Below are 56,145 nucleotides of genomic sequence, written 5' to 3' on the forward strand. Positions count from 1 at the left end.
TTAAAACCCCCTCTAAATCTCCCCCGATAGGGGAGACTTTTTAAAAATTTCAACTTCTTAAAGCCCTCCCTCCCGGGGAGGGTTTGGGTGGGGCTGGAGACTTTTAAAACTCTTACCCTTCTTAAAGCCCTCCCCCTTGGGGAGGGTTTGGGTGGGGTTATTAATGTGCAGCTACGGCTTCCACATCAAACTCGTATACATAGCCTAAATTATCCGGGCTGCTGCTGCTTACTTTAAGGTCTTTTACCAAACCGCTGGCCAGGTCAATAACCCAACCATGCACTTCCAGGTCGTGCCGCTCTTTCCAGGCATTTTGAATAATGGTGGTTTTACAGAGGTTATACACCTGCTCGGTAACGTTCAATTCAACCAGGCGGTTAACCTTAGTTGTCTCGTCGGTAATGCGGTCAAGCTCGTGGCTATGCAAACGGTAAACATCTTTAATATGGCGCAGCCAGTTATCAATCAGGCCGAATTGCTTGTGGCTCATGGCCGCCGCAACGCCGCCGCAGCCGTAATGGCCGGCAACAATTACGTGTTTTACCTTAAGTACGTTAACGGCATAATCAAGCACGCTCAGCATGTTCATGTCCGAGTGTACACATACGTTGGCAATGTTGCGGTGTACAAAAACTTCGCCCGGTTTGGTACCGGTAACCTCGTTGGCGGGCACACGGCTGTCTGAGCAGCCTATCCACAGCACTTCGGGGCTTTGGCCTTTGGCCAGTTTATTGAAAAACTCGCTATCCTCAGATAGTTTGCGCTCAACCCAGGCTGCATTATTTGCAATTAATTTGCTATAGCTGTTTGATTGCGCTAACCTGATTTCGCTGATATTTATTGCGGCTTTGCCGTTTTTGTTTTCTTGTGTCGACATTGTTTTTCTTGTTAGATGGGGTTATAAATCAATTCTTTTAAAGGAGGCACATCGTACTTCTCCTTTACATCCTTCAATTGCACGATGATACCCTTGGTATAGGCATTGTGCTTGTAATTATGAATGATCTCCAGTACATCCGGATCGATGTATCTCGAATTCGATCCGTCAATCAGTACCTCGCTGCCCTGTGGTAAGCTGGTAAGCGTTACCTGTATGGCAGCCTTGTTGAGGAAGGATACTTCCTCGGCCAGTTTCAGTTTGATCACTTCTTTACTGCCGTTCTTTTCAATCCGGTAAAAGTATGGGTTACGCAGGTTTGTACGCAGGATGTAAAATACCCCTACCAGCATACCTATGCCCACGCCAATCAGCAGGTCGGTCATTACCACAGCTGCAATGGTTACCACAAAAGGGATAAACTGGTTAAGCCCCTGGTGCCACATGTGTTTAAAAAGGCCTACACGGGCCAGTTTATACCCCGTCATGAGCAGGATGGCTGCAAGGCACGAAAGCGGGATATGGTTAATTAGCGACGGGATTGCCAGCAATGCAACCAGTAACAGTAAACCATGTATAACCGCACTCATTTTAGTACGTGCGCCGGCATTTACATTGGCCGACGAACGAACGATAACCGCAGTCATGGGCAGGCCGCCAAGCATACCGCTTATGATATTGCCCACTCCCTGTGCAAGCAGCTCGCGGTTGGTTGGCGATACACGTTTAATAGGGTCTATTTTATCAACCGCTTCAAGGCTCAGCAGGGTTTCCAAACTGGCCACAATGGCAATGGTAATAGCCGTTATCCAAACCTGTTTGTTCCCGATCTGCCCAAAATCCGGAGATTTAAACAGGCCGAAAAACTCGGCGCTGCTGTGCACCAGCGGAATGCGTACAAACTGCTTATCAAGCAAGGCCAGGCTTGTACCCGAAAAAGCCAGGCTTAAAACTATACCGGCCACTACCACCAGCAATGGCGCCGGTACAACCGCCAGCTTTTTAAACTTAGGCCAATAGATCATGAATGCCAGCGATACCACCGCAATAATCACCGCGCCGTAATTGATACGGGCAAAGGCCCTTGTTATTCCCGAAAAAGTATTATGCTCATCTGCCTGGCTAAAGCCTTCGTCGCCCTCAAAATCCGCATCATAACCAACAGCGTGAGGGAACTGTTTCATGATAAGGATAATACCTATAGCGGCCAGCATCCCTTCAATAACTGATGAAGGAAAATAGTTGGCGATGGTACCGGCCTTGATCAACCCGAGGATGATCTGGAAAACGCCGGCAATTACCAGGGCTAATAAAAAGGTTTCGTAAGCGCCGAGTTTGGTAATGCCGTTAAGTACAATTACCGTTAAACCCGCTGCCGGACCAGCAACACTAAGCTGCGAGCCGCTAAGCGCACCTACCACGATCCCGCCGATGATGCCTGTTAACAAACCCGCGAAAAGCGGCGCGCCGGATGCCAGCGCTATACCTAAACATAGCGGCAATGCCACCAGGAATACAACAATACTTGACGGAATGTCCCTTTTTAAATTTTTGGACAAAAAATATTTTTTCAGGTTGAGGTTGCCCATAGCAAATTCACCTTGCTTGATTTGCATAAGAATGAAGTTGATTAAAATTGTTAAAATGAATTAAAAGCGTTGCAATCCGGATAGGGAAGTATCCGGTTAACTCATTTTATACGTTTGGAGGGGGCGTGGGCACTACCGGGTGGTACAACTGCTTATACAAAGCGTTTTCCTGGTTGTGCAAAACCTTTGATTCGGTAATATAGGTAATGAAGCTGATGGTATGAAAATCGTAATCATCGAAGGTTTTTTTCTCCTTCACGAGGTCTTTCTCCAGGTTATCCTTATCTGTTTTGCTTTCCTGCTCCAACTGAAGGATCACCGCGCTTACGGTTTTATTATCCAGGAATAAAAATACCGGTGCGAGCGAGATGCCCATCTTTATTACAAAGACGGCCATAAACAGCGCTACTACCCAGATCTTATTATTCCTGATTTTCATCCAACACAAATATATAAAAAAATGCTTTGCATTAGCGGTAACGCGGCTTTAAAAGCTAATGTTACAATTTAATTACTATTTTTAGCTAATTACTAAAACCTGAATTGTGGATAAAAAGCTTGAATTATTGCACGCCAAACGTGAACAGGCCATGCAGGGCGGCGGCGCGCAGCGCATTGAAAGTCAGCATAAAAAAGGAAAATTAACGGCCCGCGAGCGCCTGCACTTTTTACTGGATGAAGGCTCGTTCCAGGAGATTGGGATGCTGGTCACCCACCGCTCGGTTGATTTTGGTATGGAGAAGGAAAAATATCCCGGCGACGGCGTTATTACCGGTTACGGCACCGTAAACGGCAGGCTGGTATATGTTTTCTCGCAGGATTTTACCGTTTTTGGCGGCTCGCTTTCAGAAACCCATGCCGAAAAGATTTGCAAAGTGATGGACCTCGCCCTCAAAAACGGTGCGCCTGTTATCGGCCTGAATGATTCGGGCGGGGCGCGCATCCAGGAGGGGGTAGTATCGTTAGGCGGTTATGCCGATATTTTTTACCGCAATACCATGGCATCGGGCGTAATCCCGCAAATTTCGGCCATTATGGGGCCCTGCGCGGGCGGCGCGGTTTATTCGCCCGCCATTACTGATTTTATTTTGATGGTTGAGCATACCTCGTATATGTTTGTAACCGGCCCCAACGTAGTAAAAACGGTAACGCACGAAGTAGTAACTTCCGAAGAATTGGGCGGCGCGCATACGCATGCCACTAAATCGGGCGTAACGCATTTTGCCTGCCCTAACGAGATAGCCGCCATTCAGCATATCAAACAGTTGTTAAGCTACATGCCCCAAAACTGCGAGGATAAAGCGCCCTCACTGCCTTATGAACCCGGCGATGAGCTCCGGCCTGCATTAAATTCGCTGCTGCCTCCGGCGCCCTCAACACCTTATGACATCCGCGAGGTGATTGAGCAGGTGATAGATCAGGATTCGTTTTTTGAGGTACATAAAGATTTTGCCGAAAACCTGGTAATAGGCTTCGCGCGGCTGGCCGGCCGGAGCATCGGCATTGTGGCTAACCAGCCAGCCTTTTTAGCCGGCGTACTGGATATCCATTCATCAACCAAAGGGGCGCGCTTTGTTCGCTTTTGCGATTGCTTTAATATCCCGCTGCTGGTATTTGAAGATGTGCCCGGCTTTTTACCCGGCACCGACCAGGAATGGAATGCCATCATCACCAACGGCGCTAAACTGCTGTACGCCTTTTGCGAAGCCACCGTTCCGCGGGTTACCGTAATTACCCGCAAAGCCTATGGGGGCGCTTACGATGTTATGAACTCCAAGCACATCGGCGCCGACATGAATTTCGCCTGGCCATCGGCCGAGATTGCCGTAATGGGCGCGAAAGGCGCGGCTGAAATTATTTTTAAACGGGAGATCAGTCATGCCGACGATCACGAAGGCAAATGGCAGGAAATGGAGCAGCTTTACGCCGATACTTTTGCCAACCCCTACCGGGCAGCCGAACGCGGTTTTATTGACGAAGTGATTGAACCCGCCGAAACAAGGGCCAAACTGATCAGTGCATTTAAAATGCTGGAAAATAAGGTAGCTAATAACCCGCGGAAGAAGCACGGGAATATTCCGTTGTAAGGTGAAAGGTAAAAGGCGAAAGGCAAAAGAAGGTTTAACGCCATGGGTGAGAATAGGGTGTAAAAAAACTTTTATCTTAGCCTTTTACCTCAAAAAACATCATCTCGTTTTTGCTACCATCCTAAAATTCGGCGCTTTCGAAAAACCTTTTACCTTTCGCCTTTATCCTTTTACCTCAAAAAATGATTACCATCGAACAGATCCGCCCCGAACTTACCTGGCGCTTACGGCAGCGGGTGTTATATCCCGGTAGCAAATTGTATGAAATGGAAATGGAAGAAGATAACCATGGCTACCATTTCGCGGCGTTTCGGGATAACGACATTATTGCCGTGGTTTCGCTTTTTAAAGATGATGATAACTGGCAGTTCCGCAAGTTCGCGGTTGATCCATCGCTGCAAAAAATGGGGATAGGCAAAGCCATGTTGCAGTATATTACCAATTTTGCCATGGAGGGCGGCGGCGCCAGGCTGTGGTGCAATGCCCGGGATACCGCCATCGGTTTTTACTTAAAGCATGGCTTTAAACATACCGGTCAGCTTTTTTCAAAAAACGGGTTTAATTACGAAATACTGGAAAAACACCTCGCTCATCAGGGAAATCTCCCTTAAAAGACATCCTAAGTTTAGCCTTACCTAAATCCTCTCCAAAGGAGATGGCTTTGAGAAACAAGGAACTCTCTCTCCTTTGGACGGGGCCGGGGCTGAGGCTCTTTCAAATAGACGATAGCAACATTTTTTTTTAAAGCGATTCCCTACTCATTCCTTCATTAAATCGGCAATAATAGCGGTGGCATAATCATTTTTTTGTTTTTGATTAGATATTTTAGCCACATCAAGCGCGGCGTCAATATCGCCCTGGGCTTCGTAAACAACGGCCAGGTTATAGGCTGCCCTGCTGGCCAGCTTAGTATCGGCGCCGTCAATAAGCGGGTTCAATACCTGGAATGCCTTATCAAACTTTCCGGCTTTAATCAACTCTACAGATGCTGCCAGCTGGTCGCCGTTAGTATATAACGGCCTGTCGTGGTAATCGGTATAGGGTAGGTAATCTTTCAATGCATCTAAAGCCGAATTCCTGATGGCATCATACAAAGGGCCCCCGTGGGCCAGCAGGCTTGAGGCATTTCCGTAAGCGTTCTCATCCTGTATCGGAGCTTTGCCCTGCAGCTTTTTAAAATAAATACCATTTGCTTCGGTTAACAAAAATGTGGTATTCAGCATCCGGGTGCGGTAAACAACAGGCTGCCCGTTGTAATAATCGCGCTCCCAAACGGTCTCGGTTTTAAAATCCTCAAACGAAAGCACATAGCGGGCTTTATATTTCTGGGCGATGGCTTTAGCCGAATCGGTATTGGCGGCAAACCTTACCGAATCAACCAGTTGAACCACCTTTACACCCGGCAACGCGTGCAGCTGCATAGCCACGTTGCTTATGGCGGTATAAGCCCCCGCCTTTAAAGATGCCAATACCCTCGGGTTGCGCGTGCGGGTTGAATCGGGCATGTAATGGTTAATGAGTACAATGGTGGTGCGGCCCGTATGGAACTGCATTTTAGGAGCGTAATCGACAGGAACGGTTACATATTGTGGCACACTGCATGAGGCCAGGAAGCCGGCAGCGAATAAGATCAGAACGAATTTAAACAGTTTCACGTTAGTAATTTTAATAGTTGCGAAAGGTAAAACATAAGCATGAATGCATTATGAAAAGCAAGTCATTTTTATATCAAACACTTCGGTGGTATAATTGTGACTATTTATTTTGAAAAACGTTTAACGCCCGTGCTAAAAATGAGCATAAAAATGAATCTTCGCCGGGTACCCGATAGTGGCTGGCGCTCGGCAGCCGGTTGCCTCCCGCCACGGTTGGTTATGCTTTTGCTCTTCCCTCAATCCGTTCAAACAGATTGCTTTTATACCTGCTAACCTTACGCAATATCATCAGCTTTATTATATTTGCTGTATAACATAACAGGTTAAACATTAACATGGCTAAAAAGAAAACTGACGCCCCGCAACATACCCCCGTTGTAAACGAATCTTCACTGGCTTTTTTCGAAAAATATATCAACAACCCCTCGCCTACCGGTTTTGAATGGAAAGGGCAGGAACTTTGGCTCGAATATTTAAAACCTTATATCGATACCCATTATGTTGACAACTACGGCACAGCAGTTGGCATTATCAATCCAAAGGCTGATTATAAAGTTGTTATTGAGGCCCATGCCGATGAAATTTCGTGGTTTGTAAACTATATTACCAGCGATGGTTTAATTTACGTGATCCGCAATGGCGGCTCCGACCACCAGATAGCCCCTTCAAAACGTGTAAACATCCATACCGATAACGGGGTGGTAAAAGCCGTTTTCGGCTGGCCGGCCATCCATACCCGTTCGGGTGGTGAAAAGGAAGAAGCCCCTACGCTCAAAAACATCTTTTTAGATTGCGGCTGCACCAGTAAAGAAGAGGTTGAAAAACTGGGCATCCATGTAGGTTGCGTAATCACTTACGAAGATGAGTTCATGATATTGAATGATCGCTATTATGTTGGCAGGGCTTTGGATAACCGTGCCGGTGGTTTCATGATTGCCGAGGTTGCCCGCCTGCTGAAAGAAAACAATGTAAAACTGCCTTTCGGTTTATATATCGTTAACGCCGTACAGGAAGAAATTGGATTGCGTGGCGCCGAGATGATCGCCCACAAAATAAAGCCCAACGTTGCCATTGTTACCGATGTTACGCATGATACGCAAACGCCGATGATCAATAAAATTGTACAGGGCGATCTGGCCTGCGGCAAAGGTCCGGTAGTATCATATGCCCCGGCGGTGCAAAACAACCTCAATAAATTACTGATAGCGAGCGCTCAGAAGGCCGGGATCCCTTTTCAGCGGCAGGCTTCATCGCGCTCAACAGGTACTGATACCGATGCTTTCGCCTATTCGAACGATGGTGTGCCTTCGGCTTTGATATCTTTGCCCTTGCGTTATATGCATACTACGGTTGAGATGATCCACAAAGAAGATGTTGACAATGTGATCAGGATGATTTATGAAACTTTACTGAACATCGAGGCCGGGCAAGATTTCAGATATATTAAATAATTGATAAAAAAACCACCCTTTAAAACAATTGGGTGGCTTTTTTATTCACTCATAAAAATCAAACGAAAACAAATTTTAACCCCCCAAAAACAAATTTCTATTTATGAAGCCAACCTTATTAATACTCGCGGCCGGAATGGCAAGCCGCTACGGAAGCATGAAACAAGTTGACGGCTTTGGCCCTAACGGTGAAACCATTATTGATTATTCAATATACGACGCTATTAAAGCAGGCTTTGGTAAAGTTACATTCATTATCCGCGAAGAGTTTGCAGACAGCTTTAAAGCAATTTTTGAGCCCAAACTGGCCGGTCGTGTTGAAACAGATTATGTTTTTCAAAGCTTTGATCTGAAGCCTTTCGGCATCGATAAAGAAATTGAACGCGCCAAACCATGGGGTACGGCCCACGCTGTGCTTGCTGCCCGCAACCAGGTAAATGAACCATTTTGCGTAATCAACGCTGATGATTATTATGGTTATGAAGCATTTGAAAAAATGGCTCAATTTTTAACTACCGAGGTCAGGGATGATCTGTACTCGCTGGTAGGCTATCAAATTGACCGTACTTTATCTGATTATGGCTCGGTATCGCGCGGTGTTTGCGAGGTTGATGAAAACGGCAACATGGTTGAAATTAACGAACGTACCGAAGTTTATTTTAAAGAAGACGGCAGTGTAGCATACAAAGATGCTACCGGCGAGCACTCGCTGCCTAACGATACCCGCGTATCGATGAACTTCTGGGGTTTTACGCCTGCCATATTTAAACAAAGCGAGCAGATGTTTGTGGATTTTGTGGCCGCTAATGAAAACAACCCGAAAGCGGAATTCTTTATCCCGCTTGCTGCCGATAAGTTGATTAAAGACGGCACAGCCGCGTTTAAGGTAATCCCGACCGGCTCAAAATGGTTCGGCGTTACCTATAAAGAAGATAAGCCTATTGTACAGAAAAGCATATCTGAGCTGGTAGCCAACGGCGTTTACCCTGAAAAGCTTTGGGACTAAATCCTTAGCTTAGCTCAAAAAAAATAAAACTCCCGTTTGCTAAGAGCCAAACGGGAGTTTTATTTTTATATGCTGATCTTTATTTATTCCTGTACTATAAAAAATGATTGCTGCTCGCCGTCATGGTAAACATGAAGGGTTTTGGTAACCACCTGGTTGTTTGAATTGATCTGAATTTTATAATCGCCGTCGGCCAGCTCGCTTAACACGTAACCTTTTGTGGCGGCAGTTTTGGTTGATACATTATCTTTTAGCAACAACTCATTTTCATTGTTATAAACGCGTACAACTGATTTGCCGCTAACTGATTGGGCAAATTCCATTTTGATGCCGCGATCGTTACCTAACACGCTGAAGCTTACCACTTCTTTGGCTTTAGGAGTAACATCGGCAGCTTTAGCGGCTGTAGCAGCAAAAACACCTGCGCTTAATAAGAAAAATAATGCTGATAATTTTATTGAGGTTTTCATGATTTTGAATATTTAAAATGTTGTTGATATTGTGTGTTTGTTATTTTCAATGATCAAATGAACAACATTATTTTCACCCGCTAAAAAGCGTTATACCAGCGCCTTAAACTTATATACCAATAGCCGAAAGCATTCGGCAAACGCCAAAAACGCATAAATTATCCATATTTTACAAGTTGATCTAAAAATCCAGGGTGTTGATCGGTAGTTTAAGCTGGTTGATCGAATACGAAGTATTTGTTACCTGCAAATACGCATTTTGTAAAACCAATAAAATTTAGCTGCGTTGCTTTCTTATACCTCCAACTAAAACGGCAGCTAAAGCATGAATGCAGAGATCATAGGCAACGTACAGGGCGTTAAACAACAGGATGGCGTTTTAATCCTCAAAACCGCCGAAGCGGAAGCAAGGGTTTATAGCTATAGCCCCACCATTATCAGGGTAAATATCAGTAAACAGCATCTGGAAAGGGATGAATCCTTCGCGGTGATCCGGCAACCGGTGACCGGTTTTGATTTTGATGAATCGTCGGCTTATATTGATGTTTTTACCCCGGCGCTTAAATTGCGCATCCAGAAATCGCCTTTGAGGTTTAATTTTTTCACCAACACAGGCATGCCCTTAAGCGCTGATGATGAGCGTTACGGAACTACCTGGCAAGGCGAACGGGTAATTACCTATCGTAAAATTTATGCTGATGAAAAATTTATCGGCCTTGGTGAAAAGGCGGGCGATTTGAACCGTCGCGGCACATCATACACCAACTGGAATACCGATGCGGTAGATTATACGCCCAAAACCGACCCCTTGTATAAAACCTTCCCGTTCTTTATTGGCCTGCACAGCGGCCTTACCTACGGGTTGTTTTTTGATAACACGCACAAAAGCTATTTTGATTTCGGCGCATCTACCGATGAGCAGATGAGTTGGTTCGGTGCCGATGGCGGCGATATGAACTACTATTTTTTCGGCGCGCAGGGGGTTGCGCAAATCATTGAAGATTATACCTGGCTTACCGGCCGGATGGAAATGCCGCCGCTCTGGAGCCTCGGTTATCAGCAATGCCGGTGGAGCTACATGAGCAGCGACGAGGTGTTGAAGATAGCCAAAACATTTCGGGATAAGCAGATCCCCGCCGATGTGATCTATTGCGATATCGATTACATGGACAATTTCAAGATCTTCACCTGGAACAAAGAAACATTTCCTGAACCCAAAAAGATGATCGACGAGTTGAAGCAATTGGGCTTTAAGCTGGTCACCATTGTTGATCCGGGAATTAAGATAGAAAACGGCTACAAGCAATACGACGAGGGCCTCGATAAAGGCTACTTTGCCACCTACCCCGATGGCGAAAACTATACGGGCTATGTGTGGCCGGGCCGCTGCCATTTCCCCGATTTTTTCAGGGAGGAGGTACGCGAATGGTGGGGATCGGCATTTACAGCACTTGCCGAGCCGGGTGTTGATGGTTTTTGGAATGACATGAATGAGCCCGCCGTTTGGAACCAGAACATTCCCTGGATGGTAAAGTTCGGCGATAAATATATGCCCGAGGTACGCAACGCCTACGGCATGCAAATGGCCCGGGCTACTTACGAGGGGACACGAGAGATATTAGGCAATAAACGCCCCTTTGTACTCACCCGGGCGGCTTATGCCGGTACACAACGCTATTCGGCCATCTGGACGGGCGATAACACCGGTACAGATGAGCACCTGCTGTTCGGTCAGCGCCTGGTTAATAGCTTAGGCATTACCGGAATGAGTTTTACAGGTGTTGACATCGGCGGCTTCAGCGGCAACCCTACACCAGAGTTAATGGTTCGCTGGAACTCGTTGGGTACCTATACCCCGATGTTCCGTAACCACGCCATACAAGGCAGCAAAATGCGCGAACCATGGGAATGGGGCGAAGAATATGAACAGATTATTAAAAAAGATATTGAGCAGCGGTATAAACTACTTCCTTATATCTACTCGGGCTTTTATCAATCAACCCAGACAGGCCTGCCGCTAAGCCGTACACTGGCCATTGAACATGCTTTCGACGACAGTGTTTATGATATCCGTTTTCAAAACCAGTTTATGTTTGGCAATTCCATTTTGGTGGCCCCGGTTGTGAGTACCGAATTAACAGCAGATGTTTACCTGCCCGAAGGATCGTGGTACCGTTTTGGGTCGGATAAGATTTATGAGGGCGGGCAGGTTATTCATGTGCCCTCCCCACTAACCGATTTGCCGGTGTTTATAAAAGCAGGCGGTATAATCCCGATGCAAAGCGGTGTGCAAAATACAAGCGAGCAGGGTGACGGCATTTTATATATCCATGTTTGGAACGGAGCTGAACCCAACAGCTTTGTTTATTATGAAGACGATGGTACATCGTACGATTACGAGCAGGGTGTTTATTATAAGAGGTTGATCAGTTTTGATCCGGTGAAGATAGTGTTGCGCTTATCGCCTGTCCAAGGTGTTTTTAAATCAAGATTTGAACAGCTAAGGATTGTTTTGCATGGGTTTGGGGAAAAAGGATTAAAAGATGAGCTGATTGAAAATACAACAGAAGAAATCGTAATTGAATTTTAAAATTCTATAGAATGCTGATTATATTGGGCTAAGTATTTTAACGATGGCCAATACCTTTTCACAGATTTATCTTCAGTTCGTTTTCGCCGTTAAAGGCAGGGAAAGCCTAATTTCGAAAAGTAATAAGGAGGAATTGCATAAATATATTACGGTACTGATACAAAATCGTGGTGTTAAACTGCTTGCCATTAATTGCATGCCTGATCATACCCATATTTTTGTTGGCTACAAACCAAGTATCTTAATTTCTGATTTTGTAAAGGAAATTAAAGTTGAGAGCAATGAATTTATCAACAGTAAAGGTTGGGTACGAGGAAAATTCAGTTGGCAGGAAGGTTATGGTATTTTTTCATATTCTCACTCGCAGATTGATTCCGTAGTAAAGTATATCCAAAACCAGGAAATTCATCACCAGAAAAAGTCATTTAAGCAGGAGTTCACAAAGTTATTGGAGAAATTTGAAATTCCTTTTGAAGAGAGATATTTGTTCGATTTCTGGTAATAAAGCTTGCCGTGGATGATTTGCGTGATTGATATAGGAGGCACCTACGGAGCCAGGAATACCCATTCATTTTCCTACAAACATGGTACTCCTACGGAGTTGTAGCTGCGCATGGTTTTCAAACTCCGTAGGAGTACCATGTTTGTAGCCAAAATTGTTTCAGCATATTGGCTCCGCAGGTGCCTCCTTCTACGCCCTGCTATCCCGTTTCAATCCCAGAAAAAAAGCCCGGTCTGGAACTAACCAAACCGGGCTTTATATTATCGAAACGAAATCGATTATTTCACTTCTTCAAAATCAACGTCTGTTACTGTATCAGCGTTATCCTGGGCGCCTGCGCCTGGCTGGCCACCGTTTGGCGCGCCCTGGGCTGCCTCGGCAGAAGCTTTGTACATATCTTCAGAGGCTGCGGTCCACGCTGTGTTCAACTCGGTCTGAGCGGCTTCGATAGCATCGAAGTTCTTAGCTGCATAAGCCTCTTTCAATTTAGCCAAACCAGCTTCGATAGGCGCTTTTTTATCAGCAGGGATCTTATCGCCATACTCTTTCAGTTGCTTTTCTGTCGAGAAGATCAGGGCATCAGCACCGTTCAGTTTTTCAACTTCCTCTTTTGCCTTTCTGTCAGCATCAGCGTTGGCTTCAGCTTCGTCCTTCATCTTTTTGATCTCGGCATCAGTTAAGCCAGATGAAGCTTCGATACGGATTTTTTGCTCTTTACCGGTAGCTTTATCTTTAGCAGATACATGCAGGATACCGTTGGCATCAATATCGAAAGTTACTTCAATCTGAGGCACACCGCGAGGTGCTGGTGGGATACCATCCAGGTGGAAACGGCCGATAGTACGGTTACCTGCAGCCATTGGACGCTCACCTTGCAAAATGTGGATCTCAACAGATGGCTGGCTATCGCTGGCAGTTGAGAAAGTTTCTGATTTTTTAGTTGGGATCGTAGTATTTGCCTCAATCAGTTTGGTCATCACACCACCCATGGTTTCAATACCTAATGAAAGCGGGGTAACGTCCAATAACAATACATCCTTAACCTCACCGGTTAATACACCACCCTGGATAGCAGCACCGATGGCCACAACCTCATCCGGGTTAACACCTTTTGAAGGCGCTTTACCAAAGAATTTTTGTACGGCTTCCTGGATAGCAGGGATACGGGTTGAACCACCTACTAAAATCACTTCGTCAATATCAGAAGTGCTTAAACCGGCATTTTTCAGGGCCGATTTACAAGGCTCAATAGTACGTTTGATCAGGCTGTCGGCAAGTTGCTCAAATTTAGCACGGGTTAAAGTTTTAACTAAGTGCTTAGGCATACCGTCAACAGCAGTGATGTAAGGTAAGTTAACCTCAGTTTGAGCTGAGCTTGATAACTCGATTTTAGCTTTCTCAGCCGATTCTTTTAAACGTTGTAAAGCCATTGGGTCTCTACGCAGGTCTAAACCTTCGTCAACCTTAAACTCGTCGGCTAACCAATCGATAATTACCTGGTCAAAGTCGTCACCACCTAAGTGTGTATCACCATCGGTTGCTTTTACTTCAAATACGCCATCACCTAATTCCAGTACAGATACGTCATGAGTACCGCCACCGCAGTCAAACACAACTATCTTCATATCTTTATGCGCTTTATCAAAGCCGTAAGCCAAAGCAGCAGCAGTAGGCTCGTTAATGATACGGCGAACTTTTAAACCGGCAATTTCACCGGCTTCTTTAGTAGCCTGGCGTTGCGCATCGTTAAAGTAAGCAGGTACGGTAATAACCGCTTCGGATACTTCGGTGCCTAAAAAGTCTTCGGCGGTTTTCTTCATTTTTTGAAGGATCATGGCCGAGATTTCTTGCGGCGTATATTTACGGTCGCCAATTTCAACACGAGGAGTGTTATTGTCGCCCTTAACTACCTTGTAAGGTACACGGGCAACCTCGCTTGATACTTCGCTAAACTGGTTACCCATAAAGCGTTTAATCGACGAAATGGTTTTGGTAGGGTTAGTGATGGCCTGGCGTTTTGCAGGATCACCAACTTTACGTTCGCCATTATCAATAAAAGCTACTACAGACGGCGTAGTACGTTTACCCTCGCTGTTTGCTATAACTACAGGCTCGTTACCTTCCATTACAGCAACGCAGGAGTTTGTTGTTCCTAAGTCGATTCCAATTATTTTAGACATATATGATTGTTTTTCGTTATTGATTTATTGTTTACTAACCTCTGCTGTTTATCAATGCCTGTGCCAATATACCGATGGCAGTAAAATTTAACTTTTATTGTCAGTTCATACCGAGGGCGGCAGTTTGGCTTACACTGCAATGACAGGTTGGCAGAACCAAAAGAGGTTAAAGGGAAAAGGTTAAGGGCGAAAGGTTTCTTTGCGTTTGCTATTTGTCAGGATATAATTTAACTTGTTCCTGAACTTTAAACATTATCATGAAATATATCAGGGAAGGTAATAACCGCTTCGGAACAGTACTCTATACCATCGACGGAAATTACGTACGCAAAGGCCAGGGCCGATTTGGCGATATCCTGTATACCATAGATGGTAAAATAGTGAAGCAAGGCCAGGGCATGTTTGGCGAGGTTGTTTGCAATATTGATGACAACCTGATCAGGAAGGGTCGCACGCTGTTTGGCGATGTGCTGTATAATATCGATGGCCGTTTTGTGCGGGAGGGCCGGAGCAGGTTTGGGGAGATTAAGTTTTATATTGATGAGTGAGGGGGATATTAATGGCAATTATATTAAAAGGCCTATTTCTTCAGCGACATCCGCTTAAATATTCATTACCTTTGGTTCTATACCGCTTTTAAATGATTATTAAAAGATTAATATTAGAAAATTGGAAAAACTTTCCGATTGTTGATGTCGACCTGAATGACAGAGTATTTATTGTCGGTCCAAATGCTGCCGGAAAATCAAATTTATTAGATTCAATTAGATTCTTAAGGGATGTAGTAAAACAAGGCGGTGGTTTACAGTATGCCGTAGAAAACCGCGGAGGTATTCGAAAAATTCGCTCTTTATCTGCGAGAGCAATTTCACATGTGTCAATAGAAATGCATTTAGGAGAACCTAATGATGAAACTCCTAAATGGAAGTATAAATTAGTTTTCAAGCACACTGGTGGTGGGCTTTTCAAAAATGAAGTAGCAATAACGCGTGAAAGTGTTTGGTCAAGAGAAAAATCAGATTATATTTTAAATCGTCCTAATGCAGCAGAAGAAGACTCTGAAACGCTAAAATATACACATTTAGAGCAGATTACGACTAACAAAGGGTTTAGAGAGATATACAATTTTTTTAGTGAAATCCAGTATCTTCATATTGTACCTCAGTTGGTTAGAGATCACAACTCTTATTTTTTATCAAAAGATAAAGAGGACTTCTATGGCCGCAATTTTCTTGAAAAGATCTCCGTGGTGAATGATCGTACGAAGAAAGCTTATTTAAGAAGTATTAATGAGGTTCTAAAATTAGCGGTTCCTCAAATTGAAAGTCTTGAATTTAAAAAAGACAATGTAGGTATTCCGCACTTAGAAGCCAGATATTTGCACTGGAGGGCGAAAGGCAACAAGCAGCAAGAAGATCAATTCTCCGATGGAACCTTAAGATTGATAGGCTTATTATGGGCTTTATTAGATGGTAGTGAAACCGTTTTGTTAGAAGAACCTGAAATTAATCTTCATTCAGAGATAATTAAACAATTGCCTGAATTTATTTCAAGCCTTCAAAGAAGAAAGTCAAAAACAAGACAGGTGATCATAACCACTCATAGTTATGAGATGTTGGATAATTCCGGTATAAGCAGCGAAGAAATATTAATACTTATTCCATCTAAAGAAGGCACTGCTATAGAAGTTGCTTCTAATCTAAACGAAATTAATTCTATCATACAAGCAGGGTTTACTCCTGCACAAGCAACTATCAAGATTACCTCGCCTAAAGACATATCGAAGATCTCACAGCTCAAATTATTTTAGATGGAATCTATTTATATTGCAGGCGAAGATGATGTAACAAAAGCCTGCTTAAGAAAAATAATATCACACTACGCTCCTGATTCAAAAATTATCACTGAGCTACCGGCAAGAGGAGGGCAATTAAAAAGCTTAATTGAGAATTTCAATAAGTTATCACTCGCTTATCCTGTTATATTATTGATGGATTTAGATGCTGCGAATTGTGCTCCGTTATTAAAAGCAGAATGTTTTAAAGGAATTAAGCAGTCGAATAGTTTTATATTTAACATAGCCTGCGATGAAGCGGAAGCTTGGCTCATGTCTGATAGAAGCACATTTGCAAAATATTTTAAAGTACCTTTAGATTCTATTCCAGCCGTAGGAAACATCGGCAGTAAAATGAAACCTTATAAAGAATTGGCCTTTAAATATAAGTCTAGTTTATTTTTAACACGTGATCTTATTTTAAAATCCACGGATAGCAATTATATTAAGATGATGCACCCCAAGGTAGGAGCGAGTAAAGGGCCTGAATATAATATGGCTATAATTCCCTTTATCGACAGCCATTGGGACATTGAAGAAGCCAGGTTAAATTCCGATAGTTTGAATAAGACGATTTTACGGATTGAGAAATATATTCAAAATCAAAGATCAATAGTTAAAAAAAGTAAATAATAAGATATGTATCTAATATTCAGTAACTTATACAAAATCGCTACCTTCTCTGATACTTAAGACACCACAAAGGCTTATCCTATTGCCTTGAATTGCATAACAAATAGCTGTACTTTATCGCTATGCATCCATTTTTGATAAGCGAAGTTAATTTTGCCCGTCTGTCGGCGGTTTAGCGCAGTATAACCCAAGGTGTAAACAGGTCAAGTCCCTAACTTAAAGCCAATAAATAAACATATCATCTACTTCGATGAGGCGCCATAACTCAAATAACAAATCTTTTTACTGATTTCCAGTAACGTAATTCAGAGACTTTAAGTGATTTGGTACCACGGTGTACGCTTCACTAAACCCACGGCAGTAAACAATCAAAAAATCCATGCAAGTCAATAAAAACAAAATCGGCCCGCTCAAATAAGTGGGCCGATTTCTGTATCTGTTAAGCTGAATAATTAATTATTCGCCTTTTTCAGCGTTTTCTTCGTTTTCAGAAGTTGCGGGCGCTTCAGCAGCCGGTTCTTCTTTAACGTCTTCAACAACTACAGCTTCATCAGCAGCTACAGGAGCAACAGCTTTAGCTTTTGAACCACCACGACGACGGGTTGATTTTTTAGCAGGAGCAGCAGCGTCAGCACCGTAAACAGTGTTGTAATCAACAAGCTCAATGATTGCCATTTCAGCGTTATCGCCTAAACGGTTTTCTAACTTGATGATACGGGTGTAACCACCCGGGCGGTTAGCAATTTTCTCAGCAACCTCGCGGAAAAGGATCGCGGTAGCGTCTTTATCCTGCAGGTAGCTAAACACTGTACGGCGTGAGTGCGTAGTATCGTTTTTTGATTTTGTTAAAAGTGGCTCAACATAACCGCGTAAAACTTTTGCTTTTGCTAATGTTGTAGTAATACGCTTGTGTAAAATAAGCGAAGTTGCCATGTTAGCCAACATCGCTTTGCGGTGGGCTGTAGTACGGCCTAAGTGATTGTTTTTGTTTCCGTGTCTCATTGTTTTATATATTTCACGTGCATACCGTTGGGCGATAGGCTCAAGCCCTCGGAATTATGCTTTCGCTTAATTAATATTAGTGCAAAAAAAAGAGAGGTTTGAGCTAAGACTAATCTCTTATCTCAAACCTCTAATCTCTTCTTATTCTTCGTCTAACTTAAATTTAGACAGGTTCATGCCAAAAGACAAGCCTTTTGATTTCACCAGGTCCTGAATCTCGGTTAACGATTTTTTACCAAAATTTCTGAATTTCAGCATATCGGCAACATCGTACGATACCAGATCAGCAAGGCTGCGGATATCGGCAGCTTTTAAGCAGTTAAGGGCACGTACCGATAGGTCAAGATCAACCAGTTCGGTTTTAAGGATCTTGCGCATGTGCAGAATCTCTTCATCAACCTCTTTGGTTTCTTCTTTAGCCTGTGCTTCAAGCATCATGTTTTCATCGCTGAACAGCATGAAGTGCTGGATCAGGATCTTGGCTGCTTCTTTTAAAGCATCTTCAGGGTGGATCGAACCATCAGTGGCAATATCCAATACTAATTTTTCATAGTCGGTTTTTTGCTCAACACGATAGTTTTCGATAGTATATTTTACGTTTTTGATCGGCGTATAGATCGAATCGATAGCGATAACGCCAACATTAGCGTCAGGATTTTTATTTTCCTCGCTTGGTACGTAACCACGGCCTTTACCTACAGTAAGCTCAACTTCAAGCGTTACTGATGGGTCCATGTTGCAAAGTACCAGATCAGGATTTAATACAGTAAAGTTGTTTGAGAATTTAGTGATGTCTCCAGCTTTAAATGCATCCTGGCCATTTACAATAACAAATATTTTCTCGCTGTCGCCAGATTCGCCTGTTTTCTTAAAACGAACTTGTTTAAGATTAAGGATGATCTCGGTTACGTCTTCAACAACACCCTTAATGGTTGAAAATTCGTGCGTAACTCCTGAAAAACGAACAGAAGTGATAGCAAAACCTTCAAGAGATGAAAGTAAGATACGACGCAGAGCATTACCAATGGTTACACCGAAACCTGGTTCTAACGGACGAAATTCAAACGTACCATCAAAATCATTTGCTTTCTGCATGATAACCTTGTCTGGTTTTTGAAATGCTAAAATTGCCATTTATATCCTTTATTTATTGTTTACTTGATAATTGATTTGAGATATGGAATTTGAGATGCGAAACTTAGCTCCGGCGTAACAAACCAATATTCAAACCCTTTTGTTTTTTTCTATATATACGAAAACCAGAAATGAGATTTGAAAAAACTTCCAAATCTCACATCTGATAGGCTCATATCTTATTTAGAGTACAACTCGACGATCAGGTTTTCCTTGATGTTTTCAGGAATTTCGTCGCGGTTAGGGTAGTTAAGGAACTTACCGGTTAAGGTATTTGCGTCCCACTCCAACCAGCTGTATTTGTTGATTCTTCTGCCGGCTACCGAATTGGTGATGGCTTCTAATGATTTAGATTTTTCACGTACAGCTACCACGTCGCCTGCTTTTAAAGCGTATGAAGCGATGTTTACCACAGCACCGTTAACAGTGATATGTTTGTGGTTAACCAACTGACGGGCTGCCGAACGAGTAGGCGCGATACCTAAACGGAAAACAGCGTTATCTAAACGGGCTTCCAAAAATTTCAACAGGTTTTCACCGGTGATACCTTCTTTAGCTGATGCACGGTGAAAAAGGTTTTCGAACTGACGTTCCAATACACCGTAAGTATATTTTACTTTTTGTTTCTCTTGCAGCTGAGTAGAGTACTCAGATTGTTTGCCACGGCGTTTTGATGCACCATGCTGACCCGGAGGGTAGTTTTTACGTTCTAATGCTTTATCCGGACCGAAGATGGCTTCGCGGAAACGACGGGCAATTTTGGATTTTGGTCCTGTATATCTGGCCATTTTGTGTTGTTCTTAAAGTATCATGCAACCTGCAGCTGCAGAATCTTAGCTTTAAAATCTGTTAATTAAACTCTTCTTCTTTTTGAAGGACGGCAACCGTTATGCGGAAGCGGTGTAATATCTTTAATCGTAGTTACTTCGATACCTGCAGTTTGCAAAGTACGGATAGCAGACTCACGACCGGCACCTGGGCCTTTTACAAACACCTCAACTTTACGCAAGCCTAAGTCGTAAGCAACTTTACCGCAATCGGCAGCAGCTTGTGAGGCAGCGTATGGAGTGTTCTTTTTTGAACCTTTGAAACCCATTTTACCGGCAGACGACCATGAAATAGCCTGGCCTGTTTTATTGGTAAGGGTGATGATGATGTTGTTAAAAGTAGCATTGATGTGTGCTTCGCCGACCGGCTCAATTACAACAATGCGTTTTTTGGTAACTTTTTTAGCTTTAGCCATTTTTTTAATTATTGAATTAATGAATTACTGAATTAGCGAATAATCCGGACCCATTAATTATACTGTCAAATGAGGTAATCCTGATGCCTTAAAGGTTATTAAGCGGCAATAAGCCAACCGCTAACCTTTAACCACCAATCACTATTTAGTAGCTTTTTTCTTGTTAGCAACTGTTTTACGTTTACCTTTACGGGTACGTGAGTTGTTTTTAGTACGCTGACCACGTAATGGCAAACCTTTACGGTGACGTGTACCACGGTAGCAACCAATATCCATCAAACGTTTAATGTTAAGCTGTACTTCTGAACGTAAAGCACCTTCAACTTTAATCTGATCGTTGATGATACCACGTATAGCAGCTAACTGATCATCGGTCCAGTCTTGTACTTTGATATTTACGTCGATACCTGCTTCAGCTAAAATGCGTTGAGCTGTTGAGCGGCCGATGCCGTAAATGTAAGTAAGTCCGATCTCTCCTCTTTTATTCTTTGGTAAATCAATACCTGAAATCCTTGCCATATTTTTTATTTAGTGATTTAGTGACTTAGTGATTGGGTGAGCCTTTGTGTTGATAAAAATCAGCAACTCACTAATTCACTAACTCAAAATTAATTTTTCTTAGCCCTGGCGTTGTTTAAACTTCGGGTTCTTTTTGTTAATAACGTAAAGTTTCCCGTTGCGGCGGATGATTTTGCAATCTGCGCTGCGTTTTTTGATGGATGCTCTAACTTTCATCTTTTTATTTATATCTATAGGTTATTCTACCCTTTGTTAAATCGTACGGACTCATCTCCAGTTTCACCCTGTCGCCAGGAAGAATTTTGATGTAGTGCATGCGCATTTTACCGGATATGTGCGCTATAATCTCATGACCATTTTCAAGTTCAACACGAAACATTGCGTTTGACAATGCCTCCCTAATTGTACCGTCCTGCTCAATCGAAGATTGTTTAGCCATATTTTACTGATTATTACTTAATTATCCGCCCTAAAACCGGGATGCAAAATTAATAAAAAATTATTTAATTATTATTTTTTTCTTTTAAAACATTTTCTACGTATTCAAACGTCGATAAAATGTCGGGTTTACCCTTTCCTACCGCTACAGTATGCTCATAGTGGGCGCTTGGCTTCTTATCAACGGTTGATACCGTCCAACCATCATCCCAAAACTTAACACCGGCACGGCCTGCGTTAATCATCGGCTCAATGGCTATTACCATACCTTCTTCAAGTTTGGTGCCTGATCCGCGCTTACCGTAATTGGGTACTTCGGGTTTTTCGTGTAACTGCCTGCCCACGCCATGCCCAACCAGTTCTTTTACCACGCCAAATCCATTTTTCTCTGCATGCTCCTGCACCGCGTAACCGATATCGCCTATGCGCATCCCGGCTACCGCTTTTTCAACGCCAAGCTTTAAACACTCCTGCGTAACACGCATCAGCTTCTTCACTTCGTCGCTCACCTCGCCAATGGCAAAGGTGTAGGCCGAATCGCCCACGTATTTGTTCAGTACCACCCCGCAATCAACCGATACCAGGTCGCCTTCCTTCAGAATATATTTGCCGGGGAAACCGTGTACTACCTGATCGTTAAGTGAGATACAGAGAGAATATGGAAATCCGTGATAATTTAAAAAGGCTGGAATGCCCCCATTATCACGGATAAAAGTTTCAGCAAGCCTGTCGAGTTCAATGGTTGATACTCCCGGTCCTATAACCTTTGCAATTTCGGCATGGGTTTTTGAAACCAGCAGGGAACTTGCCCTGATCAACTCAATTTCCTCGGCAGACTTGTAAATAATTTTCGACATGTTTTAGATGGCTGTCGGGGTTGTTCCGGCAGCTGCAGGCATAGCTGTACGTCCTTTAATACGCCCGGTTTTCATCAAACCATCGTAATGGCGCATCAACAGGTGGCTTTCAATCTGCTGTAAGGTATCCAGCACAACACCTACAAGGATAATGAGCGATGTACCGCCGAAAAACCTTGCAAATATCGGTGATATGCCAACCAAACTTGCAAATGCAGGTATGATAGCTATGATAGCCAAAAATACCGAACCTGGTAAAGTAATCCTTGATATTACGGCGTCAATAAAATCGGCTGTGCTTTTGCCTGGTTTAATGCCCGGTATAAAACCACCGTTCTTTTTCATATCGTCAGCCATCTGGTTAGGGTTAACTGTAATAGCTGTATAGAAATAAGTGAACAGGATGATCAGGATACCGAACAACAGGTTATGCTGCCATGAATTATAGTTAGCCAAAGCAATCAGGATCCCGTTTGATGAAATGTTGGGGAAAAACTGCGATACCGTTTGCGGAATAAACATCAATGCCTGGGCAAAAATGATAGGCATTACACCTGCAGCATTTACCTTTAAAGGTATATACTGGCGCACGCCGCCATATTGTTTATTACCTACAATACGTTTTGCGTATTGAACCGATATTTTACGTGTTCCCTGTACAATCAGGATAGTAAACATTACCACGCCTATAAGCGCCACAATCTCCACAATAAAACCAATTAAACCGCCGGCACCGCTGTTACGCGCAACAAACTCAGTACCGAAAGCACCTGGTAACTGGGCGATGATACCCACCATGATGATCAGCGAAATACCGTTGCCTATACCTTTATCGGTAATTTTTTCACCAAGCCACATTACAAATAATGTACCGGCTGTTAATACGAAGGTATTAACGATGATGAATGTAAACGGATCTGTTATCGTCCTGGCATCAACCGGAACCTGTGATTTAACGTAAGCGATAGCCTGTAAAAACGTAATACCTATGGTAAGGTAACGCGTCCATTGGTTAAGTTTGTTACGACCGCTTTCACCTTCCTTTTGCAATTTGGTGAAATAAGGTACGGCAATGCCCAGCAGTTGCACCACAATTGAAGCCGAAATGTAAGGCATTACACCTAACGCGAAAATAGAGGAACGTGAAAACGATCCTCCCGCAAACATATTCAGCAATCCTATTAATCCTTCTGCTTTTTGGCTTGATACCGATGAGTAGTTAACACCCGGTAAAATTACGTATGAGCCTACACGATATATTAGAAGAAACAGGAGCGTATTAATAATACGCACCCTTAAATCTTCGATTTTCCAGATATTGGATAATGTGGTGAAAAATTTCTTCATTGAAATTATAACTTAACAATGGTACCACCTGCTGCTTCGATAGCTTTTTGAGCTGTAGCAGTAAATGCATGTGCTTTAACCTCTACTTTGGCAGTAAGCTCGCCGCGGCCCAGGATCTTAACCTGGTCGTTGCGTGAAGCCAAACCGTGCTCTTTCAAAGTTTCCAGATCCACTACGGTAAGTGAATATTTGGTAACCAGATCCTGAAGTACGTCAAGGTTTACACCGGTGTACTCAACACGGTTAGGGTTTTTAAAGCCAACTTTAGGCACACGGCGCTGTAAAGGCATCTGACCGCCTTCAAAGCCCACTTTAGTGCTGGTGCCCGAACGTGAACCGGCGCCTTTGTGGCCACGGGTTGACGTACCACCACGGCCAGAACCTGTACCACGGCCAATACGTTTTCTATTTTTGGTTGAACCTTCTGCAGGTTTTAAATTACTTAAATTCATGATATTAAATATTTTCAACCGCTACCAGGTGGTTCACTTTCCTAACCATCCCAACTATAGCAGGTGTAGCCTCAACTTCCACACTGTGGTTAATTTTACGCAAGCCTAAAGCTTCGATTGTTTTTTTCTGGCGTTCCGTTCTGTCGATCACGCTCTTAATCTGTGTTATTTTGATCTTAGCCATGACTGATTATCCGTTAAAAACTTTACCTAAACTAATACCGCGCTGTTGTGCTACTGTATTGGCATCACGTAACTGGGCTAATGCCGATACGGTTGCTTTTACCACGTTGTGCGGATTTGATGAACCTTTTGATTTTGCCAATACGTTGTGGATACCGGCCGACTCTAATACGGCACGCATCGCACCACCTGCAATTACACCGGTACCGTTAGCAGCTGGTTTAATGAAAACAAAACCACCGCTAAATTTACCAATTTGTTCGTGAGGTACGGTTCCGTTAATTACCGGAACTTTTACCAGGTTCTTTTTAGCATCATCAATGCCTTTTGCAATAGCTTCAGTTACCTCTTTAGCTTTACCTAAGCCGTAACCTACAACACCGTTTTCATCACCTACTACCACAATGGCAGAGAAGCTGAAAGTACGGCCGCCTTTGGTTACTTTGGCAACACGCTGTATGCTTACCAAGCGGTCTTTCAATTCGATCTCGCTTGTTTTTACTCTTTTTATGTTGATTGTCGACATTTCTCTGTTCGATTAAAAGTTTAAACCACCTTCACGTGCACCTTCTGCCAATGATTTAACACGGCCGTGGTACAAGTAACCGTTCCTGTCAAAAACCACATCTTTAATACCTGCAGCAAGCGCTTTCTGGGCTACCAGTTTGCCTACAGCTACCGATTGATCTGATTTTGAACCATTAGCTGCAAAATCTTTTGATAAAGATGATGCTGAAACTAATGTTTTACCGGCAACATCGTCAATGATCTGCGCATAAATTCCTTTATTGCTCCTAAATACTGACAGGCGGGGACGCTCTGCTGAACCCGAAAGGCGTTTCCTGATGCCTTTTTTAATCCTGTCTCTTCTTGATAATTTAGCTCCCATGACGATTATTTTTTAGATGCTGATTTACCTGCTTTTCTTCTCAAAATCTCGCCTGCAAACTTGATACCTTTACCTTTGTAAGGCTCTGGAGCACGTAACGAACGGATTTTAGCTGCCACCTGGCCAATCAACTGTTTGTCGATCGATTCGAGGATGATGGTTGGGTTTTTACCCTTATCAGCAGTGGTTGTAACTTTAATTTCCTGCGGTAATTCAAATACATAGTGGTGAGAGTAACCCAACACTAAATCTAAAGTATTACCTGTATTGGTAGCGCGGTAACCTACACCCACTAATTCCTGGGTTACTTTATAACCTTCGGTTACGCCAATTACCATGTTGTTTAAAAGCGCGCGGTATAAACCGTGTAACGCTTTATGACGTTTTTGATCAGACGGGCGCTGAACCAGCAGCTGGCCATCTTCCTGTGCAATAGTGATATCGCTATCAACCGCTTGCTCTAACTGTCCTTTAGGGCCTTTTACAGTAACAACATTATCTGCTGATACGGTAACGGTTACTCCCTGCGGCAGTGCTATCGGTGCTTTTCCTACTCTTGACATTGCTTTAAATTTCTCCTATTAATAAACGTAGCATAAAACCTCACCGCCTACATTTTGCTGACGGGCTTCTTTATCAGACATAACGCCTTTAGAAGTTGACAGGATGGCGATTCCTAAACCATTTAATACGCGCGGCATGTTTTCCATACCTGCATATTTCCTCAAACCTGGTTTACTTACGCGTGAGATGCTGCGGATAGCAGAAACTTTAGTTATCGGGTGGTATTTCAAAGCAACTTTGATGCTGCCTTGCGGACCATTTTCCTCAAACTTGTAATTAGCGATGTAACCTTTGTCGAAAAGCACCTTGGTGATTTCCTTTTTCAGATTTGATGCAGGAATTTCAACAACCCTATGGTTGGCTTTAATAGCATTCCTTACTCTTGTAAGATAATCTGCGATTGGATCTGTATTCATTTTATTGGGTTATGATGGTGGTTTCCTTCCGGTAACATCCCGGGCGACCTTCCATCGGTTAATTCATTCATTTAGAGCTCAATGCATAAAGCAAAAAGCCTAAAGCTTTTACGCCTTACGCTTTTCGCCTTTTGCTTTCAGCTTTTTGCTTACCAGCTTGCTTTTTTTACTCCCGGGATTTTGCCTTCAAGAGCCATTTCACGGAATGTAACACGTGAGATGCCAAACTGACGCATATAACCACGAGGGCGGCCGGTTAACTTGCAACGGTTGTGCAGTTTTACCGGTGATGATGCTTTTGGTAATTTATCTAAAGCTGCGTAATCGCCTGCCTCTTTTAAAGCAGCCCTTTTCTCAGCATATTTAGCTACTAATTTTGCGCGCTTTACTTCACGTGCTTTTACACCTTCTTTAGCCATTGCTATTTTGATTTTTAAATGGTAAACCAAATTGTTTCAACAACTCCAATGCTTCAACATCGTTTGTTGCGGAGGTTACAAAGGTAATATCCATACCTTGAATTTTATTGATTTTATCAATGTTTATTTCAGGGAAGATAATTTGCTCTGTAATACCTAAAGTATAGTTGCCGCGGCCGTCAAAACCTTTATCATTGATGCCTTTGAAATCACGGATACGTGGCAAGGCAACAGCGATCAAACGATCCAGAAACTCATACATGGTATTATCGCGTAAAGTAACACGTACGCCTACCGGCATATTTTTACGCAATTTGAAGTTTGAGATATCTTTTTTAGATTTTGAAGATACTGCCTGCTGACCGGTAATGGTAGTTAACTCATTGATGGTGTTCTCGATCAGTTTTTTATCGGTAGTAGCACCGCCAACACCCTGGTTAATGGCAATTTTCTGCAACTTAGGAACCTGCATTACGCTTTTGTACTGAAATTTATCTTTCAGCGCGGTACGGATTTCCTCTTTGTATTTCGATTTTAATCTTGGTACGTAAGTCATTACTTAATTTCCTCCCCTGATTTTTTTGCTACCCTTACTAATTTGCCGGCATCGTTTAATTTACGGCCAACACGGGTTGTTTCACCTGTTTTAGGATCAACCAACGCCAGGTTCGAAATATGTATAGCAGCTTCTTGTTTAACAATTCCGCCGTTAGGGTTGGCTGCATTAGGTTTGGTGTGTTTAGATACCATGTTGGCACCTTCAACAACCGCCCTGTTTTTGTCAACCAAAACCTCAACTACTTTACCCTGAGTTCCTTTAGCATCACCGGCAATAACTTTAACCAGGTCGCCTTTACGGATCTTTAATTTTACTTTCTTTTCCATGTTACAATACCTCCGGTGCTAATGATACAATTTTCATAAATTGTTTCTCGCGCAGTTCCCTTGCAACAGGGCCAAAGATACGTGTACCTCTTGGCTCGTCCTGGTTGTTTAACAACACAGCTGCGTTATCGTCGAAACGGATATATGAACCGTCTTTTCTGCGGATCTCTTTTTTGGTACGCACAACTACGGCTTTGGATACGCTACCTTTTTTCACGTTACCTGATGGCAAAGCGCTTTTTACAGTAACTACAATTTTATCGCCGATTGATGCATACCTTTTACCGGTACCACCTAATACACGGATCACTAAAACCTCTTTAGCGCCGCTATTGTCGGCTACTGTTAATCTTGATTCCTGTTGTACCATCTTATTTCGCCCTTTCTAAAATTTCAACTAATCGCCAGTTTTTAGTTTTGCTTAACGGGCGGGTTTCCATAATCAATACGGTATCGCCAACACCGCAGGTGTTAGCTTCGTCATGAGCTTTAAATTTGGTAGTTTTCTTTACGAATTTACCATAGATAGGGTGCTTAACCTTACGCTCAACGGCTACCACGATAGATTTTTGCATTTTATTGCTTACTACCAGGCCGATACGTGTTTTTCTTAAATTTCTTTCCATTTTACTAATGTTTAAAAAATTAATTCTTATCAGAAGCGGCCGCCGCTTTACGTTTTGTTAATTCAGTATTTAACTGAGCAATTCCTTTGCGTACTTTGGTTATACGTGACGGGTTCTCAATAGCTGAAACTGCATGCGCGAATTTCAATTTGGTTAGGGTAGCCCTTTCCTCGCTGATCTTTGCAACAATCTCTTCAGTTGATAGGCCCAAAATTTCTGAGTTTTTCATTTTTCTTTGTTATTTGTTGTCTGCTGGCAAGTTTAAACGTTGTATCGTTTTTATTAATGATGGGTGAAATTCGGCATCAACTTCACAACATTAAAACTTTACAACTTTTCAACTAACTCCTCAATTTATGCTTCTACGTAATCCCTACGTACAATAAATTTAGTTTGCACCGGTAATTTCTGTGCTGCAAGGCGTAAAGCCTCTTTAGCAACTTCCAAAGGCACACCTTCGGCTTCGAAAATGATCCTTCCGGGGCGTACTACCGCAACCCAGTATTCAGGAGCACCTTTACCTTTACCCATACGTACCTCTGCAGGTTTTTTGGTTACAGGTTTGTCAGGGAATATCCTGATCCAAACCTGTCCTTCACGTTTCATAAAACGTGTTACAGCGATACGTGCAGCCTCGATCTGACGGCTGGTGATCCATGCCGCTTCGAGTGATTTAACACCAAAAGATCCGAATGAAAGTTCAGCACCACGGGTGGCTAAACCTTTCATCCTGCCTTTTTGCATCTTTCTGAACTTCGTTCTTTTTGGCTGTAGCATTTTCTTAAGTATTGAGATTTGAGATTAGAGATTTGAGATTGCTCATCCGCATCTCCAAATCAAAACCTCTTATCTTGTTATTATCTTTTTTACTTTACAGTTTCAGATGTTGAAGAGATATGTTTTACTCACATCTCATATCTAACATCTCAAATCTGCTTTAATTATCTCTTTCCGGGGCCGCCTGGACGGTTTCCACCTTGTCCACCCGGACGGTTTCCACCTGGGCGGTTGTTGCCGCCACCACGGCGGTCGCCACCTGGTTTCCTGTCGCCACGACGCTCACCGCCGCGCTCGCCGCCTCTTTCGTTACGGCCACCAAAGCCTGGTGCGCCACCTTCTGGCCTGCCACCTTTGCCGCTTGCGCTGCTGGTGCTGCCAATGTTAGGTGAAAGATCGCGTTTGCCATAAACCTCGCCTTTGCAGATCCATACTTTAACACCTATTTTACCATAGGTAGTTAATGCTTCTGCCAGTGCATAGTCGATGTCGGCACGGAAAGTGTGCAGAGGAATCCTGCCTTCTTTATATTGCTCGCTACGTGCCATCTCAGCGCCGCCTAAACGGCCTGATGTCATTACCTTGATACCTTCGGCACCCATACGCATGGTTGCAGCGATAGTGGTTTTCATGGCACGACGGAAAGAGATACGTGCTTCTAATTGTTTAGCAATGCCTTCAGCTACTAATTGCGCGTCAAGCTCAGGGCGTTTGATCTCGAAAATGTTGATCTGAACTTCCTTTTTGGTAAGTTTTTTCAACTCTTCCTTGATCTTATCAACTTCCTGGCCGCCTTTACCAATCACAATACCCGGACGGGCAGTGTGGATGGTTACGGTAATACGTTTTAAAGTACGCTCGATAACTACTTTTGATACACCACCTTTAGCGATACGAGCTGAAAGGTATTTGCGGATTTTTTCGTCTTCAACTAATTTATCGGAGTAGTTGTTGCCACCGAACCAGTTAGAATCCCAGCCTCTGATGATGCCTAACCTGTTACCTATTGGATGTGCTTTCTGTCCCATGTTAAATTAATTGTTTTCGTTTTTAGTATCCACAACAAGTGTTACGTGGTTTGAGCGTTTGCGGATACGGTATCCCCTGCCCTGTGGAGCCGGACGTAACCTTTTTAGCTGACGGCCACCGCCTACTGATACTTCTTTTACAAAAAGATCATCGGCGTTTTTACCTTCGTTTTTAGCCTGCCAGTTGTTAATTGCCGATAAAAGCAATTTTTCAACGCGGATAGCTGCTTCTTTATTAGTGAATTTTAAGATGCTTAATGCCTTAAATACGTTTTCACCGCGGATCAGATCAACCACCAAACGCATTTTGCGTGGTGAAGTTGGACAGTCCTGTAACTTAGCAACAGAAGCGCCACCTACTACAGCTTTTGCAGCTTCTTTTTGTTGCCTGATTTGTACAGACCTTTTAATTTTTGTTGTTGCTTCCATTACCTGTTATTTTTTCTTTTCTGCGTGACCGCGGAATGTACGGGTTGGGGCAAACTCTCCAAGTTTATGTCCAACCATATTTTCTGTTACATACACAGGGATAAACTTGTTACCGTTGTGTACAGCGAATGTATGACCAACGAAATCAGGAGAGATCATGGAACGACGTGACCATGTTTTTACAACTGATTTTTTATTTGCGTCATTCAGTACCATAACTTTCTTATCTAAGTTATGATCAATGTAAGGTCCTTTTTTAATTGAACGAGCCATTATTTCTTCCTTCTTTCAATGATGTAACGATCCGATGATTTCTTCTTGTCACGGGTTTTGTAGCCTTTAGCCAATAAACCTTTGCGTGAACGTGGGTGACCACCCGAAGCACGGCCTTCACCACCACCCATAGGGTGATCTACCGGGTTCATAGCTACACCACGTACCCTTGGCCTGCGGCCCAACCAGCGGTTACGGCCTGCTTTACCTAACACCGAGTTAGCCCTTTCGCCATTTGAAACGGTACCGATAGTTGCCAAACAAGTTGACAGGATCATACGGGTTTCGCCTGAAGGCAACTTGATGATGGCGTATTTGCCATCACGTGCTGATAACTGAGCGTAAGTACCGGCGCTGCGGGCAATTACACCACCCTGGCCAGGGTTTAACTCAATGTTGTGAATGATCGAACCAAGAGGGATATTTTTTAATGGTAAGGTATTACCTACTTCCGGAGCGGCGGTTTCGCCGGCTGTAACAATTGTACCAACTGTTAAGCCTTCCGGAGCAATCATGTACCTTTTCTCGCCATCAGCAAAGTGTAACAGTGCTATACGGGCCGAACGGTTAGGATCGTACTCGATAGTTGCAACTTTTGCCGGGATATCAAACTTATTACGTTTAAAGTCAATTAACCTGTATGCTTGTTTATGACCACCACCTAAGTAGCGCATAGTCATTTTACCGTCGTTGTTACGACCGCCCGATTTTTTGTTGGCTGCTACCACTAACGATTTTTCAGGAACGTTAGTTGTAATATCTGAATTAGATACGTCAACTCTGAAGCGGGTACCCGGGGTAACCGGTTTAAATCTCTTTACTGCCATCTCTATAATTATATATTGCTGTAAAAATCAATTACTTCTCCGTCCTTCAACGTAACGATCGCTTTTTTGTAAGTAGCTGAACGGCCCTGAACGGCACCAGCCTTAGTATTGCGGGTTTTTAGTTTACCGACGTATTTCATGGTGTTCACCGCAGTGATGTTTACACCGTACATGGCCTCAATGGCACTTTTGATCTGAATTTTGTTAGCCCTGTGATCAACTTTGAAAGCATAACGGTTAAGCTTGTCAGTTAACTGCGTAACTTTTTCAGTAAGTAGGGGTTGTTTTAAAATTTCCATAATTACTTAGCTAATGCTTCCTCCAAAGTTTTAACAGCACCTGTGGTAAGCAACAATTTGCCTGCGTTTAACACATCATAAGTGTTTAACTGCTCAACAGAAATTACTTTGCTTTTTTTCAGGTTTCTGCTTGATAAATAAACATTGTTATTTTCAGCGCCTGCTACTACCAATAATGTTTTATCATTAGTAACATTCAAATCGGCCTCCAGCTTAATGTAGTTTTTAGTTTTGATGGTATCAAAATTAAAATCTTCCAACACTAAGATGTTGTTATCTTTTGCTTTGTATGATAAAGCAGAGTTACGGGCCAATGATTTAAGCTTTTTGTTTAATTTGAAGCTGTAATCACGTGGTTGCGGACCGAATACACGGCCACCACCGTTAAATAATGGTGATTTGATACCACCGGCACGGGCACCGCCTGTACCTTTTTGCTTATATAGCTTGCGGGTTGAACCTGCAATCTCATTACGCTGTTTTGATTTGTGTGTACCCTGACGTTGGTTAGCAAGATATTGCTTAACATCAAGATAGATAGCGTGATCATTTGGCTCAATACCGAAGATCGACTCAGGAAGCTGCACCTTGGCACCTGTTTCTTTACCTGATACGTTTAATACGTTAACTTCCATCTTATTTATCCACTATTACAAATGAACCCTTAGCTCCGGGGATGGAACCTTTAACTACTAACAGATTCTGCTCGGCGAAAACCTTGACTACTTCAAGGTTTTGTACTTTAACCCGAACATTTCCGGTTTGACCAGCCATACGCATACCTTTAAATACACGTGAAGGCCATGATGACGCACCCAATGAACCCGGCGCACGTAAACGGTTGTGCTGACCGTGGGTTTGCATACCCACACCGCCAAAACCGTGACGTTTTACCACACCCTGAAAACCTTTACCTTTTGAGGTACCTACCACATCAACAAAATCGCCGGCAGCAAAAATATCGACAGTAACGGTGTCGCCTAATGCTTTTTGATCCTCGAAAGTTTTGAATTCAACCAGTTTACGCTTTGGAGCTGTACCGGCTTTCTGGAAGTGTCCTTTTAAAGGGGCAGAAGTGTTTTTTTCCTTTTTGTCGCCATACGCTAACTGAACAGCAGCGTATCCGTCTGTTTCCACAGACCTAACTTGTGTTACCACGCAAGGGCCAGCTTCGATTACTGTACAAGGAATGTTTTTCCCTGTCTCGTCGAAAATGCTGGTCATTCCTACTTTTTTACCAATAATTCCTGACATTTTTTTATTTGTTTTATTGCCCATCGAAGCAGTAGGGCTTCGTTCAAGGCATATTTCTCCCCCGAAAGGGACGGCAAAGATAGAAACTTTGTATTAATTATCAAATAGTTAGTAAGTTATTTTTTCATAATTTTTGCAACGGTGTTTTAACAACTGTCCGGAAGTTATTTCGCTATGCTTTAGTTGGTTTGATTTTGGGGTGGGGATAGCAGGTTTTAGGGGCGTTTTTGGATGGCCGGGCAAACCGCGGCGTAAAACGGAGGCGGGGTTGGGAAAATTTGTGGGGAAAACAATACCAATTGCCGGTTATAACTCACTTTTAATAGTCGCCTGGTAAATAATAAAGGAATAAGCAAGCAGGATGATGCGCGAGGACGCTTGTAGTATGGGAGACGCTACTTAATAAACATTTAGCTTCACGATACACCTGAAATAACGGGAAGATTAAACTCCAATAAAACGGAAATTTCATAAAGAAATTCTCACACAAATCAACTTTTATCCGGACACAATTAAACGAATTACACGAATGCCCATTTTTTGTTATTGTGGCATTCGTGTAATTCGATAATTCGTAACAATTTCGTGTGAAAATTTCAGGCTATTAAAGATAGATCGCTGTTAAAAAGTAACGCTATTGACTACGCCAAGAGGCCTCACCCCAGCCCTCTCCAAAGGAGAGGGAGCCGTCAAACTAAGCAAAGCGCGGTGGCTTGTGCGATTCCCTCTTGAGAGTATAGCCGTCAACTTAAGCAAAAGCAATGGATTGTGCGATTCCCCTCTTGAGAGGGGTGGAGGGGTGTGTTATTCTGTGCGAGGTTTATCGCTTGCATAACACACCCCGCCCTCGCGCTTTCCCGTCGCGCGCCCCTCTCAAGAGGGGATTTTAAAAGCTTGATTCCTTAACTTGACGGCTATGCCCCGGAGAGGAGAACTTAAAAGCTTGAATTTATTAACTTGACGGCTATGCCCCATAGCAAAGGGCGCCCTTGTTTCTTAAAGTCCTCTCCCCCGAAGAGGATTTAGGTGAGGCCACACCCGCAAACCCTTAAGGCTTATTGAATACCGCGTTATAGGTTACACTTTTAGCCCCCTTAAAATCAACGCGCCGGTTGGGCATACCATCCAATTCCATGGTTCCGTTTACGGTAAACTTAAGCTCGGCAAAGTTGTAACCGGTTATGGCATGTATAGTGACGGTGTATAACGAATCTTTAATAACGGGGCTCATCGCGAGATCCTTTTGCCAGCTAAGCGGCTTTCCGTTGCCCCTTACCCCTACCTGTGTTATATTTTTCATCCCTGCCAGGCGCAGGTTTAATTGTATGGTAACATTCCTGGTTTTTTGAACGCAGCCAAATTGCATCCACATCAAAAAAATGGCTGAAATAGTTAATAGTTTTTTCATGATCATTTTTGCTTAGTCAACAAATAATCCAACCCGAAACGGCCGCTGCCGGTAACGCTGTAAAATAAGGCTACCCACACAAAGCCCAGGGCCGGTAACATGTTCCACAACCCGTTTTGCCATTGCTGCATAAAAACGGCCACCAGCATGGTGCAGCAGATCAAGATACTGAACAACCGGGTTTGCAGCCCGAGCATTAAAAAAATGCCGCCCACCGCTTCGCTGAACGCGCCGGACCACGCAAAAAACGCCGGGAACAATTTGAAGATGCCGCCATACTCCGCAACATCGTTCGGGAACCAGAACGCTACCTCAAAAAAATGCAGGTTGGCATCGGCGGGGCTCCAGGGTAAACCAAACTTGGCCGAGCCAAAATTGGAGGTGAGTAAATAACCGCATACCACACGCGGGATAAGCAGCAGCAAATCCTGGTACCAATACGGCATGCAGATGGGCGATGTGAAACGTTTAAAGTAGCTGATCATATCATTTAAATTTTTCGGCAAATTGGGCTTTTATGCAAAGCAGGTCGCTTCAAATTATAATATGATACATGTTTAGGCTACTGAAAGTCAGGCTAATTGCTGCTGATATTGTTTGGGCGTGATACCGGCCTGTTTTTTAAACGCCCTGTTAAAGGTAGCTTTGGAGTTAAAGCCGGCATCGAACGCTATGGATAACATGGTAAGATCTTTTAAACGGCCGTTGGCGATGAGCGCCTTGGCCTCATCAACCCGGTAATTGTTAATGAGATCATTGAACGACATGCCGAAGCCCGTGTTAATCACCTTGCTGAGTACCGAATGGTTGGTTTTCATTTCCCTGGCCAGCCCGGTTAAGGTTAGTTCGGGGTCGAGGTAAATTTTATCCACTTCAAGCAATTGTAAAAGCGCCTGTTTTAGGGGGGCTATCAACTGATCGTCGGGCTGAAAGCCATCTTCTTCAATCAGCCCGGCGCTGCCTGCCGGATCGTGTTGGTTAATAACGCTGTACGTTTCAGCCTGCGGAGGGTTGAAATGAATTTTAGCCAGTAGACCGTAATCCTGCCCGTAGGCGCTGATGGCGATATAGTAGGCTATAGCGGCAAAGCCCATAAAGTAATACCACGATAAAACATAAGTGCTGCGGGTAAACAACGCCGAAAACTGATCGGCAATTAAAAAGATCACCAACAGTAAGGCGGCAACCAGGAAGCGCTGCATCCAACGCAGGCCCGCGCTATCGGCAAAAGAAAGTTCCTGGTAGGTGAACCGGCGGTACCGCCGGTAATGCCTTAGCGTTAAAAACAGGTAGGTTAACAAACTTACCGACCATAGCCAGGAGTACCAGCGGTCGAAATCGGGGTCGCTGATGCCGTTCATGAGCCAGTACTTTTTTAAAACCAGTTTATCGGCCAATACCACCAACATGCTCCACAACAGGTAAAGCGCGCCCGGCAAAAAGTGAAGATAGTTATATCCGCCAATGCGGAAGTTATCATTCACCAGGCTTTTAAAATAAAAAAACAGCAGCGGCCCCAAAAACAGGCCCTGCACAAAGGGGATATAAAAAAGCACATCGCGATAGGGCTGGTTGTCATACCAACCAGCGAAACCGGCCATCCACGGAAATATGAACAGGGCCGACAAAGCCAGGAAAACAGCCAGCAATTTTGAAGATAAGCGCTGCTCGCGGATGCCTTTCAAAAAAATTAAAAGAGCGAAAACCAGTAACTGGGTAAAGAAAATGAGTAAAAGCGCGCTGTAAAAATTAAATTCAAATACCATAAAGGCTTAATTACCCAAATGTAATTATTTATCGGCGGGTTAGGGCTTGTGTTGTTTGGTAATTGAGTTATATTACCTCACTATCGAAAAAGCATTTGATGCTGATGCTGCCGCCAGCGTCCTGGCTTGTGGCCATCGTGCTAAGTTTTAGGATCGGCTTGTCTTCTTTGTTACCTGAACGCGGGCCACAAACGAGGAGGCTCGCAGCAGCGGGGAACAATTACAAGTTCATCTGGCTAAGTTAGGGTTATATATTGGTTTCGGTTAGATTTCTATCGTATCTAAAAGGAAGATTTCTTCTGAAGTTTGTGTCAACACTTTGTGGGTATAAAATTACTGCACGTTCGGCATCATGACCTATTTCTTGCGTATATGGTCTTCCAACTTCATCGGTATAGTAAAGTAAATATTGTTTATCGAAACTCGATGGAGGGCAAGAATCTGCCACTTTTATTTTGATTGTAGTAAACGGCTTATCGTCTTTTGGCATTGATATTTGAGTTGGATAATAAATGGGGCTTAAGAAATCGCCGCGTTGATTAATTGGAAAAATCTCAATATCTCTTGCTTTATTATATTTCAAAATAAGATCATATTCTATTATCCCTTCTATTTGATTTTCTTCATGACTTTTGCCAATAAACATTGGGAGTAAGTCGCGTTTGTCTTTTTCAAGAGCGAGCTTATTTAAATCAAGCTGTGATAAATTAATTTGCTTCTGTTGGTTGAAGGTCTTGACGACGTACAAAGTGCCAGCTAAAGTCACGCCGAAACTTAATATGGAAAAAATAGCTTGAATTGCGTTGGTATCACCGTTGCTAAAATCTAAAAATAGATGGTTCCAATTCATAGATAACATTACTATTAAGCGATTCACATAATCTTGCCTTCTTATCAAAGTTTAGTACTTTCACCAATAGGTACGTTAAATTAAACAAACATTGGTGGTGATATCATTAGGTGAGTTATGTTTCCTGAAATAATCTGTATATACCTTGTGCCTACTTCATCTGAAAAGAAAAGCTCTATTTCTATTTCTTCTAAAATATGTTGCCTATTAACCTGATTATCTACAATTTTTATTTGATGATTAGGTTGAATATATTCGAGTTCAACTTCCGGCAAAATGTTGTTCAAATATGGAGTGTTGTGTTTAATAAAAACGCTTGAGGCCGTATTTGAGTTTAACTTGACAATTATTATAAAATTAACTTGCTCAATCCCATCGTATACGACCGGATGAGTGATATAACTATTCTGCGATATAATAAATTGTGGTCTTATACTTAGCAAGAATTTTTTATTTTCTAACTGAGAGATTTTTTGTTGTTCCCGAAACGTGTCAGCTTGAACTTGAAAAGTATAAGCTTGAAGTTTGAATAGGGCATAAGCTATCAACATCCATGCTAAGGTCAAAGCCGTGTTGCCCAAGCTCATTACATCTTGAAATGTCATTTTCTAACTCTTTTGTGATTTAAAGGCTCATGATGTGATCTACCAGTAATTCCTTTTTTTTCGATATCTTTTTTTAGCTGCAGATATTGCATTTCTAAAATTTTGTCTTGATAATATTGGATTTTAAAATACCAGCGAAAGCCTCCTAAACCAGTAAATATACACCCCAAGAATATTACAATGACAGGGAACCAGATATAAAAATCCATGTTAATTGTTTGATAATTTATTATCGATTCAGCCTTATCACCGTCATCACTAATTTCCTTCCATTTTTTTTCTAATTCAGCATGTTTATTTTTCAACTTGTCAAGTTCAATAGCCAATTTTATTTTTTCTATTTTCAAATTGGCTGATTGTTTTTTTGAAAGAATAAAATCCTTGTGGTTATGGAATTGGGACTTTCCGAGACTGTCCATTTTCTTCTGGTTTTTGCTCACCGTTTTATCAAGGTAATCCAATTGCTTTTTCAAGCTGTCTGTGTTTTTTGTAAGATTCAGACTTTTGAATTTGATATTTTTTGTCACGCTATCAACATGTAAGATAAGTACACGATATTTTTTGTTAACTTCTGTTGCAAAGTAGCCACCAGTGATAAGAAGTATTATTCCAAAGACGAAAAGAAATTTATATAGGCTATCAGTGGGTAAAGCAGGCACAGTTATCATGCTTAAATATAAGTAATGTTTATGCCAAAAAAAAATATTATAGGATTCATCCACTGCTACCCCCCGCTGCCGCAAGTGTCCCCACTTGTGGCCCGAGTTTAGGTAAACACTTCACTTTAATCCACCAAAACAACCTTAAATTAAACCAGATGTGATGTATTTGCGACGGCCAGATAGAAGCGCCTAACTTTTAAAAGGCGAATAACAGTTTATCTTGAAAAATAAAGCTTATTGAATTAACTTAGAGGATTATTTGCGGAAAGGTAATGGAACATCCTATATCGGAACCAAGATAATTTTAAAACAACCCGGAACTCTTATACAATTTTTAAATAGAATGAAAATCCCTAAAATTACTTCAACAATTATGATTTGTTTCTGCCTGTTTAATTGGCTCAACACTTTTGCTGCCGAAAACAAGTCATTTCAAAAAGATCCGTTTGCTGCGCTAAAGGGGTATAAACGCGTTAGATTATTGAAAGGGAAGCTTGGCGAAATGTTAGGGTACATCTATTTAAAGGAAAACAGTAAATATAAAAACGGTGCTTTGACAACATTGCTGGTTGTCAAACCCAACAGCAATAAATTAGATACGCTTTATAGAGTTGATGCTAAAGGTTTTTTTGATTCAAAAGGGAAATGCGAATTGAAAAATGATGTAAAAGCATATTATGGTTTTAAATTATACAAAGAATCAAAAAACCATACTGATTCTTTCGCTATTGGATTTGTAGACCGTAGTGGCGAGATGTATTCAGATGACAATGATTTTTTTATTGATTGGAACTATAAAAAGAAAGCTTTTGAATATTATCCTGCGCCATAGCTGGGCGTTTAAAAGCTGAACTGTGCGAACTACCCGGCCCTGTTTATGATCTGAACGCCGACCACAAGCCGACACGCCTGGGGCTGCACCGGGGAGCTGCGTTAAAAAAATCGGATTTTAATAAACCGGATCCCATGTAAAGTAGCCAACAATACTGCCGTTTGAATTGTGAACCGGTACAAATGAAAGTGTGTATTGAATATACCCCCAACCGGCGCCAGTATGCAGCGAAGGTCAAGAGCGCGGTGTACTCGCGACTTTTTAACCACGGAGGTTACGAGTAGGCCGTTTCGCAATCCAACGCTGCACACGCGCCTGTACATCGAAATAATAGCCGTTTTACTTATCCACCATTGCCGGCCAACCCTTCAGTTGTTGGTCACAACACACAACAACGGCTTACGCGCCGAACGCCAACAAGGGCGGGGAACTTCAACAGAGCAGGAGCATTGGCCATTAAAGCTTTTTTAATTTTATGTAACCTATTAAAGCTGTAGAATCTCTTTTTTGAACAGCCAACCGGCTCTCTACTTTACAAGTAATTATACTATCTCTTGGTACCGCTTGAAAGTTGCCTATTAGCCCGTTTCCGGACGCACAGGTGAAATAATTATTAGACTCCGCGCTGATTAGCCACCGATCAAAGCAATCCTTTAAACCATTATTGTCAGTTATGATAATTAAATTAACGGAAGATTCATCAATTTCTGCTTTGTTACTGAGTAAGCCAGCATAAACCCAGGAATGTTCTATCCAGGCAGATTTAATATTGATATGCAAACTTTGATTAATCTTATCGTCATTTGTTAGGGGCTGGTATTCTGAAATAAAAACTCCTAACTTTTTCGACTGGGCAATACTTCCTGCAAAACCTTTATTGCCATTTTTAACTGCTAAATTGCAGGAGAACAGAAAACATACAATGACTGCGCTAATTCGTTTTATTATAGATACTAACTTGTAATTCAGCATATTTATTTATAACCGCCCTTTATTATTTAATTTATAGCTTCCCCGCTGCCGCAAGTGTTCCCTCGTGCGGCCCGCGTTTAGGTAGACGCTTTACTTAACTCACTTACATGATGCACATGTGACAGGTTTACCGTGGCAAGATAAGCTTTTCGCAAAAAACTTCACCTCACCGCCCAATCCCCGGCAAACTTTACAAACGCCTCGTTAACAAACGGAAAAACCGTAACATTAGGAATATGATTCACCTCCAATAAATACCGCCCGCCATCCTTACCCACCATATAATCCACCCCTACTGTTTGCAAATTAAAATGCGCGGCAATAGCCCGGCTATCGGCCAGTAATTCAGGGTCAACCTCCATTTCCCACGAGCCTTCGTTATGGATGGATTTAAGCCAGGTATCGCCGGTGAGTTTGATCTGCCAGCTTTTATCGCCCACAATCATAATGCGCACGGCCTCGCCGTCAATAAACGGCTCAATAACGGAAGTTTCGGAGCTTGTCCAGTCGCCGTTAAATTTGGCTTTGTCTTCGCCGCAATGCCAGATACCCCATTTGGCAACGGTTTCGGCAGTGGCGGTATAATCCTGCTGCCCTATCACCATGCCCCTTTTAATGCCGCGAAAGCGCGATACCGAGAGGGCACGCACCAAACCGGGAATGCGCTGGCGCAGGTCCATCATGCCAAGGGCATTGGGCAGGCAAGGGCCGTTCCACAAAGCTAACAGTGTAATAAAATCAACATCATCCTGATAAATACCATGAAATATCACCTTATTAACCAACAGATATTTATCCGGAACTGAAGGACTTTCTACATAAAGTTCGCCTTCAATTAGTTTTACCTGTGGCACCAGATCGTAGGTTACCAATAAATAATTAAAACCTAAATTTTGCTTAATGGCGTTAACTTCGGCCTCTTCAAGGCCTATTATAAGGATGCGTACCTTATCCATGGTGATATTGTTTTTTTGTAGTATCTGTTTGATTATAAACTGACACGATCCTGTCAGTGTTCAATTTTTAAAAAACGGGTGTTCAATATTTCTGCATTCGAAAACACAACACATTGACTATCAGCACTAAACCGTTCAAATCTACTATTTACAGCACTTTAACAAAACGCTAAAATACTGATTATCAAATCTGTTCAATTTATCAAAAAACACAAAGTGTTCACACTTTAAAAATTGAACACTGATGTCTGAACCCGAATTTGGGAGAATTAAGGGAATTTATAGAATTTGCTCAGCATTCTGTTTATTCCAAAAACTCCATAAAATTCCGGTTCAGACAATCAGCGAAATCAACGACATCAAACCCATCAACAGTCAAAATCGGTGTAATCAAAAATCAATCGGTGTAATCCCCAAAAATAAATCCGAAATCAAACATCCGAGATCCGAAATCCACCCTACTCCATCATTAACCTTCTGATCAGTTCGGCACTCTGCGCCTTGCCCTCTTCCAGCCGGTGACTGAAAAATGCCTGGGTATCGTTAAAATGCTTCTTATACCCTTCCATATCTCCAAACCCAATAATAGCCGACCAGTCCCTCACCGCCGAATGAAACTCCAGGTCGTCGCCCCGGATGGTTTTATCATACAGGGCGGTTTCTAATGATTCTTCCAGCAGTTCCTCATTTTTAAACAGGTACTCGGCAATGCCCAGCCGCAGGCGGAAGGGTGGCGTTTGGCAAATCAGGTTATCGTAGGGGTTAACGCTAAGGTGGTACCAGGCATCAACCATGCTCAATATGCTCAGGTGCGAATTGGGTTTCTGGCTATGGGCATGTTGCGATAGTGAAAACTCCTTCATCACGGTATCATTCAGCATAATGGGCTTGCGGCTTTCGTGAAAAACAAAATCGCGCGCCCGGTATATGCGCTCCTTAAAGGCCTGCGATTCTTCCCTGATCATCAGCTTAAACAACTCCGACTCCGATTCGGCATAGCGTTTTACCTGCTGCCGGGCGTAAGGGTTCAGAATAGCCAGCCCTGCATATACGTGGGCTTTATAACTGAAGATGCGCAAGGTGGTCAGGATCTTTACATTATCTATCCCGCCAATATAAGAGGCATTCTCCCACGGAAAGAAACCTGCCGATTTCCAGGCGGTGCCCATGCTTTCAAAACCCACATGGGTTACGGCCTGGGTATCGGCCACAATACGGTCGTGTTCGTGATAATCAGGTATTTCAACAATCTCGCTGCCTATGGCCGTAAACAGATCATACATGCGCTGGTAGGCTTCGGGCGTGGTTCGGTGCGGGATGAGGATAAGGGTTTGTCCTTTGGGCTCAAAACCGGGGCCGTGCATGCCGTGAAAAGTTACAATCTGGGCATCGGCGGGCAGGTGTTTCTCAAAGGTGGCTATCTCCGGCGATTTAACCGAGGTTTGCCCGGCTACTATAGCGCCGTATTTGGTTGCCGGCCCGTATTCGGCCACCACCCGCTCCATGCTGTCGGCCTCAACCGAATAAATGATCAGGTCATTGATGCGGGCTACATCCTTGCCGCTGTCCATCACCCTGACACCATAAGGTGTAAGTTCATCTTCAAGCCTTTGGCGGTTGGCGGGTAAATCGCATCCGCTAACCGTATAACCCGCTTTGGCGAAAGCCTTGGCGTACAAACGGCCCATGTCGCCCAAACCAATAATACCTATATTCATGCCGCTAATATAACTATGAGTAGGTTAATTACGTGCGAAAGCTTATTTTAGCCGAAGAAACCGGCGGTTATTATAATAAAAACTATACATAGCCTGTTTTGTTAATAAAACGCACCTAATTTTACTTTGGATGAAGAAGTATTTAATTTTTACGATAACGGTTTTAACAGCAATATTTTTAACGGGCATAAAGGCGGGCTTTGCCCAGGATACCATCGCTAAAAAGAAGCCAGCCACCATGAAGCCTGGTGCTATCCCTCCAATTGTAAAGTCGAGCCCTGCCAAAACCCCGGCGGCTACCCCGGTACAGGCCAAACCTGTTCAGGCTAAACCAACTTACTACGCGCCAAAACCAACCGCTGCCGATTCGGCACTGCAAAAAGATAAAAGCCTTAACGGGCAGTACCAATACCTGCTTACCAAGCTTTACCATTACCAGCAACCACTGGTTGCCGCGTTATGGAAAAACATGAAAGATACGCTGAGCTCCACCCGCCATCAACTGGCCGAAGCTAATGCCAAACTGGCCGAGCAGGGCAAAACCATAGGCGGCTTGCAAACAGACGCCACCACAAAAGAACAGGCCCTGAACGAATCGAACGCCAAACGCGATGAGATTGGTTTGCTGGGCATCCCGCTTACCAAAGCAACCTATAATTTAGTAATGTGGGGTTTGGTGATTATATTTGGTGTGGTAGCCGTTATAGTGATAGCCCGGTCGGGCGCACACAGCCGCGAAGCTAAATACCGCATTAAGCTGTATGAAGAGCTGGATGAAGAGTACAAAACCTACAAAGCCAAAGCCAACGAAAAAGAAAAGAAACTCGCCCGCGAACTGCAAACCGAACGCAACAAGCTGGATGAGCTGTTGGGCAGAGGGTAGGTTTTGATTTCGGAATTCGGATGTTCGATTTCGGATTTTTTTTTATTGGGATTACACCGATTTGATTTTTTTGATTTCGGAATTCGGATGTTCGATTTCGGATTTTTTATTGGGATTACACCGATTGACTTTTTAATAACACCGATTCCTGAACGGCTAATTTTTTTAATTCAATTTGCCATCATGAGCGGTAGCGAATGATCTTCTGCGCCAACGGCATCCACCTGGCCTATTGAGGAGGAGGTTTTCTCCTGTCCATGACAAAATATGATACATCAACCTGCCATGTCAAACACCAATCTTCTTGCCCGGATCACGCAACTCCGGGCTATTGCCGATACAGGCCTGCTTTATGCCAAAAATGAATACGATATTGAGCGCTACCAGGAACTGCGGCACCTCAGCACCCAAATGTTTGACGAAGTAAGCGGCTACGGCGAAGAAAAAATTAACCTGCTGTTCCCGCAGGCTACCGACTACCCTACGGCCAAAGTTGATTTGAGAGGCATCCTGCTTTCGCCGGATCATAAAATTTTGCTGGCGCGGGAAAGCGGCGACGGAAAATGGTCGTTACCCGGCGGCTGGGGCGATATTGGCTACAGCCCTAAAGAAACCATTATTAAGGAGTTTTTTGAAGAAACCGGCCTGCAGGTAAGCGCGGAACGTTTACTCGCCGTGTTTGATAAAAAAATGCACCCGCACCCGCCGCAACCTTTTTATGTGTATAAAATGGTTTTCTATTGTAAAGCCATCACCACCCAAGTTAACAAAGGCTTTGATGTACTGGATGTGCAATACTTCGATATCAATAACCTGCCGCCATTATCTGAAGACAGAATCCTGAAAAGCCAGATCGAACTGGTTTACCAAAAAATTATTAATAATGATATATCTGTTTGGGCAGACTAAAAACTAAAGCATCAGAAAAACTGCAACTGCCACTAAAAATTACTCCCTCAAAGCAGGCAAAGTACGCTTGTCTGCAGGCAGCGCCAGGTATTTTTTGTACGAATCATTAATATATACCGCCAGCGAAGGGCCATTGTTATCTTTAATGAAGGCATAGCTTGGCCTGTAGATGGTCATGAAGTTTTCAAGTTCCTGGCCGCGCAAAGGGATGATACTTTTCACGTAGTTCATGTTAAACACCTCGTCAACATGGCGCTCTTCTTCCTCGTGCTTAAAATATTTTTTCAGGCGGCGCGCGTCGCGGGCCTCTTTGCTAAACCATGATGTGGGCGATAGCGGGTACAACTTACTGCGGGTATATACCTCGGGGTACTCTTTATGGGCATCAAAACTTTCGCGTTTAGCGCTGATGTTTACCTGCTTCAGGGCGATAGTCTCGGTGGTTAGCTCAATCTTCTTGGGTGTAAAATCGGTAACATATAAAGTATCGGATACATAACCCGGCGAACTGAAAATGAGGATATGCCCGGTTTCGGTACGGATGCTGAAGTTACCTTTACTATCGGTAATGGTCATTTGCCTGTTTTGGTTGTCGCGCACAAAAACGTTGGAGAGCCTGGTGCTCCTTCCGGCTTCGTTAACCGAGCCTTTAACAACGTTTTGGGCTTGTGCCGCGCAGGCAAAAAATAGTATTGCGGATAATATAAGGTAACGGTATTTCATAGCAGTTAATTTGTGCTGTAAAATAAACTTATTTTCAATACCAACGGTTTTGATTTTAACACTTTTTAAACCTGAGCACCAGCTATATGACAAAATGGTGAAGCAAAACGGATAACCGGGCACAAAAAAGCCCCGTCAAAAATCTGGCGGGGCGGTTGGCAATGCATTATTTTGTATTATGTCCCGGTATCGTTTTACTCAGGATTTAGGTTATTTAGTATCGGTTTACTTTAAAATCGGAAATACCGCCGCTCATGTGGATGAGTATTTTGTTTTTGGCATTAGCAAAGCCCTCGGTTTCGTAGCTGTTATCACCCTTTTTATCAAAGCCTGCAAACGTGTTGTCAGACAGGCCTGTATTAGCGGTAATACGGCACGCGGCACTCTTGGGCACACTGATAATCACCTCTGAAGCCCCTGTAGAAACCTCCACATTGGTGGTTGAAACCGGGCTTCCAAGCCTCACATCAAACGACGCTGCTCCGCCCTTTAAAGTTAGGCTTTTTATTTTGAATTTCGAAAGATCAAAATTTAAATCTGTAGCGCCGGTTTCTACCTCGATATCCCATATCGGATTCGGGTTTAATTTGATATCGGCCTTATTGTTTTTCTTATCGTCCGAATCAAAATGGAAGCCCTTATTATTTTTTAAATGAAGGTCTACTACCGTTACCGAATCGTCCTTTTTCTGGTTTAAAACGTATTTTCCATACAGTTCCTGCGTTTTGGCATTAAACAGGTCGGCAGTGGTATCGCTCAAATTATAAATGGTACCGCCGCCAATCAGGTTGAGCCGCGCATATTTAATGGTCGGCGAATAATCCTGTTTAAAGGTATTTTCGCCCCCTACTTTTACCACGCCCTGGTCGGTATTGGTGGTGTCGCTGTCGTCATCATTATCGTTATCACCATCATCAGTATAATGAAAGTTCCAGGCGTTTGGCCAAAAATGATAGCGTTTGCCAAAGTTGCCGAATACCAGCAACGCGAAGCCTGCAACCACTACCGATAATTTTAATATAGTAGCCAGGGCCGAGCGGTTACCCGCAAAAACCAGGCTTACACCACCCATCACCAAAAATATCGGCCACAGGTAAAAAATGTTCATCCAGTCAAAATCAATTACATGGAAGTTATCCAGCAGGAATACCACTCCCAATAAAACCAGGATCGTACCCGGAACAAGTTTATCGCTTCTCATGATATTTATACAGTTGGTGGAGTGTTATCAGATTGTGTTTCTTCTTTGGTTGGCTCAACTTTTGGCTCGTCGGCAACAGTATTGGTATTGGGGTCATGCCAGTCGCGTTTTTCCCAGGGTTGTTTTTTAAAACCGGAGGCAATCAGGGCTATGCCGCCGCCAACCAATACCAATGGCCAAAAGTTATCAAAATCCCAGTCGGGGATCAGGTTCAACTCGTTTAACAGGGTAACAGCGCCAATCATAATCAGCACTACGCCGATAATCAAACCAACCTTCGAAGCCTTTTTTTTTGGTGGGGCAACAAAAGGCGGCGGGTTAAAATTTCCCTGCGGAGCGCCGGTAAACGGGTTAAAGGGATCTGTTTGTGGCGGTACGCGATAGTCAACGCCCGGATCAAAGTTGAGGCCTTTTTTTGGCAAAACGGCCCAAAGTATAAAGTACACCAATACGCCGCCGCCCTTTAACAGCAGGGTTACCAGGAATATCGCCCTTATAATGGCCACATCGATGCCGAAGTACTCGGCAAGGCCCGCGCAAACGCCACCTATTACCTTGTGGTGTTCATCGCGATGTAGTTTCTTTTCCATAATTTATGTTTTTTATGTTGATTGATCATAACTGGCCCGGCGCGGGTTTGATGATGATTTCGTCGACATTGGCACCTGTGCTCATCCTGTAAATATTGATCACTGCGGATGCGATGTCTTCGGGCAGCACCATGGTATTCGGGTCAACTACCGCGTCCTTCCACGAATCCGTTAACGTTGATCCGGGTATTACGGCGGTAACTTTTACACCATGCTCCTGCATCTCGAGCCTCATTACTCTTGTTAGACCTAACAGCGCGTATTTTGTTACACTGTAACTTCCGGCCTGTACAACCGGGTTTATAGCCGCTACCGAACATATATTAAAGAAGTGCCCCTTTTTTGCCGAAGCCATTTTTTTACCGAAAAAACGGTACAGTTCATAAGCGGGCATCAGGTTGGTATGAAGCTGAACATTCAAGGTTTCGTCGGTATCATCCAAAATGCTTGATGGAATAAATGTGCCCAGGTTGTTTACCACCACATCAATAAAACCAAACTCAGCTTCGGCAGCGGCGGCAAAATTCAGCAACTCTGCTTTGTTGCCGCCATCGGCTTTCATGGCAAAAACCTTCACCCCGGCATCTGCCTCCTCCAGTTCATCTTTAAAATTTAATAATTCTTTCTCATTCCGAGAACAAATTGCCACGTTTAATCCTTCATTAGCAAAAGCAATTGCAATTGAGCGGCCCATGCCTTTGGTTGATCCGGTAATGAGTACGTTTTTCATATGTTTTTGTCGATTTTTATTTTTTATGATTGAAGCTTTGTGCCCGCAATTTACGTAAGCGTTGTAATTACCATACTTACAAAATTGAATTTAAATGACTTGTTTTAATTGCTGACTATTTAGGCTTAAAGGTAAAAAAACGTATTTTTAACCGATTTTTATACAATTAGATGTTTCACAGCTTAGGAAAATATATACTTCTGCTACGTTTAAGTTTCAAAAAGCCCGAAAAGTTCAGTGTGTATTGGAGCGAAATCATGCGTGAAATGGTTTCGGTGGGTATCGGCTCATTGGGCATCGTTGCTATTATTTCGCTTTTTATCGGCGCGGTAGCTACTATTCAAACCGCTTTCCAGCTCATCAGCGATTTTATCCCGAAAACAGTAGTAGGCGGCATCACCCGCGATTCGACGATCTTAGAGTTTAGCCCAACAATTACGGCATTGGTACTGGCCGGTCGTGTAGGTTCGGCAATGGCCTCGCAAATTGGCACCATGCGCGTTACCGAGCAGATAGACGCTTTGGAAATTATGGGTGTAAACGCCCCCGGCTACCTGATCTCGCCAAAAATTATCGCCGGTGTTACCATGATTCCATTATTGGTTATCATATCGGTGTGTTTGGGTTTAACGGGCGGCTATATCGCCTGCGCGGCATCGCAGGATGTATCAACAAATGATTACCTGCGCGGCCTTACCGACGGCTTTAACCCCGTTATTGCTACCGTATGCTGTGTAAAGGCGGTATCTTTCGGCTTTGTAATAACATCCATCTGCTCGTACCAGGGCTTTTATGTTAACGGCGGATCGCTTGAGGTTGGCCAGTCGGCAACACGCGGAGTGGTGTGGAGCTGTATCATGATCCTATTTTGCGACCTTATCATTTCACGCCTCCTATTATGATCGAAGTTCAAGACGTATATAAAACCTTCGGAGAGAACGAAGTATTAAAAGGTATCACCGCCAATTTTCAACCGGGAAAAACCAACCTGATCATCGGCGGGTCCGGCTCGGGCAAAACCACTTTGCTTAAGTGCATTGTTGGCTTGCATGAACCCACTAAAGGCGAAGTGATTTTAGATGGTGAAAATTTCACCCATATGAACTTCGAACAACGTGTACCTATCCGCACACAAATCGGCATGCTGTTTCAAAACTCAGCCCTGTTTGATTCGATGACGGTGGAGCAAAATATCATGTTCCCGCTTAACCTGTTTACCGATCAATCCAAATCAGAAAAACTTGACCGTGCCAACTTTTGCCTGGAGCGGGTTAACCTTGCGGGCAAAAATAAATTATACCCCTCAGAATTATCAGGCGGGATGAAAAAACGCGTGGGCATAGCCCGCGCCATTTCCATGCAGCCCAAGTATTTGTTTGTGGACGAGCCAAACTCGGGCCTCGATCCGCTAACTTCCATCCTCATCGATGAACTGATTGCCGAACTTACCCAGGAATACAGCATCACCACCGTAGTGGTAACCCACGATATGAACTCGGTAATGGGCATAGGCGATCATATCATTTTCCTGTACCAGGGCAAAAAATGGTGGGAAGGATCAAATAAAGAAATAGCTAAAACGGATAACAAGGAGCTTAACGACTTTGTATTTGCCAGCCCTTTTATGCGCGCTGCGAAAGAGAAGTTGTAGAGGAGTCCGGAAGCCGGAGGTCCGAAAGTCCGGAAGTAAGAAGGTTTAGCCAGTATCAGAAAGTCCGTAATAAATGTATTAGATTTGCACAATTAATTAACATTGGAGTATACGGCTTTGAATATCATCTTCCGGACCTCCGACTTACGGACTTTCGGACCACAAAAAAATGATCCAACTACTTACCCCAACGCACTGGAAAGATTACGAGCTGATTGATTGCGGCGATTTTGAAAAACTGGAACGCTTTGGTAATACGATATTGATCCGCCCGGAGCCGCAGGCCGTTTGGAACAAAACCTTGCCTGCTTCCGAGTGGCAGCGCCTTCATCACATCAGGTTTAAGGGCCGTTCGGCTACTACCGGCGAGTGGCTGAAGAAAGATCAGAAAACGCCGGATCGCTGGCATATCGAATATAAAAACAAAGAGGCAGCTATCAAATTCAGGCTGGGCTTAACTTCGTTTAAGCATGTTGGTATTTTCCCCGAGCAGGCCGTAAACTGGGATTACATCAGCCAAAATGTAAAACGCTTTAAAACGCCCGAGCCTAAAGTACTTAACCTTTTTGCCTATACCGGCGGAGCCTCACTGATAGCCCGTGCGGCGGGTGCCGATACCACACACGTTGATTCGATAAAACAAGTGGTTACCTGGGCCAATGAAAACCAGGAAATCTCCGGCTTAAAAGATATCCGCTGGGTGGTTGAAGATGCCCTGAAGTTTGTGAAACGCGAGTTGAAGCGCGGCAAAAAATATAATGGCATCATCCTCGATCCTCCGGCTTACGGCAACGGCCCTAACGGCGAGAAATGGAAACTGGAAGATAACATTACCGAAATGATGCGTGATGTGACCCAGCTTTTAGACCCCGAAGAGCACTTCCTGATCCTGAACACCTACTCGCTCGGCTTCTCGTCGGTGATAGTTGAAAACCTCATCAAAAGCTCGTTCCCGCAGGTACAAAACCTCGAGATCGGGGAACTTTACCTGCAGGCTACAGCGGGCCCGAAATTACCCCTCGGAGTTTTTGGAAAGTTTCATAAAATTAAAAGTAATTAACTTTCAATATCTATCTTTGGCGCAAACCATACCCGCAATTGCCGGTTTTACCTGCTGAAATAGTTATTAACGCACCTTATATACACCTGCATTTACTGAACACTAAAAACAATGAAATTAAAAACGCTCGTACTCTCGGCAGCATTCACCGCGTCGCTGGGTTTATTATTCAACAGCTGCTCGCAAAATGGCGGCGACAAAAAAACTGATGGTAAAAAAACGGCCGCCGGAGCCAAAAGCGATTCCGCACAGACCGAAGCTGCGGATACCCTGAGCGTAAAAAAATCCAACTATCCCCCTATCGATAAAAAGCTGTACGATTCGTTAATGAAGTTTAACGCGCATGGCGATACCACCGGCAGGTGGCCCGTAAAAAATACGCCTTACCCTATTGGCGGCGCTATTTTACCTTTTAAACGCGTGGTTGCTTACTATGGTAACCTATACTCGAAAAAGATGGGCATTTTGGGCGAATTGCCGCCAAACGAAATGCTGGCCAAACTTAAAGGCGAAGTGAAACACTGGGAAAAGGCAGACCCTAAAACCCCGGTTCAGCCTGCGCTGCACTACATCGCGGTAGTGGCCCAGGGCGATGGCGGTAAAGATGGCAAGTTCCGTTACCGGATGCCTTTTAAACAGATTGACAGCGTATTGGTGTTAGCTAAAAAAGCACACGCCATTGTGTTTTTAGATGTGCAGGTAGCATTAAGCAACATTCGCGCTGAGTTACCGCTGCTTGAAAAATACCTGGAAATGCCGCAGGTACACTTTGGTATGGACCCCGAGTTTTCGATGAAAGACGGAACCCACCCGGGCAAAAAAATCGGCACCTACGATGCTGACGACATTAACTATGTGTCAGACTACCTGACCAAAATAGTTAAGAAAAACGGCCTGCCGCCAAAAATCCTGGTAGTACACCGCTTTACTAAAAAAATGGTGACCAACTACAAAAACATCAAACTGCATCCTGAAGTGCAGTTGGTGATGAATATGGACGGCTGGGGCGAACCAGATCTGAAAACAGGTACTTACCGCTATTTCATTAACCAGGAACCGGTACAGTTTACAGGCTTCAAATTGTTTTACAAAAACGATATCAAAAAAGCCCCTCACCACATGTTAACACCGGAAGAGGTTTTATCAAGATATAAACCATACCCGATTTACATTCAGTATCAATAAGACTTGGGTCTTAAGTCTGAAGTCTTTAGCCGAAAGTCCCTGGCAGGTAATATTATTATTTGTCGGGGACTTTTACTTTTAAAACGATATACTTGACTTAGTACTTGAGACTAAAGACTTAGAACTTCAGACTAAGGACTTCGAACTAAGGACTTAAAACTAAAGACTTCGAACTTATGATAAAATGGGGAATAATAGGTTGCGGACGCATAGCGCAAAGGTTTATGGAGGGCTTTGCTGCCGTTGCCGATGTTGAACTGGTTGCCTCCTACTCACGCAGGCCCGAAACTGTTGACGCGTTTGTAACCCGATATGGCGGTAAAGCATGCCGCAGCGTTGAGGAACTGCTGGCCGCCGATATTGACGCTGTTTATATAGCCACCCTGCCTGATAGCCATGCGGCTTACAGCATTGCCGCCTTGAAAGCGGGCAAACATGTACTTTGCGAAAAACCTGTTACCGTAAACCTTGCCGAACTGGATGAAGTGCTGATTGTTGCCAAACAAACGGGTTTACTGTTTATGGAAGGCATGAAACCGCCATTCTATCCCCTGTACGCCAGACTAAAGGATTATTTGCTTATCGACCCGATCGGGCCTATCGGGTATGTGCGTGCCGGATCGGCCGTTGCTGATTGCCCGCCCGATCATCCTAATTTTAATTTCGGCCTGGTTGGTGGGAGCCTGATGCAGATAGCCATTTACGAAGCGTTTTTAGCGCTCGATTGGCTGGGCCCCATGCAGCAGATCCAAACCATGGGCCGCTTTGGCGAGACGGGGATCGATATGTTCGCCATTTTTCAAACCCTGCACCAGAACGGTTATGCGCAATTGTATTGCGGCTTTGACCTGCATGGTAAAGGTGACGCGCTTATAGCAGGCAGTTTGGGCCATGTAACCATCCATAAAAACTGGTGGAACCCGGCCAAGGCCACCATCAGTTACCTTGATGGCCGAACCGTAGTTTTAGACGAGCCGTTTACAGCAGGCGGCCTCAATTACGAGATCATCCATTTTTGTGATTTGATTAAACAGGGAAAAACTGAAAGCCCTATCCTACCCCATGAGTTATCAAGGCAGATGATAGGGATGATTGACCAGGCACGTGCGCAGATTGGGTTGAGATTTCCGTCTGAATCAGAATTTACAGAATTTTAGAATTAACAGAATATTGTTTGAACCTAAATTTTGGGGTAATTATTAGAATTCATCAAATTCGCCCGGCGTTCTGTTAATTCCTAATTTGATAAATTCCGGTTTAAACAAAATCAAAATCATCAAAAGCGAAAATCGGTGAAATCAAAAAAAATCGGTGTAATCCCTCAAAATAAAAATCCGAAATCCCAACTCCCAAATACGAAATTAAATTAAAACTTATTCGAGTTGAGCACCGGGTTTTGGCTCGCGTTTACCTGGTAGGTGTAAATAGCGTTTTGTTCATCAACCTCCACTATCCGGTACCCTTTGTAATCGGTGCCCCAGTTACCGCCAATATGCGAATCAAAAAAGTGCGGTAATTTACCGGTATAACGCACACCATCAAGCAGGTGATCGTGCCCGTGAAATACCGCCTTCACATTTGGATAAGCATGCAGCAGGTTTATGGTTTCCGGGCAATCCACAAAAACATCGTTCTTTGCCCAGTTGATGGGCGGGATATGTAAAACCACAAACACTATCTTTTTGTCTGCAAATTTATCAAGAGAGGCTTTGATAAAAGCATTGTTGGGGCAAACGTAGGTACCCCTGGTGTCGGCCGTATTGGCCAGTACAAAAGCGATATCACCAAACTCAACCGTGTATTTATCTTCATAGCCAAAGGCATTTTTCCAGACGTCGGCATTGGCAAAATCGTGGTTGCCCGGTATGGTGTGATAAGGCACATTTAATTTATCAAGATACTTGGTTTTGATTTCGGGCAGCAAATCGGGGCGGTTGTGTACCAGGTCGCCGTTTACAATCACAAAATCGAGTTTGTTTTTTTGATGGTCTTCATTAAGCCATTTCACAATGTTGCCGGTGTTGAGGGCAAAATCGGTATCAGGCTGGCCATAGTGAATATCAGAAGCAAGGGCAAACCTCAGTTTCAGCTTTTTATCGGTGATGCGGCTGTAATGATTGCTTTCGGCGGCAAAAGTATTTACTGCCGGTAAAAGGCTCAAAGCAGCAACGCCGGTTAAGGCGGTTCCGATAAAATCACGACGGGTACTCATAGCTGTTGTTTTGCAATAAAGATACCTTGTGGATGTTAATTGAGGGTTAAGAAAAGACATAAACTGAAGTTTGCTCTTCGGGTTTCTTAATACCAGCAATACACTTAAGGCCTTAACGAGTCGGCAATCAGCAATGTTGTTTTCATGGTTTATTTAATAAAACAAAGGCCCCCAATTTACATTGGGAGGCCTTCATTTATAACGATTATGGATCATTTGCAGATTGATCAAACGCTATTGATGATTTACTTCATTTTAAAAATTAGGAGGGGTAGACGCAACAGGGAAATAAAGATTATTATTAGCCAATACAGTATAAGTATATGACAAAATACCATGACTGCCTGTTGGAGTGGTGCCGCCACCATGGTCGCCATGCGATGAGGACACAGGCGAAATGTTTATAAAGTTAAACCCTAATGAGTAATTATTTGTACCTGCTGTTGCGTTGTATGTAGTATTACTTGTTGTTGTTCCGTTAGGATTTATAGTAGATTCTGTACGTACAGCGGTCTGTTGTACAATAACACCCATATCGCTTGTTATGGCTAATGGCTGGGTACAGGCCGCATCCTGGTAAAATTTGATGGTTAAAGTCGCGCTCTTCTCTATCTCGAAACCGGTGTTGGTTGTTTGCAGGTTGCTGTATTCCAATCTTACATAAGTAACCGGGCTACAAGTACCACCGGCATTAGCGTTAGCCTGGCCATTGGCATTAACATCGGCCACCGCTTTCGCGTTAGCATCGGCAACACTTATTAAGCTGGAATACCTCTTTGCAGGCACTATATATCGTACGGTTGTACCTGTTGAGCCTAAACCGCAATTATTTCTTGTAAAATCGCCAAACTGCGCTTCGTTATACAATATTAATTTACAAGTTGTATTAGCATTAGCCGCGTTTTGACCGTTAGCATTTATCTCGGCTATAGCCTTAGCATTGGCATCGGCAACAGATATGGTAGAAGAATACTTATTTTTAGCTACTGTGTAAGTATATGGATCTGATGCATAACCTGCCCCGCAGGTGGTATTATTAAATGTACGGGATTGGGCATCATTGTAAAATATGGTTGGTGCGGTAACCTTTCCATTTACAGTTATTGTTGTACTAACTCTGTATTGATCATCCTGGGAGCCGTTAACATCGTTATTTTTTGTAAATGTGAATGTAATAAAAACCGTTTGCGCCGAAGTTGATGAGTTTACAAATTTGTATTTAAATGTTGTTGGGCTTAACGAAAATTTATCATAATAAGTAACGCCCCCATCAGCTGTTACAGTAACCGGTGAGCCCGGTGGCGTTACCACCGCCGAAGTAAGAATGATGAAATACCCGATACTGCTTTCGCCTGTCGCTTTAAACGTTACATCGTCTCCAGAATTGATAGTTGCGGAAGTGGGGCTTATTCCCTGGGCATTAACTGAAAAGCAATACATCATAATGATGCTGCATAGTAAAAAAATTTTTTTCATGTAAATGTGATTTTTATGTTTAGAATTTACAGCAGCAAGGTAGGTGGGTAATGTTAATATAACCACTTATTTGATGTTATTAAATCTTAAACTTAAGCCCATGATGAAGTATCTTTTGATATTTGAATATTTAACTGTTTGTGTGTAGGACGCGCCTATAAAATTGTTGTTATACTTAAAAGAGTTAAACAAATCATAACCCTGTAACCAAATTGTTCCGTACTTTTTAAATACATTACGTTTTAAAGCCCCGTTCACAGATAAAGAAGTAGTAGTGCTGATGCTGTGATTATAATTTATTAGCGGATAAAGCTCGAGCTGAAATTTAAACGCCGTAAATGAAAATTTATCAGAGTAGGTAAGCGTAAGCATATTGATGCTTGATGACTCATAAAGGTATCTACTGTAACTGGTGGCAAACGTGGGCGTTACTGATAGTATGTTTTTGATAATCTCTTTTCCGGTTGTTAAAGCTTGATTGATGGTTACGCCACTATTTAAATTAAGCTTACTATTAACAATTGTAGGTTGCTCTATGTACGAAAAGTTACCACTATAGTTCAAATAAATTTTATCGGATATATTTTTAACTACAGAAAAGCCTGCTGTGGCAGCCTTAGCGTTACCCAGGTTGGTGTCATAAACGCTTTGCGGCGTATTGGGCGAATAATTGATCACCTGCCCAAACTTATTACTATACGCATCAAAACCGGCGGTTAAATTAAAGCTTTCAGTACCCGATTTATTTATATTATAATCAAATCTGATGCTGTTTTTCAATTCCGGTTTAATGCCGGGGTTACCCGAGATTTGCGATATCAGGTCAAAGGAATTATTAATATTAATCAGCTGAGCGGGTACCGGGTAATTGGTTACTTTTTTGTAACTGATACTGTAACTTTTTTTATTATCAATCTTGTAATCAACTTTAGCATCAGCATTGATATTAAGAACTGTAAAACGCTGAACGTTACCCATCGTCGAAGCATGTCTAATATTAAACAAAGCTTGCAATGAACCG

The 56,145-nt window shown here is 43.2% G+C and carries 68 protein-coding genes (1 of these 68 only partly in view); 17 read left to right on the forward strand and 51 right to left on the reverse strand.

Features of this window, described 5'->3' with window-relative positions:
- Positions 1-160: 160 nt before the first annotated feature.
- The 3 genes from can to LX99_RS19450 form a co-directional block, all read right to left on the reverse strand.
- Positions 161-877: a carbonate dehydratase gene (can, locus tag LX99_RS19440; protein WP_109609370.1), complete on the reverse strand. Its 717-nt coding sequence runs from the start codon at positions 875-877 to the stop codon at positions 161-163.
- An 11-nt stretch (positions 878-888) separates the two neighbouring features.
- Positions 889-2,493, reverse strand: coding sequence for a SulP family inorganic anion transporter (locus LX99_RS19445; RefSeq protein WP_245927967.1), 1,605 nt, complete (start codon positions 2,491-2,493; stop codon positions 889-891).
- Between the two features lie 79 nt (positions 2,494-2,572).
- Complete coding sequence (locus LX99_RS19450; protein ID WP_022833759.1) at positions 2,573-2,905, reverse strand: hypothetical protein; 333 nt, start codon at positions 2,903-2,905, stop codon at positions 2,573-2,575.
- 106 nt (positions 2,906-3,011) lie between these two features.
- Here LX99_RS19450 and LX99_RS19455 point away from each other — a divergent pair, with 106 nt between their 5' ends.
- Together LX99_RS19455 and LX99_RS19460 are read left to right on the forward strand one after the other, a co-directional pair.
- Positions 3,012-4,553, forward strand: a complete 1,542-nt coding sequence (locus LX99_RS19455; RefSeq protein ID WP_211319058.1) for an acyl-CoA carboxylase subunit beta — start codon at positions 3,012-3,014, stop codon at positions 4,551-4,553.
- Between the two features lie 182 nt (positions 4,554-4,735).
- A complete protein-coding gene (locus LX99_RS19460) occupies positions 4,736-5,164 on the forward strand; it encodes a GNAT family N-acetyltransferase (protein WP_109609371.1) in 429 nt (142 codons plus the stop codon).
- 147 nt (positions 5,165-5,311) lie between these two features.
- On the opposite strand, the gene LX99_RS19465 is transcribed toward LX99_RS19460, so the two are convergent.
- Positions 5,312-6,208 carry a DUF6340 family protein gene (locus LX99_RS19465; RefSeq protein WP_109609372.1) on the reverse strand — a complete coding sequence of 299 codons (897 nt, stop codon included), beginning with the start codon at positions 6,206-6,208 and terminating at the stop codon, positions 5,312-5,314.
- Between the two features lie 335 nt (positions 6,209-6,543).
- Between LX99_RS19465 and LX99_RS19470 the strand changes: the two genes are divergently transcribed.
- Positions 6,544-7,659, forward strand: coding sequence for a M42 family metallopeptidase (locus LX99_RS19470; RefSeq protein ID WP_109609373.1), 1,116 nt, complete (start codon positions 6,544-6,546; stop codon positions 7,657-7,659).
- A gap of 103 nt (positions 7,660-7,762) precedes the next feature.
- Positions 7,763-8,665 carry a nucleotidyltransferase family protein gene (locus LX99_RS19475; protein WP_109609374.1) on the forward strand — a complete coding sequence of 301 codons (903 nt, stop codon included), beginning with the start codon at positions 7,763-7,765 and terminating at the stop codon, positions 8,663-8,665.
- Positions 8,666-8,748: 83 nt separating this feature from the next.
- Here the strand turns inward: LX99_RS19475 and LX99_RS19480 are convergent, their stop codons facing one another.
- Positions 8,749-9,135, reverse strand: coding sequence for a hypothetical protein (locus tag LX99_RS19480; protein ID WP_022829544.1), 387 nt, complete (start codon positions 9,133-9,135; stop codon positions 8,749-8,751).
- A gap of 325 nt (positions 9,136-9,460) precedes the next feature.
- Here LX99_RS19480 and LX99_RS19485 point away from each other — a divergent pair, with 325 nt between their 5' ends.
- A complete protein-coding gene (locus tag LX99_RS19485; protein WP_109609375.1) occupies positions 9,461-11,725 on the forward strand; it encodes a glycoside hydrolase family 31 protein in 2,265 nt (754 codons plus the stop codon).
- 43 nt (positions 11,726-11,768) lie between these two features.
- The gene (tnpA, locus tag LX99_RS19490) at positions 11,769-12,227 is read left to right on the forward strand and encodes an IS200/IS605 family transposase (RefSeq protein ID WP_109609376.1); all 459 of its coding nucleotides are present in this window, start codon (positions 11,769-11,771) and stop codon (positions 12,225-12,227) included.
- 278 nt (positions 12,228-12,505) lie between these two features.
- Here the strand turns inward: tnpA and dnaK are convergent, their stop codons facing one another.
- The gene (gene dnaK, locus LX99_RS19495; RefSeq protein WP_109609377.1) at positions 12,506-14,407 is read right to left on the reverse strand and encodes a molecular chaperone DnaK; all 1,902 of its coding nucleotides are present in this window, start codon (positions 14,405-14,407) and stop codon (positions 12,506-12,508) included.
- Between the two features lie 257 nt (positions 14,408-14,664).
- Between dnaK and LX99_RS19500 the strand changes: the two genes are divergently transcribed.
- From LX99_RS19500 to LX99_RS19510, 3 genes are all read left to right on the forward strand, one after another.
- The gene (locus tag LX99_RS19500; RefSeq protein WP_109609378.1) at positions 14,665-14,955 is read left to right on the forward strand and encodes a hypothetical protein; all 291 of its coding nucleotides are present in this window, start codon (positions 14,665-14,667) and stop codon (positions 14,953-14,955) included.
- A gap of 92 nt (positions 14,956-15,047) precedes the next feature.
- The gene (locus LX99_RS19505) at positions 15,048-16,217 is read left to right on the forward strand and encodes an AAA family ATPase (RefSeq protein WP_109609379.1); all 1,170 of its coding nucleotides are present in this window, start codon (positions 15,048-15,050) and stop codon (positions 16,215-16,217) included.
- On the forward strand, positions 16,218-16,874 hold the full coding sequence (locus LX99_RS19510) for a DUF4276 family protein (protein WP_109609380.1): 657 nt from the start codon (positions 16,218-16,220) through the stop codon (positions 16,872-16,874). It abuts the gene before it with no gap.
- A gap of 456 nt (positions 16,875-17,330) precedes the next feature.
- On the opposite strand, the gene rplQ is transcribed toward LX99_RS19510, so the two are convergent.
- The 35 genes from rplQ to LX99_RS19685 all read right to left on the reverse strand — a co-directional run bounded on the left by rplQ (position 17,331) and on the right by LX99_RS19685 (position 38,032).
- Complete coding sequence (gene rplQ / locus LX99_RS19515) at positions 17,331-17,876, reverse strand: 50S ribosomal protein L17 (protein ID WP_109609381.1); 546 nt, start codon at positions 17,874-17,876, stop codon at positions 17,331-17,333.
- A gap of 141 nt (positions 17,877-18,017) precedes the next feature.
- A complete protein-coding gene (locus LX99_RS19520; RefSeq protein WP_022833265.1) occupies positions 18,018-19,010 on the reverse strand; it encodes a DNA-directed RNA polymerase subunit alpha in 993 nt (330 codons plus the stop codon).
- 179 nt (positions 19,011-19,189) lie between these two features.
- A complete protein-coding gene (gene rpsD, locus LX99_RS19525; RefSeq protein ID WP_022833266.1) occupies positions 19,190-19,798 on the reverse strand; it encodes a 30S ribosomal protein S4 in 609 nt (202 codons plus the stop codon).
- A gap of 65 nt (positions 19,799-19,863) precedes the next feature.
- Positions 19,864-20,253, reverse strand: coding sequence for a 30S ribosomal protein S11 (gene rpsK / locus LX99_RS19530; RefSeq protein ID WP_022833267.1), 390 nt, complete (start codon positions 20,251-20,253; stop codon positions 19,864-19,866).
- Positions 20,254-20,394: 141 nt separating this feature from the next.
- Entirely contained in the window at positions 20,395-20,772 is a 378-nt protein-coding gene (gene rpsM / locus LX99_RS19535) for a 30S ribosomal protein S13 (RefSeq protein ID WP_022833268.1), read from the reverse strand.
- 99 nt (positions 20,773-20,871) lie between these two features.
- The gene (gene ykgO / locus LX99_RS19540; protein WP_022833269.1) at positions 20,872-20,988 is read right to left on the reverse strand and encodes a type B 50S ribosomal protein L36; all 117 of its coding nucleotides are present in this window, start codon (positions 20,986-20,988) and stop codon (positions 20,872-20,874) included.
- 4 nt (positions 20,989-20,992) lie between these two features.
- Positions 20,993-21,211, reverse strand: a complete 219-nt coding sequence (infA, locus tag LX99_RS19545; protein WP_022833270.1) for a translation initiation factor IF-1 — start codon at positions 21,209-21,211, stop codon at positions 20,993-20,995.
- Positions 21,212-21,275: 64 nt separating this feature from the next.
- Positions 21,276-22,067, reverse strand: coding sequence for a type I methionyl aminopeptidase (gene map, locus LX99_RS19550; RefSeq protein WP_022833271.1), 792 nt, complete (start codon positions 22,065-22,067; stop codon positions 21,276-21,278).
- A gap of 3 nt (positions 22,068-22,070) precedes the next feature.
- The gene (gene secY, locus LX99_RS19555; RefSeq protein ID WP_109609382.1) at positions 22,071-23,414 is read right to left on the reverse strand and encodes a preprotein translocase subunit SecY; all 1,344 of its coding nucleotides are present in this window, start codon (positions 23,412-23,414) and stop codon (positions 22,071-22,073) included.
- A gap of 5 nt (positions 23,415-23,419) precedes the next feature.
- Positions 23,420-23,866, reverse strand: coding sequence for a 50S ribosomal protein L15 (rplO, locus tag LX99_RS19560; RefSeq protein ID WP_022833273.1), 447 nt, complete (start codon positions 23,864-23,866; stop codon positions 23,420-23,422).
- 4 nt (positions 23,867-23,870) lie between these two features.
- Complete coding sequence (gene rpmD / locus LX99_RS19565; RefSeq protein WP_022833274.1) at positions 23,871-24,050, reverse strand: 50S ribosomal protein L30; 180 nt, start codon at positions 24,048-24,050, stop codon at positions 23,871-23,873.
- Positions 24,051-24,056: 6 nt separating this feature from the next.
- On the reverse strand, positions 24,057-24,575 hold the full coding sequence (gene rpsE / locus LX99_RS19570; protein WP_022833275.1) for a 30S ribosomal protein S5: 519 nt from the start codon (positions 24,573-24,575) through the stop codon (positions 24,057-24,059).
- A gap of 12 nt (positions 24,576-24,587) precedes the next feature.
- The gene (gene rplR / locus LX99_RS19575; RefSeq protein WP_022833276.1) at positions 24,588-24,938 is read right to left on the reverse strand and encodes a 50S ribosomal protein L18; all 351 of its coding nucleotides are present in this window, start codon (positions 24,936-24,938) and stop codon (positions 24,588-24,590) included.
- Positions 24,939-24,943: 5 nt separating this feature from the next.
- Entirely contained in the window at positions 24,944-25,501 is a 558-nt protein-coding gene (rplF, locus tag LX99_RS19580) for a 50S ribosomal protein L6 (protein ID WP_022833277.1), read from the reverse strand.
- A gap of 18 nt (positions 25,502-25,519) precedes the next feature.
- Entirely contained in the window at positions 25,520-25,918 is a 399-nt protein-coding gene (rpsH, locus tag LX99_RS19585; RefSeq protein WP_109609383.1) for a 30S ribosomal protein S8, read from the reverse strand.
- A 149-nt stretch (positions 25,919-26,067) separates the two neighbouring features.
- Positions 26,068-26,337 carry a 30S ribosomal protein S14 gene (gene rpsN / locus LX99_RS19590; RefSeq protein ID WP_090529250.1) on the reverse strand — a complete coding sequence of 90 codons (270 nt, stop codon included), beginning with the start codon at positions 26,335-26,337 and terminating at the stop codon, positions 26,068-26,070.
- Positions 26,330-26,893 carry a 50S ribosomal protein L5 gene (gene rplE, locus LX99_RS19595; protein WP_022829695.1) on the reverse strand — a complete coding sequence of 188 codons (564 nt, stop codon included), beginning with the start codon at positions 26,891-26,893 and terminating at the stop codon, positions 26,330-26,332. Before rplE ends, rpsN begins: the two co-directional genes overlap by 8 nt.
- Positions 26,893-27,222 (reverse strand): 50S ribosomal protein L24, encoded by a 330-nt coding sequence (rplX, locus tag LX99_RS19600; RefSeq protein WP_109609384.1) that lies wholly within the window; start codon positions 27,220-27,222, stop codon positions 26,893-26,895. The genes rplE and rplX overlap by 1 nt, the downstream gene beginning before the upstream one ends.
- A gap of 1 nt (position 27,223) precedes the next feature.
- Positions 27,224-27,592 (reverse strand): 50S ribosomal protein L14, encoded by a 369-nt coding sequence (rplN, locus tag LX99_RS19605; RefSeq protein ID WP_109609385.1) that lies wholly within the window; start codon positions 27,590-27,592, stop codon positions 27,224-27,226.
- A 1-nt stretch (position 27,593) separates the two neighbouring features.
- Positions 27,594-27,848: a 30S ribosomal protein S17 gene (gene rpsQ / locus LX99_RS19610; protein WP_022830222.1), complete on the reverse strand. Its 255-nt coding sequence runs from the start codon at positions 27,846-27,848 to the stop codon at positions 27,594-27,596.
- Between the two features lie 19 nt (positions 27,849-27,867).
- Positions 27,868-28,077, reverse strand: coding sequence for a 50S ribosomal protein L29 (gene rpmC, locus LX99_RS19615; RefSeq protein WP_022830221.1), 210 nt, complete (start codon positions 28,075-28,077; stop codon positions 27,868-27,870).
- 125 nt (positions 28,078-28,202) lie between these two features.
- A complete protein-coding gene (rplP, locus tag LX99_RS19620) occupies positions 28,203-28,625 on the reverse strand; it encodes a 50S ribosomal protein L16 (protein ID WP_090529269.1) in 423 nt (140 codons plus the stop codon).
- A 164-nt stretch (positions 28,626-28,789) separates the two neighbouring features.
- Complete coding sequence (gene rpsC / locus LX99_RS19625) at positions 28,790-29,653, reverse strand: 30S ribosomal protein S3 (RefSeq protein WP_109609386.1); 864 nt, start codon at positions 29,651-29,653, stop codon at positions 28,790-28,792.
- Positions 29,654-29,659: 6 nt separating this feature from the next.
- Positions 29,660-30,082 carry a 50S ribosomal protein L22 gene (gene rplV, locus LX99_RS19630; RefSeq protein ID WP_022832980.1) on the reverse strand — a complete coding sequence of 141 codons (423 nt, stop codon included), beginning with the start codon at positions 30,080-30,082 and terminating at the stop codon, positions 29,660-29,662.
- 6 nt (positions 30,083-30,088) lie between these two features.
- Positions 30,089-30,355 (reverse strand): 30S ribosomal protein S19, encoded by a 267-nt coding sequence (gene rpsS / locus LX99_RS19635; RefSeq protein WP_022832979.1) that lies wholly within the window; start codon positions 30,353-30,355, stop codon positions 30,089-30,091.
- The gene (gene rplB / locus LX99_RS19640; RefSeq protein WP_022832978.1) at positions 30,355-31,182 is read right to left on the reverse strand and encodes a 50S ribosomal protein L2; all 828 of its coding nucleotides are present in this window, start codon (positions 31,180-31,182) and stop codon (positions 30,355-30,357) included. Before rplB ends, rpsS begins: the two co-directional genes overlap by 1 nt.
- Before the next feature lie 8 nt (positions 31,183-31,190).
- On the reverse strand, positions 31,191-31,481 hold the full coding sequence (rplW, locus tag LX99_RS19645) for a 50S ribosomal protein L23 (RefSeq protein WP_022832977.1): 291 nt from the start codon (positions 31,479-31,481) through the stop codon (positions 31,191-31,193).
- 2 nt (positions 31,482-31,483) lie between these two features.
- On the reverse strand, positions 31,484-32,116 hold the full coding sequence (rplD, locus tag LX99_RS19650) for a 50S ribosomal protein L4 (protein WP_022832976.1): 633 nt from the start codon (positions 32,114-32,116) through the stop codon (positions 31,484-31,486).
- Between the two features lies 1 nt (position 32,117).
- Positions 32,118-32,735: a 50S ribosomal protein L3 gene (gene rplC / locus LX99_RS19655; protein ID WP_031267186.1), complete on the reverse strand. Its 618-nt coding sequence runs from the start codon at positions 32,733-32,735 to the stop codon at positions 32,118-32,120.
- A 1,048-nt stretch (positions 32,736-33,783) separates the two neighbouring features.
- Positions 33,784-34,143, reverse strand: a complete 360-nt coding sequence (locus tag LX99_RS19660; RefSeq protein ID WP_146203169.1) for a hypothetical protein — start codon at positions 34,141-34,143, stop codon at positions 33,784-33,786.
- A 2-nt stretch (positions 34,144-34,145) separates the two neighbouring features.
- The gene (locus LX99_RS19665) at positions 34,146-34,628 is read right to left on the reverse strand and encodes a DoxX family protein (protein ID WP_211319059.1); all 483 of its coding nucleotides are present in this window, start codon (positions 34,626-34,628) and stop codon (positions 34,146-34,148) included.
- An 87-nt stretch (positions 34,629-34,715) separates the two neighbouring features.
- Complete coding sequence (locus tag LX99_RS19670) at positions 34,716-35,909, reverse strand: helix-turn-helix domain-containing protein (protein ID WP_109609388.1); 1,194 nt, start codon at positions 35,907-35,909, stop codon at positions 34,716-34,718.
- A 247-nt stretch (positions 35,910-36,156) separates the two neighbouring features.
- The gene (locus tag LX99_RS19675; RefSeq protein ID WP_109609389.1) at positions 36,157-36,759 is read right to left on the reverse strand and encodes a hypothetical protein; all 603 of its coding nucleotides are present in this window, start codon (positions 36,757-36,759) and stop codon (positions 36,157-36,159) included.
- 80 nt (positions 36,760-36,839) lie between these two features.
- Entirely contained in the window at positions 36,840-37,364 is a 525-nt protein-coding gene (locus tag LX99_RS19680) for a hypothetical protein (RefSeq protein ID WP_109609390.1), read from the reverse strand.
- Entirely contained in the window at positions 37,361-38,032 is a 672-nt protein-coding gene (locus LX99_RS19685; RefSeq protein ID WP_109609391.1) for a hypothetical protein, read from the reverse strand. Before LX99_RS19685 ends, LX99_RS19680 begins: the two co-directional genes overlap by 4 nt.
- Positions 38,033-38,369: 337 nt before the next feature.
- Between LX99_RS19685 and LX99_RS19690 the strand changes: the two genes are divergently transcribed.
- Positions 38,370-38,858 (forward strand): hypothetical protein, encoded by a 489-nt coding sequence (locus tag LX99_RS19690; RefSeq protein WP_109609392.1) that lies wholly within the window; start codon positions 38,370-38,372, stop codon positions 38,856-38,858.
- Positions 38,859-39,314: 456 nt separating this feature from the next.
- On the opposite strand, the gene LX99_RS19695 is transcribed toward LX99_RS19690, so the two are convergent.
- From LX99_RS19695 to LX99_RS19705, 3 genes are all read right to left on the reverse strand, one after another.
- Positions 39,315-39,830: a hypothetical protein gene (locus LX99_RS19695; RefSeq protein WP_109609393.1), complete on the reverse strand. Its 516-nt coding sequence runs from the start codon at positions 39,828-39,830 to the stop codon at positions 39,315-39,317.
- A gap of 161 nt (positions 39,831-39,991) precedes the next feature.
- Entirely contained in the window at positions 39,992-40,786 is a 795-nt protein-coding gene (locus tag LX99_RS19700) for an ATP-grasp domain-containing protein (protein ID WP_109609394.1), read from the reverse strand.
- Between the two features lie 458 nt (positions 40,787-41,244).
- The gene (locus tag LX99_RS19705) at positions 41,245-42,504 is read right to left on the reverse strand and encodes a prephenate dehydrogenase (protein WP_109609395.1); all 1,260 of its coding nucleotides are present in this window, start codon (positions 42,502-42,504) and stop codon (positions 41,245-41,247) included.
- A 130-nt stretch (positions 42,505-42,634) separates the two neighbouring features.
- Here LX99_RS19705 and LX99_RS19710 point away from each other — a divergent pair, with 130 nt between their 5' ends.
- Together LX99_RS19710 and LX99_RS19715 are read left to right on the forward strand one after the other, a co-directional pair.
- Positions 42,635-43,387 carry a hypothetical protein gene (locus LX99_RS19710; protein ID WP_109609396.1) on the forward strand — a complete coding sequence of 251 codons (753 nt, stop codon included), beginning with the start codon at positions 42,635-42,637 and terminating at the stop codon, positions 43,385-43,387.
- A gap of 285 nt (positions 43,388-43,672) precedes the next feature.
- A complete protein-coding gene (locus LX99_RS19715; RefSeq protein WP_109609472.1) occupies positions 43,673-44,296 on the forward strand; it encodes an NUDIX hydrolase in 624 nt (207 codons plus the stop codon).
- A gap of 39 nt (positions 44,297-44,335) precedes the next feature.
- Here the strand turns inward: LX99_RS19715 and LX99_RS19720 are convergent, their stop codons facing one another.
- The 4 genes from LX99_RS19720 to LX99_RS19735 form a co-directional block, all read right to left on the reverse strand.
- Positions 44,336-45,019 (reverse strand): carboxypeptidase-like regulatory domain-containing protein, encoded by a 684-nt coding sequence (locus tag LX99_RS19720; RefSeq protein WP_146203170.1) that lies wholly within the window; start codon positions 45,017-45,019, stop codon positions 44,336-44,338.
- 214 nt (positions 45,020-45,233) lie between these two features.
- Positions 45,234-46,220 (reverse strand): LiaI-LiaF-like domain-containing protein, encoded by a 987-nt coding sequence (locus LX99_RS19725; RefSeq protein ID WP_022832082.1) that lies wholly within the window; start codon positions 46,218-46,220, stop codon positions 45,234-45,236.
- Positions 46,221-46,225: 5 nt separating this feature from the next.
- The gene (locus LX99_RS19730; RefSeq protein ID WP_109609398.1) at positions 46,226-46,810 is read right to left on the reverse strand and encodes a PspC domain-containing protein; all 585 of its coding nucleotides are present in this window, start codon (positions 46,808-46,810) and stop codon (positions 46,226-46,228) included.
- A 25-nt stretch (positions 46,811-46,835) separates the two neighbouring features.
- Complete coding sequence (locus tag LX99_RS19735; RefSeq protein WP_109609399.1) at positions 46,836-47,540, reverse strand: SDR family oxidoreductase; 705 nt, start codon at positions 47,538-47,540, stop codon at positions 46,836-46,838.
- Between the two features lie 170 nt (positions 47,541-47,710).
- On the opposite strand from LX99_RS19735, the gene LX99_RS19740 reads away from it, so the two are divergent.
- The 5 genes from LX99_RS19740 to LX99_RS19760 all read left to right on the forward strand — a co-directional run bounded on the left by LX99_RS19740 (position 47,711) and on the right by LX99_RS19760 (position 52,593).
- Complete coding sequence (locus LX99_RS19740) at positions 47,711-48,442, forward strand: MlaE family ABC transporter permease (protein ID WP_022833296.1); 732 nt, start codon at positions 47,711-47,713, stop codon at positions 48,440-48,442.
- On the forward strand, positions 48,439-49,191 hold the full coding sequence (locus tag LX99_RS19745) for an ABC transporter ATP-binding protein (RefSeq protein ID WP_109609400.1): 753 nt from the start codon (positions 48,439-48,441) through the stop codon (positions 49,189-49,191). The genes LX99_RS19740 and LX99_RS19745 overlap by 4 nt, the downstream gene beginning before the upstream one ends.
- Before the next feature lie 169 nt (positions 49,192-49,360).
- Positions 49,361-50,251: a class I SAM-dependent methyltransferase gene (locus LX99_RS19750; protein ID WP_022833298.1), complete on the forward strand. Its 891-nt coding sequence runs from the start codon at positions 49,361-49,363 to the stop codon at positions 50,249-50,251.
- A 111-nt stretch (positions 50,252-50,362) separates the two neighbouring features.
- Positions 50,363-51,436 (forward strand): hypothetical protein, encoded by a 1,074-nt coding sequence (locus LX99_RS19755; protein WP_031267297.1) that lies wholly within the window; start codon positions 50,363-50,365, stop codon positions 51,434-51,436.
- Positions 51,437-51,612: 176 nt separating this feature from the next.
- Positions 51,613-52,593 (forward strand): Gfo/Idh/MocA family protein, encoded by a 981-nt coding sequence (locus LX99_RS19760; RefSeq protein ID WP_109609401.1) that lies wholly within the window; start codon positions 51,613-51,615, stop codon positions 52,591-52,593.
- A gap of 209 nt (positions 52,594-52,802) precedes the next feature.
- Here the strand turns inward: LX99_RS19760 and LX99_RS19765 are convergent, their stop codons facing one another.
- The 3 genes from LX99_RS19765 to LX99_RS19775 all read right to left on the reverse strand — a co-directional run.
- Entirely contained in the window at positions 52,803-53,648 is an 846-nt protein-coding gene (locus LX99_RS19765; protein WP_109609402.1) for a metallophosphoesterase family protein, read from the reverse strand.
- A 255-nt stretch (positions 53,649-53,903) separates the two neighbouring features.
- Positions 53,904-55,124, reverse strand: coding sequence for a DUF5977 domain-containing protein (locus tag LX99_RS19770; protein ID WP_146203171.1), 1,221 nt, complete (start codon positions 55,122-55,124; stop codon positions 53,904-53,906).
- 66 nt (positions 55,125-55,190) lie between these two features.
- Positions 55,191-56,145 carry the final stretch of an outer membrane beta-barrel protein gene (locus LX99_RS19775; protein WP_109609404.1) on the reverse strand. Its footprint extends 1,622 nt past the window's final position, so 955 of the gene's 2,577 nt are visible here — the last part of the coding sequence; the start codon falls outside the window, past its right edge; its stop codon occupies positions 55,191-55,193.

It is taken from the genome of Mucilaginibacter oryzae (assembly GCF_003148845.1).
Classification (GTDB): Bacteria; Bacteroidota; Bacteroidia; order Sphingobacteriales; family Sphingobacteriaceae; genus Mucilaginibacter; species Mucilaginibacter oryzae.

Coding starts and splice junctions, on each gene's coding strand:
- can (WP_109609370.1), bottom strand. CDS start 877: ATGTCGACACAAGAAAACAAAAACGGCAAAGCCGCAATAAATATCAGC.
- LX99_RS19445 (WP_245927967.1), bottom strand. CDS start 2,493: ATGCAAATCAAGCAAGGTGAATTTGCTATGGGCAACCTCAACCTGAAA.
- LX99_RS19450 (WP_022833759.1), bottom strand. CDS start 2,905: ATGAAAATCAGGAATAATAAGATCTGGGTAGTAGCGCTGTTTATGGCC.
- LX99_RS19460 (WP_109609371.1), top strand. CDS start 4,736: ATGATTACCATCGAACAGATCCGCCCCGAACTTACCTGGCGCTTACGG.
- LX99_RS19470 (WP_109609373.1), top strand. CDS start 6,544: ATGGCTAAAAAGAAAACTGACGCCCCGCAACATACCCCCGTTGTAAAC.
- LX99_RS19475 (WP_109609374.1), top strand. CDS start 7,763: ATGAAGCCAACCTTATTAATACTCGCGGCCGGAATGGCAAGCCGCTAC.
- LX99_RS19480 (WP_022829544.1), bottom strand. CDS start 9,135: ATGAAAACCTCAATAAAATTATCAGCATTATTTTTCTTATTAAGCGCA.
- LX99_RS19485 (WP_109609375.1), top strand. CDS start 9,461: ATGAATGCAGAGATCATAGGCAACGTACAGGGCGTTAAACAACAGGAT.
- tnpA (WP_109609376.1), top strand. CDS start 11,769: ATGGCCAATACCTTTTCACAGATTTATCTTCAGTTCGTTTTCGCCGTT.
- dnaK (WP_109609377.1), bottom strand. CDS start 14,407: ATGTCTAAAATAATTGGAATCGACTTAGGAACAACAAACTCCTGCGTT.
- LX99_RS19500 (WP_109609378.1), top strand. CDS start 14,665: ATGAAATATATCAGGGAAGGTAATAACCGCTTCGGAACAGTACTCTAT.
- LX99_RS19505 (WP_109609379.1), top strand. CDS start 15,048: ATGATTATTAAAAGATTAATATTAGAAAATTGGAAAAACTTTCCGATT.
- LX99_RS19510 (WP_109609380.1), top strand. CDS start 16,218: ATGGAATCTATTTATATTGCAGGCGAAGATGATGTAACAAAAGCCTGC.
- rplQ (WP_109609381.1), bottom strand. CDS start 17,876: ATGAGACACGGAAACAAAAACAATCACTTAGGCCGTACTACAGCCCAC.
- LX99_RS19520 (WP_022833265.1), bottom strand. CDS start 19,010: ATGGCAATTTTAGCATTTCAAAAACCAGACAAGGTTATCATGCAGAAA.
- rpsD (WP_022833266.1), bottom strand. CDS start 19,798: ATGGCCAGATATACAGGACCAAAATCCAAAATTGCCCGTCGTTTCCGC.
- rpsK (WP_022833267.1), bottom strand. CDS start 20,253: ATGGCTAAAGCTAAAAAAGTTACCAAAAAACGCATTGTTGTAATTGAG.
- rpsM (WP_022833268.1), bottom strand. CDS start 20,772: ATGGCAAGGATTTCAGGTATTGATTTACCAAAGAATAAAAGAGGAGAG.
- ykgO (WP_022833269.1), bottom strand. CDS start 20,988: ATGAAAGTTAGAGCATCCATCAAAAAACGCAGCGCAGATTGCAAAATC.
- infA (WP_022833270.1), bottom strand. CDS start 21,211: ATGGCTAAACAATCTTCGATTGAGCAGGACGGTACAATTAGGGAGGCA.
- map (WP_022833271.1), bottom strand. CDS start 22,067: ATGTCGAAAATTATTTACAAGTCTGCCGAGGAAATTGAGTTGATCAGG.
- secY (WP_109609382.1), bottom strand. CDS start 23,414: ATGAAGAAATTTTTCACCACATTATCCAATATCTGGAAAATCGAAGAT.
- rplO (WP_022833273.1), bottom strand. CDS start 23,866: ATGAATTTAAGTAATTTAAAACCTGCAGAAGGTTCAACCAAAAATAGA.
- rpmD (WP_022833274.1), bottom strand. CDS start 24,050: ATGGCTAAGATCAAAATAACACAGATTAAGAGCGTGATCGACAGAACG.
- rpsE (WP_022833275.1), bottom strand. CDS start 24,575: ATGTCGACAATCAACATAAAAAGAGTAAAAACAAGCGAGATCGAATTG.
- rplR (WP_022833276.1), bottom strand. CDS start 24,938: ATGGGAGCTAAATTATCAAGAAGAGACAGGATTAAAAAAGGCATCAGG.
- rplF (WP_022833277.1), bottom strand. CDS start 25,501: ATGTCAAGAGTAGGAAAAGCACCGATAGCACTGCCGCAGGGAGTAACC.
- rpsH (WP_109609383.1), bottom strand. CDS start 25,918: ATGAATACAGATCCAATCGCAGATTATCTTACAAGAGTAAGGAATGCT.
- rpsN (WP_090529250.1), bottom strand. CDS start 26,337: ATGGCTAAAGAAGGTGTAAAAGCACGTGAAGTAAAGCGCGCAAAATTA.
- rplE (WP_022829695.1), bottom strand. CDS start 26,893: ATGACTTACGTACCAAGATTAAAATCGAAATACAAAGAGGAAATCCGT.
- rplX (WP_109609384.1), bottom strand. CDS start 27,222: ATGGAAAAGAAAGTAAAATTAAAGATCCGTAAAGGCGACCTGGTTAAA.
- rplN (WP_109609385.1), bottom strand. CDS start 27,592: ATGGTACAACAGGAATCAAGATTAACAGTAGCCGACAATAGCGGCGCT.
- rpsQ (WP_022830222.1), bottom strand. CDS start 27,848: ATGGAAAGAAATTTAAGAAAAACACGTATCGGCCTGGTAGTAAGCAAT.
- rpmC (WP_022830221.1), bottom strand. CDS start 28,077: ATGAAAAACTCAGAAATTTTGGGCCTATCAACTGAAGAGATTGTTGCA.
- rplP (WP_090529269.1), bottom strand. CDS start 28,625: ATGCTACAGCCAAAAAGAACGAAGTTCAGAAAGATGCAAAAAGGCAGG.
- rpsC (WP_109609386.1), bottom strand. CDS start 29,653: ATGGGACAGAAAGCACATCCAATAGGTAACAGGTTAGGCATCATCAGA.
- rplV (WP_022832980.1), bottom strand. CDS start 30,082: ATGGAAGCAACAACAAAAATTAAAAGGTCTGTACAAATCAGGCAACAA.
- rpsS (WP_022832979.1), bottom strand. CDS start 30,355: ATGGCTCGTTCAATTAAAAAAGGACCTTACATTGATCATAACTTAGAT.
- rplB (WP_022832978.1), bottom strand. CDS start 31,182: ATGGCAGTAAAGAGATTTAAACCGGTTACCCCGGGTACCCGCTTCAGA.
- rplW (WP_022832977.1), bottom strand. CDS start 31,481: ATGGAAATTTTAAAACAACCCCTACTTACTGAAAAAGTTACGCAGTTA.
- rplD (WP_022832976.1), bottom strand. CDS start 32,116: ATGGAAGTTAACGTATTAAACGTATCAGGTAAAGAAACAGGTGCCAAG.
- rplC (WP_031267186.1), bottom strand. CDS start 32,735: ATGTCAGGAATTATTGGTAAAAAAGTAGGAATGACCAGCATTTTCGAC.
- LX99_RS19660 (WP_146203169.1), bottom strand. CDS start 34,143: ATGAAAAAACTATTAACTATTTCAGCCATTTTTTTGATGTGGATGCAA.
- LX99_RS19665 (WP_211319059.1), bottom strand. CDS start 34,628: ATGATCAGCTACTTTAAACGTTTCACATCGCCCATCTGCATGCCGTAT.
- LX99_RS19670 (WP_109609388.1), bottom strand. CDS start 35,909: ATGGTATTTGAATTTAATTTTTACAGCGCGCTTTTACTCATTTTCTTT.
- LX99_RS19675 (WP_109609389.1), bottom strand. CDS start 36,759: ATGAATTGGAACCATCTATTTTTAGATTTTAGCAACGGTGATACCAAC.
- LX99_RS19680 (WP_109609390.1), bottom strand. CDS start 37,364: ATGACATTTCAAGATGTAATGAGCTTGGGCAACACGGCTTTGACCTTA.
- LX99_RS19685 (WP_109609391.1), bottom strand. CDS start 38,032: ATGATAACTGTGCCTGCTTTACCCACTGATAGCCTATATAAATTTCTT.
- LX99_RS19690 (WP_109609392.1), top strand. CDS start 38,370: ATGAAAATCCCTAAAATTACTTCAACAATTATGATTTGTTTCTGCCTG.
- LX99_RS19695 (WP_109609393.1), bottom strand. CDS start 39,830: ATGCTGAATTACAAGTTAGTATCTATAATAAAACGAATTAGCGCAGTC.
- LX99_RS19700 (WP_109609394.1), bottom strand. CDS start 40,786: ATGGATAAGGTACGCATCCTTATAATAGGCCTTGAAGAGGCCGAAGTT.
- LX99_RS19705 (WP_109609395.1), bottom strand. CDS start 42,504: ATGAATATAGGTATTATTGGTTTGGGCGACATGGGCCGTTTGTACGCC.
- LX99_RS19710 (WP_109609396.1), top strand. CDS start 42,635: ATGAAGAAGTATTTAATTTTTACGATAACGGTTTTAACAGCAATATTT.
- LX99_RS19715 (WP_109609472.1), top strand. CDS start 43,673: ATGTCAAACACCAATCTTCTTGCCCGGATCACGCAACTCCGGGCTATT.
- LX99_RS19720 (WP_146203170.1), bottom strand. CDS start 45,019: ATGAAATACCGTTACCTTATATTATCCGCAATACTATTTTTTGCCTGC.
- LX99_RS19725 (WP_022832082.1), bottom strand. CDS start 46,220: ATGAGAAGCGATAAACTTGTTCCGGGTACGATCCTGGTTTTATTGGGA.
- LX99_RS19730 (WP_109609398.1), bottom strand. CDS start 46,810: ATGGAAAAGAAACTACATCGCGATGAACACCACAAGGTAATAGGTGGC.
- LX99_RS19735 (WP_109609399.1), bottom strand. CDS start 47,540: ATGAAAAACGTACTCATTACCGGATCAACCAAAGGCATGGGCCGCTCA.
- LX99_RS19740 (WP_022833296.1), top strand. CDS start 47,711: ATGTTTCACAGCTTAGGAAAATATATACTTCTGCTACGTTTAAGTTTC.
- LX99_RS19745 (WP_109609400.1), top strand. CDS start 48,439: ATGATCGAAGTTCAAGACGTATATAAAACCTTCGGAGAGAACGAAGTA.
- LX99_RS19750 (WP_022833298.1), top strand. CDS start 49,361: ATGATCCAACTACTTACCCCAACGCACTGGAAAGATTACGAGCTGATT.
- LX99_RS19755 (WP_031267297.1), top strand. CDS start 50,363: ATGAAATTAAAAACGCTCGTACTCTCGGCAGCATTCACCGCGTCGCTG.
- LX99_RS19760 (WP_109609401.1), top strand. CDS start 51,613: ATGATAAAATGGGGAATAATAGGTTGCGGACGCATAGCGCAAAGGTTT.
- LX99_RS19765 (WP_109609402.1), bottom strand. CDS start 53,648: ATGAGTACCCGTCGTGATTTTATCGGAACCGCCTTAACCGGCGTTGCT.
- LX99_RS19770 (WP_146203171.1), bottom strand. CDS start 55,124: ATGAAAAAAATTTTTTTACTATGCAGCATCATTATGATGTATTGCTTT.